We start from the raw sequence: 46330 nt of genomic DNA, 5'->3' as shown, positions 1-46330 counted from the left end.
TTCTCGGAGCTAAACGGTTCTGTCCCGACCTCTTGTTATTTATTCCGACCGAATACTTCAATTTGGGTCAACGCTGGAAATGGAGAAGAGTCCAGCGCTTTTCGTAAGCATTTTAATGTCAAAGTTTGTGTTGTTTTCATTGGGAACTTTATTTCTTGAAAACAGGTGGTATTCGTTGTGGCAACTACTCGTTCCTCACCATCTGAAAAAGCTAAAGTGACTTCCTCCCAATAGCTATCATGTGGGTAGTCCGCCCGAAATAGCAAGCGGATCCAGTCCGTTTCTACAGGTCTGCCAAAGTCAATCGTTAACTGTGCCTCCTTTTTTTGGTTAATTCCCCAAGAAGCAAATGGATACGAGCCATGAGAAAGGTTACCAAACTTAGAATCAATCGCATTTTTCGCAAAGAAAACAGCATCGTCTCTCGTTTCAACGTTTGCATACGCATGAGGATAGGCTCCTGAATATTCTTTTTGGTCATGTGTATTCATAGAAAGATTTTGATAATTGTCTTTTTCAAACGTGTGCGCTTGTCGAACCATTATTTGGTGCCTTGCTGAATGAAAGGCCGTATCAACAAAAGCTTTTCGAGCAGATTCTTCTAATGGAATTTGATATTCCCAAACTTTTTCTTTTAGATAAATCAATGAAGGAGCCAAAGTTTCATCTAATTGAACCATCAAATAAGGGGTAGCCCCTGTATAAGTCACTACAATTTTATCGCCAACTTGATAAAGGTACTGTTTAATTGCTAATACCGCTAACGTGTCTCCCTCCGCCACGAATGGCGCTTCTGGCTTCTCGTGATCGATTCGGCCAGTAATAATCTGATTGTCTTTATTTTTCAATTCGATTTTTATCATTTTTTATTCCTCCCTTGTCACACCACCTACCAAACAAATCAGGCGATGCGTTCCTATTGGTAGCTCTTTTTGCAAATAAGGTAAACTTGTTCTTGGGAAAAACAACGATGTATTGGGTTCAGGTTGAAGAATACCTGCGTGGTCATACCCTTCAATTGCAACTATTTGCGAACACAATTCTCCTGAATCGACTCTAGCCCACTCTTTACCAAGTTCTTTTTCTGAAAATTTTCCAAGTAACGGTAGACTGAATCCTCCTTCGCGCACTTTTAATGGAACCGATGTCACTATTTCATGTACTCTAACATGCCATTCTCCAAAAGGATAAATGGTTGTTTCAATTTCTACTTCTTGAAAAGGTAGCCATTTATAATAAACTTGCTCCTCTGTTAAATAAAAATCATGAACTTTCCCTTTAACACGAAAATATTCACCATCACGAGAAACAGCCAATACGTTATCAAAAGCCCCCTCCTCATAACGCGCACCAGCTTTGGGAACGCTAAAACCAAAGCGGCTAGAATAGACAAATTTACTATATTTAGCCGCAGCATGTGCTTGATTTTCAAGCCATAGTCCTGCAGGATAGCCGAGGACATGCGTTTTCATTTTAGGATGGATTAATAACATGTTTCCCTTTTCTATCAAACGCTTTTCTTCTCGTTTTATCGCCAGCGGTTCAGCACGCCAAAACGGATGGTCTTGATCCACTGCGAGCAACAAAAATGTTTTAAAAGCCCAATACGGAGAGCCTGGTGCGTTATAACCTTCTGCCATTACTAAATTTTCGTAATGATAGCCAATGGACAACCGACCATCATAAGTGAAAATAGCCTGTTGCATCCAACAGTGTAAATGTTTTGCTAACAGCGTTTTTATTTGTCCCCAAGGTAAAGCCTCTACTTCTGCAAATATCAAAGCTGCGAAAAATGCTCCTTGAGCAAATCGATACGTTTGACTACGTCCGTAAGGTAACGCTTCGCCCTCCTCATCAAAATAGTACAGATAGTCCTGCGCGAACATAACGGCTCGTTCTGTAAAACGTTTCGCACGAATAGGATCTCTTTCTCGCATAAATTTGACATAAATCAAACTATAATAATGAAAAGCAAACGAAATATAATAATCTCTTTGCGTAGTTTTACCATCCATATACCAACCATCACCTAAATACATGCATTCAATCAACGCCAATTCTTCCTCTAGTTCCGCTTGGTTAATCACTTGTCCACATCCCTCGAGTGCCAGACGAATGAGCACTTTGAAAAACGTCCAATTATTTTTAGGAATTTTACAACCAAGTGCTTTATTTAACCAAACCATGATATTTTCTTGCTGTTTCTCAGAAAAACAGGACCAAAAATATGTCTTATGAAGCAATAAAGTTAAAGATAATGCTGCTGCTTCCACAATATATTGATCATAATCAACAATAACGCCCCAATAATCTGGGGATGACGGATCAGTTCCTGCGATTAATTTTTCCACATAAGCATCTCTTAAAACATCATCTTTACAAGTAACCCAATACGGTCCAATTCCCCATAATGGTCGAATGAGCGCTTCCATTTCAGCATGTTGCTGATCATAGACAGCACCACTGGACCCAAAATTCACGCCAGGTTTTTCTGATGTTAAAATAGCCGTTTTTAAAGGTGTCATGATTGTTTCAAAAGCTTCCAAATATGCTTCTCTGGTCAAAAAAAGATTACTTTTTAACGATTCCATGCTTTTCGCCCCCATTAGTTTAATTCAAAGAATAACAAGGGCACTTATTTTTTTCAACTATCGTTTAATGAATAAAACGGCGTATTATGAGAGCAGAATTTCACTCACCTTGAACTTAACATATTAATTTTTTCTTTATTTTTGTTGAGCCTTGAGCTATTCACTTTATCCAACAAAACTTCCTTTATCAAAAATGAATAATAAATGAAAAATAAGCAGTCTAACGCAGGAAATTCTCATAATAAATATTTTTAAAAAAAGAGTCTATGACAAAAATCCAAAGAGATTTTTGTCATAGACTTAAAATATGAGAGAAAAGACATCAAAAGTAATGGTTTGATCAACCTTCACAAGTTTTATGATGCTTTTCAAGATATCATTTTGATACAATTTTACGCCTTACGGTTTACAATAAAAGAGTAAATAGCGATACAGATAATCGCTCCTAGCAACGCTGAGATAATTGGAAACCCGCCGATGACTGGTCCTAAAGAAGGCAACAAGAGTGATGCTACCCAACTTCCTAAAAAGCCCACGATAATATTTCCAATAATGCCACCTGGCACGTCTTTTCCTAAAATTGCGCCAGCAATTGCGCCAATAATTCCTCCGACAATTAATGCCCATAGAAAGCTAAACATTTGAAAAACCTACCTTTCATAGTTGATTTTTTTAGTTAATTTTCCTTCTTTAAGGATAAAACAGAAAGCAGACTTTTTCAAAAGATAGGACTTTTCAGAAGTCAATTTATTCTTCTACATAAGCTAAACGATAGGATACTGTGCGACCAAAAGAAAATACTTGCAAGCCTTGTAAGCGATCTGATTTCAAGTAACCAATGGCTCCTTGGAATAAGGGTAAAACACCAGCATCTTTTTCAATTAATGTTTTTTCTAAACTTAGTAATTCATTCCAGCGTTTTTCAGGTTCATTGGCGTAATCTTTTCTAACTTTTTGGAGACCCGCATCATACGCCGAATCGTTATAACCAGAAGTATTTAAGCCACTTTTCGAGTCATAAAATTCTAAAAAATTAATGGGGTCAGCATAATCAGGCGTCCATGTTCCAAAGGCTAAATCGTAATTACCTGCTGTTTGTAAATCCAAACGATTTTGCAAAGGCAATGATTTTAATTTGATTGTTAAACCTGGTAAATTTTGTTGCAATTGCCCTTGAACAAATTCAATGGTTTTCTTGGCAATCGCTGAGTCCGCTGAGATTAGTTCCAATTCAATTTTATCTTTGCCCAACTCTTCTTTCGCTTTGTTCCAGTTAGCTTGGGCTTCTTTAATATTATATGGCAATAAATCACCATTTTCTTTGCGGAAATCTTCACCTGTATCTGGATTTTTTGCAAAATTAGCTGGTACAAAACCATTTAAAGCTGTCGAGCCATCTCCTAAAATTTCTTTTGCAAAAGTTTCTTTGTCAATCGCTTGTAAAAAAGCTTTTCGAACATGTTCGTTGCCGGTAATTTCACGGCGATGATTGGGGCTTAAATAACCCACCATGGCTTTAGGTACAAAATGCGCTTGTTTTGACTCTTTATACTGAAGTGCATAAGTATCTGCTAAAACAGTGTAATCTAAGTCGCCATTATCAAAAAGATTGGCTCCTGTGCCAATTTCTTTCACTACTTGAACATCAATTTCATTCAATTTTACGTGTTCTTTATCCCAATAATGATCATTCTTCTTCAATTTCCAAGTTTCGGAATTGCCATCCCAACCTGAAATTACAAACGGCCCATTGCCAACAAAATTATCTGCAGAAGTCCCATAGGCAGTACCTTTTTCTTTGGCAAAGGCTTCATTTTTAGGCATAAAAGGTGTCCCAACCAAGACTTGGGCTAAATAAGGAATTGGATTTTCCAATGTTAGTTCTAGTGTCTGGTCATCGATTGCTTTGACACCAAATTCTTCCATCGTGGCTTGTCCTTCCCGCACCGCACGCCCATTTTTAAAAATATCCATTTGATTACTGCTACTTGAACCGTATGCTGGATCGACCACGTTTCTAAACGCAACTACAAAATCCCCTGCTTTAACTGGATCCCCGTTTGTCCATTTTGCTTCTCGTAACTTGAATGTATAGACTAACCCGTCTTCACTAACTTGTGGCTCTGCTTTCGCCATAGCTAGCTCAGGATCTCCGTTTTTATCTTGTCGATACAAGCCTTCAACTACTTGACCAATCATATCGGAACTATAGACATCTGTATAATGAGCGCTGTCTAATGTCGAGAGTTCACCACCAGATGCGACGTTAATTTTCTGTGTAGCTGGTTCGTTTGAGGTCGTTTTCGAACCGCCACTTCCACATGCTGCTAAAACCAAGCCCAGTGCAACAAGTCCGATTAACCACTTTTTCTGTTTCATACCAAAACTCCTCCTTCTGTTCAAACAACTTACCTACATTTTACATGATTTTCCATACATTTGTCCTTTTTCAGCACTTACTTTTTGAAAGAAAAATATTTTTTTAAGAATAAGAGTTGACAGATATTTTTTCTGGTGGTACAGTATTGAAAAACAGAGAACAGAAGAGTAACTGTTTCCTTTAGTGAAGAGAGTCTTTGGTTGGTGGAAAAAGACGTAAAGAAACAGCGAACCACATCTGGGAGTTGACTTTTTGAACCCTTAGTAGGAAAGTCCGGGACCACTCGTTAACAGGCGAAGTTATGAACTTCATAAGGTTCGTGTTGCGAAACACGAATAAACTAAGGTGGAACCACGATAATTGATTATTCGTCCTTTGGCTATTCAGCCAAAGGACTTTTTTGTTTTTTTAGATGCGCTTTTCAACCTGAGAGAGTGCCTCAACTGCTCAAGTCTGTTGTCCTCTTTTCTATATGCTTAATGGGATAAGCTAGAAAAGCAACAGGTTTTCTGTTCCGTTCGAACAATTTCATACTTACAATCAAGGCTTAGGACATAGTAATTTAGCTCTTCCTTTACAGAGACTTTTTCATTGGCTGAAAGAAAAAGATGGATTCTTCTTTACTCACACCTAAAAGATGTTTTTCTGAATCCTTTAGTAAGAAAAACCGGTGACTCTATCGTTAACAGAGAGTAGTTGTCAACGCAACTACATAAGGCTTATCTTGTGAAAGATAAGTAAATTGAGGTGGCACCACGAATGCGATTCGTCCTCTTGGCTCACAGCCAAGAGGCTTTTTTGTTTTTTTAATAAAAATTGTTGGAGGAAAAAATGATGGATTATATTTTAGAAATTTTACCTGCTTTAGTTAGCGGAGCTGGCATGACACTGAAAGTCTTTTTCTTTACGCTCCTTGGCTCGATTCCACTGGGGATCATCATTGCCTTTATTTTACAAAGTTCGTTTAAACCTTTACGTTACTTAATTAACCTCTACATTTGGTTAATGCGCGGCACTCCGCTATTGTTACAATTAATTTTTGTTTTTTACGGCTTACCATTAATTGGTATTGTCTTTGAACGTTACGATGCGGCCTTATTCGCATTTATTTTAAATTATGCTGCGTACTTTGCTGAAATTTTCCGCGGGGGGATTCAAGCAATTCCCCAAGGTCAATATGAAGCTGCTAAGGTTTTACGTTTAACACGTTTTCAAACAGTCACGCGGATTATTTTGCCACAAGTTGTTAAAATCGTGCTGCCTTCCGTAGGAAATGAAATTATCAATTTGGTCAAGGATACTTCTCTTATTTATGTTCTTGGCTTAGGCGATCTTTTACGTGCTGGTAAAATTGCGATGAGCCGCGATGTTACATTAGTGCCATTAGCTTTAGTGGGAGTGATTTATTTACTCTTTACGGCAATTTTGACTGTTGCTTCTAAGAAAATTGAAAAATTCTATCAATATTATAAATAGGAGGACTCTACCATGTTAACTATTAAAAATTTAACCAAACATTTTGACAACCGGACCATTATTGATCACTTAAATTTAGAAATTCCAGATGGTAAAATTTTAACGATTGTTGGTCCTTCAGGCGGCGGAAAAACCACTTTACTTCGTTGTTTGGCTGGTTTAGAAACCATTGATTCTGGTGAGCTTTTGTTGGATGGTGTTCCTTTCAATCCTGCTGAAATGGACAATGCCGATCAAGTGGTTGGGGTCGTTTTCCAGGATTTCCAACTTTTCCCTCACTTATCAGTTTTAGAAAACATTACCTTAGCACCTACATTAGTACTAAAAGAAGAAAAAGCAAAAAGTCAGCAAGAAGCTTTAGAATTACTGGAAAAATTGGGCTTGGCTGGTAAAGAAAAACTCTATCCGTACCAACTTTCCGGTGGACAAAAACAACGAGTTGCACTTGCTCGTGCCTTAGCAATGAAGCCAAAAGTTCTTGGGTACGATGAACCAACGAGCGCGCTAGATCCAGCTTTACGCCAACAAGTGGAAGAAGTTATTTTAGATTTACGGAAACAAGGCATGACACAGATTGTCGTGACCCACGATATGGCTTTCGCTGAAAAAATTGCAGACAATCTTTTGACGGTTGCCCCCGTCCAATAGAAAGGAGTTTATGATGAAAAAGAAATATTCTTTAGCCTTGCTGGTTATCTGTTGTAGTTTACTCCTATTTGCAGGTTGTGGTAAAAGAAAAAGCAACGAAGATCAATGGACACGGATTAACGAAGAAAAACGGATTATTATTGGCTTAGATGACTCCTTTGTGCCCATGGGTTTTCAAGATAAATCAGGCAAAATTGTCGGCTTTGATGTCGACTTAGCCAAAGCGGTTTTTAAACTTTATGGCATTTCCGTTGACTTCCAACCGATTGATTGGTCTATGAAAGAAACAGAATTACAAAATCAAACCATTGATCTTATTTGGAACGGCTACACTAAAACGAGCGAGCGGGCCGAAAAAGTTCAATTCACACAACCTTACATGACGAACGACCAAGTACTTGTTTCTTTAAAAGAAAAAAACATTGCAACAGCGAGCGACATGCAAGGCAAAATTTTAGGGGTTCAAAACGGCTCTTCTGGCTATGATGGCTTCGAAAGTCAGCCTGACGTTTTGAAAAAATTTGTTAAAGACCAAACACCTATTTTATATGACGGCTTTAATGAAGCTTTCTTAGATTTAAAATCTGGTCGAATTGACGGACTCCTAATCGATCGCGTTTACGCCAACTACTATCTTTCCCACGAAGATAATTTAAAAAACTATACTATTTCTCATGTAGGCTATGACAATGAAGATTTTGCTGTGGGCGTCCGCAAATCAGACAATCAATTAGTCCAAAAAATCAATACTGCCTTTGAAACGTTACGAAAAGATGGCACCCTTAGTAAAATTTCTCAAAAATGGTTTGGAGAGGACGTTACAAATAACACAAAAATAAACTAAATAACGAATAAAAAGGTGTACTGCTGACTTAGTACACCTTTTTATTTGAATCAAATTCTTAGCAAATTCTAACTTATGAAGAACTTTTATTTTTGCTACACTAGTAAAAGTCGAGAGAATTTGTCCTTTTCTGCCTAGAACAATCATTACTCTCAATAAATGAAAGGAGAAAAAAATGCCTACTAATAAAAAAGAAGGAATGCTTTTTACTACGTTAATGTGCTTTCTGATGGTTTTCGGAATGAGCACCTATAATTTATTATTGCATGGAGAATTTTCATTGTACGCCTTATCAAAAGGTTTGCTTCCTGGATTTATCGTTGCTTTTATTTTAGATGTTTTCATCGTTGGTGTCTTAGCTAAGAAAATCGCTTTTTCTTTACCCTTTAATAAAGAAAAACGGCTATTACTTATTCTGACCATTTCGAGTCTCATGATTATCAGCATGGTGACTTGTATGTCTTTATTTGGCTTATTAATGGAAGGCCAGACGTTGTCACTAAGTGCGTATTTCCAAGCTTGGGGCCTGAACTTTATTGTTGCCCTTCCTTATCAATTGCTGATTGTCGGTCCCTTTTCACGTATGATCTTAACCAATTACCAACAACGACAAACTTAGAAAATAGATTTCTTATCTAAGTTTTAACAGTTGCCTAAAAAAAAGTTAACCTTTTTGATTTATCTTAGTGATAGTTCATTAAAGGAGGAACTGAAGTTGAAAAAATATCGTATTAGCTTATTTCTTGGCTTGATTAGTCTTTTATTATTTATGATCTCTATTTTAGTTGGATCAACATTATCTAGCGATGGACTTTTAAAAGAACCCGCCTTTTTCTGTACGCCGCTTGGTTACTTTTTTCTCTTCATCGCCTTGCTTTCAGTCATAACAATCACATGTAAAGAACATATGAATCAAAAAGGTAAAACAAAACAACCTTAAAAAGAGCCTGACGTTTTGATACGTCCGGCTCTTTTTTTAATAAAAACATGTAAACTTAATTTGCAACAATATTTACTAATTTATCTGGAACAGCAATCACTTTGCGCACTGTTTTTCCTTCAATAAATTCTTTAACAGCTTCATGGTTCATTGCAATTTGTTCTAATTCTTCTTTGCTTAACCCACGAGCGACATTTTGTTTGCCACGTAATTTTCCGTTCACTTGGAAAACTACTTCCACTTCATCTTCTACTAAGGCCGTTTCATCATAGGTTGGCCAAGGGACATAAGTTAAACTTTCCTCGTTACCTAAAATTTGCCATAGTTCTTCACCAATATGTGGCGCGATTGGCGCAAGTAATTGGACAAATCCTTCCACATATTCATAAGGTAAGGCATCCACTTTATTGGCTTCATTCACAAAAACCATTAATTGAGAAATCGCTGTATTAAAGTGCAAGTTTGCCATATCTTCTGTCACTTTTTTAACCGTTTGATGATAAACTTTCGTTAAACGGCCATCATTAATTGTGGTAATTCGGTCACGCATTTTGCCTTCTTCATCAACAATCAGACGCCAAACGCGATCTAAGAATTTACGACTTCCTTCTAATCCATTTTCATTCCAAGCAATGGAAGCATCTAATGGGCCCATGAACATTTCATAAAGACGTAACGTATCCGCACCATATTTAGCCACCACATCATCGGGATTTACAACATTGCCACGTGATTTAGACATTTTTTCGTTGTTTTCTCCTAAAATCATACCTTGGTTGTATAATTTTTGGAAAGGTTCTTTGGTAGGAACCACACCAATATCATATAAGAATTTATGCCAAAAACGAGCATAAAGTAAATGCAGCACCGCATGTTCGGCACCACCAATATAGATATCAACTGGTAACCAACGTTTTAATTTTTCAAAATCAGCAATTTCATTTTTATTATGAGGATCAATGAATCGTAAGTAATACCAAGAGCTTCCAGCCCATTGTGGCATAGTATTCGTTTCACGTTTTCCCTTCATGCCAGTTTCAGGGTCGACGACATTGACCCATTCATCAATGTTTGCTAATGGCGATTCCCCAGTTCCACTTGGGCGAATATCCGATGTTACTGGTAAACGTAGAGGTAACTCAGATTCAGGAACCGTTGTGGTTGTTCCATCTTCCCAATGGATCACAGGAATTGGTTCACCCCAGTAGCGTTGACGAGAGAATAACCAGTCACGTAAACGATAAGATACTTCTTTTTTCCCTACGTGATTTTCTTCTAGCCACTCATTCATTTTAGCGATGGCTTCTGCTTTGTTTAATCCATTTAAGAAATCAGAATTGATATGCGGTCCATCCCCTGTATAGGCTTCTGTTGTAATGTCGCCACCTGCGATTACTGGTAGGATATCAATGCCAAATGTTTTCGCAAATTCGTAATCCCGTTCATCATGCGCTGGGACCGCCATGATTGCGCCTGTACCATAGCTTGCTAAAACATAATCGCCAATCCAAATTGGAATTTCTTGGCCATTGACTGGATTTATCGCATACGCACCTGTGAAAACACCTGTTTTTTCTTTTGCTAAATCCGTTCTATTTAAATCAGATTTTTTTGAGGTTTCTTCAATATATGCTTCTACAGCTGCTGTTTGTTCAGGTGTCGTAATTTTTTTCACTAGTTCTAGTTCAGGAGCTAGAACAGTATAGGTTGCACCAAACAAGGTATCCGGACGGGTCGTAAACACCGTGAAACTTTCTTCTGTGCCAGCGACTTTAAAGGTCACATTGGCTCCTTCAGAACGTCCAATCCAATTTCGTTGCATATCTTTAATACTTTCTGGCCAATCAACAAGCTCTAAATCTTCTAATAAGCGATCTGCATAAGCAGTAATTTTCAACATCCATTGACGCATTGGTCGGCGAACCACATCATAACCGCCACGTTCACTTTTTCCATCAATGACTTCTTCATTTGAAATAACAGTTCCTAGTTCAGGTACCCAGTTAACCGCAACTTCTGCTTCATAAGCTAACCCTTTTTCATATAATTTTGTAAATATCCATTGTGTCCATTTGTAATATTCAGGATCAGTGGTATTAATTTCACGATTCCAATCATAGCTGAATCCTAGTGAATTAATTTGGCGACGGAATGTTTCGATATTTTTCTTAGTAAATTCAGCTGGGTCATTTCCTGTATCTAACGCATATTGCTCTGCTGGCAAACCAAACGCATCCCAGCCCATTGGATGCAACACATTATAGCCTTGCGCACGTTTCATACGTGAAAGAATATCGGTTGCTGTATAGCCTTCCGGGTGACCTACGTGTAAGCCTTGTCCAGATGGATAGGGAAACATATCTAGTGCATAAAATTTTTCTTTATTTGGGTCATCCAATGTATTGAAACAATTGTTCTTAGCCCAATATTTTTGCCATTTCTTCTCAATCTCTTTGTGATTGTAGCTCATGTTATTCCTCCTAATTAATATAAAATTTTTCATTCTTAAAATTTGCCACCTGCAGCCATTTTCACTATTCTGACTTAAACTAGCCACTTAGTGATAAAAAAAAGTCCTATAGGAAAAATTCCTATAGGACGTGAACATACAAATGCAACGTGGTACCACCTAAATTCGTCAAAGAAACGGTCAGTCACCGTCACCTTAACCTCAAACGTCTTAACGATCGTCACCGACTTTTCCTACTTGGTTTGTTCAAAAAAGTAACTTAAAGGCGAGTTCAAAAGCTTCTGTACGTATTTCCACCAGCCATACGCTCTCTATCACATGGTTCTTTCTACTATTCCTTCTCATTGTTTTTTTCTATTATAAGACTCATGTTACCAAAGATAGCTATTTTTTTCAATCTTAAATTAACCAACTTTTAAAGTTTGACCAATATAAATTGTATCCCCGCTTAAGCCATTTAATTGTTTGATTTTTTGGATGCTGATTCCGTATTGCATTGATAAGCCCCAAAGTGAATCACCGCTTTTAACTGTATGGCGTTTGCCTGATGCACTATTTGTTGAAGAAGCATTGCCACCTGCAGAAGCGCCTTTTTTCACGATGATTGTTTGACCAGCAAAAATTAAATCGCCTTTGATCCCGTTCCATGAACGTAGATTAGCAACACTCACGCCAAACTGTGCAGAAATTTTATTCAACGTATCGCCTGATTTAATCGTGTAAGATGTTGTCGCACCGCCACCATTATTCGTAGGCTTGTTCGTATTCGTTGAACCTGAGTTAGCGCCTTTTTTCACGATAATCTTTTGACCAGCAAAAATCAAACTACCGCTGATGTTATTCCAGGCTTGTAAGTTAGCCACACTAACACCGAATTGTGCAGAAATTTTGTTCAAGGTATCCCCTGATTTAATCGTGTAGTACGTATTCGTTCCTGATTGATTATTGTTAGAACCACCATTGCTTGAGCCGCCGGTGTTACCTGAAGTACCTTTTTTCACAATAATTTTTTGACCAGCGAAGATTAAATCGCCAGAGATGCCGTTCCATGAACGTAAATTAGCAACGCTCACACCATATTGCGCGGCAATTTTGTTCAAGGTATCGCCTGATTTAATTGTGTAATACGTATTCGTTCCTGATTGATTATTGTTAGAACCACCGCTGCCTGAGCCACCAGTGTTACCTGAAGCACCTTTTTTCACGATGAGTTTTTGACCAACGAAAATTAAATCGCCAGAGATGCCATTCCATGAGCGTAAATTAGCAACGCTCACGCCATATTGCGCGGCAATTTTATTCAAGGTATCCCCTGATTTTACAGTATAGTACGTGTTCGTTCCTGATTGATTATTGTTAGAACCACCGCTGCCTGAGCCACCAGTGTTACCTGAAGCACCTTTTTTCACGATAAGTTTTTGACCAACAAAAATTAAATCACCCGAGATGCCGTTCCATGAGCGTAAATTAGCAACGCTCACACCATATTGCGCGGCAATTTTATTCAAGGTATCTCCTGATTTTACAGTATAGTACGTGTTCGTTCCTGATTGATTGTTAGAACCGCCTGTTCCTGGATTAACTGTTCCGCCCCCAGTATTCCCACCAGAAGATGGTGTATCATATTGAGTTAAGTTATATGCGGTAATGACATTATTTAATTTAGCATTGTAGCTAGGATCTGTCGCATAACGACCTGTTAACCAAGCAGTTGCATCGCGGTACGAGCTTGTATTGCTTTTCCAAGCCCCAGCATAATAGTAAACGCCCGCCTGGAAAGAAGTTGTTTTTAGCACGTGCGCATTATCTTGGAATGATTCCATGTAAGAAGGATATTTACGGAAAGGTTCTTTTTTCACTAACCATTTGCCGTTTAAATATTCCCATGTATCCATATAGACAGATTGTCCATTGTAGCTGCCTTTAATCCCAAATAAGTTATAGTTTGGTGCCTTAGATAGCGTACTTGCTCCCCAACCACTTTCAACGATTGCTTGAGCCATCATCACTGATGCATATAAATCATTGGCTTGCGCAATAGGTTGTGCACAACGTGCTAACTCGGCAATAAATTCTGAAGGACTTTGCGTCGGTGATAACGCTGAAAAAGTTTGCGCAGAAGCTACTCTAGCTTCTGGTACTTTTACTTCATCATCGGGTGTAACCGCAGGCGCTGCTTCAGACTCGGTTGTTGAAGGAGCTACTGGCGTGATTTCTGCTACTGAAGAATCAGTCGTTCCTGATTCCACAGGTGTAGTTGAATCAACTGTTGGTTGCTCAGTGCTTGGTGTTGTTGGTGTTTCTTTTGATGATTCAGTTGTCGATTCAGTCGTTGTTGCCGAATCCGTTGTCGGTTGTTCCGTAGTTCCTGGCGTAGTTTCTGTTGTTGGTGTCTCTACTAAGCCAGTTTCCGTAGTAGGTGCTTGGGCAACTTCTGCATTTGTTGGCTGCTCTTCTGTTGCCTCAGCAGTCACTGGTAGTAACGCAACGGGCGTTCCTACAGATGAAACAATTAACGCCGAGCTGAATAAAGTAGTGCTTTTCTTCCATTGTACTGGTGTTTTCTTTCTTTGTTGTGCTTTCCTTCTTTCGATACGTGACATTGATTCTTTCTTCATTGATACGTCCCCAACTTTCCTTTTTTAACTTATATGTAAATGTAATTTTTTAGTTTTGTTATTATAACAAGTATACCTTTTTTTCTGACGAATTAAAAACACTTCAACAAAATTTCATATTACTGTAACTAGATTGTAAAGAAGTAATGTTTTTTAACATAGATTTACTCTCTTGTTACTACTCGGAAAAAACTGCGACTTTAGTTGTAGACGCTTCTTTACCTTAGTCTGATTTTTTTAATTCCTCTTGTTATTCGCCCAAAAAGAAATTATAGTTTAAGATGAGAAATGAATCGTGTAGAAAGAGGGAGCGGAATGAATAAAGAACATTTTATTATTGAGCTGAAAATTTATTTAAAAGCATTAAATCCAAAAGATCAAGCTATTATTCTTGCGAAATACAAGGCGTTATTTGATGCTCGTGTTGCGGAAGGCGAAACAGAAGAACAAGTGGCAAAATCATTGGGGAAACCACGAGTTATCGCAGAAGAAATTTTAAAAGAACAAGGCATCGAATTGACGGAACGAAAAATTGAAAATAATGGCTGGCAAGAAATTCCAGCGGCTACACCTGCTTATGATCATCCCTATGAAGAAGAATCTGAATTTTACTATGATAATGATTCTCCTTACTATCAACGACCACAGCATCGGCCGCTAACCCGATTTTTCCAAGTGCTTGGTATTTTCTGTTTAAATTTTTTCTTCATGTTTTGGGTTATTTTAGGGATTGCCTTAATGTACGTCGGTTGTGGCATTGCCGGAGCTGCAACTTTATTTTCACCAATTTATGGTATTTATAGTGTTATTACCCAAGCAAATGCCGCTTCCTTTTTCCAATTATCTATGAGTCTCTTTTTATTTGGTGCATCAATCATTGGTTGGTTACTGTTTCTACCAATTTTAAAATTTTCAGCACATGTCTTTAAGCGTTATTTCCAATGGAACATTGCTGTTTTACGAGGTGATATCTAATGAAAAAAACAACAGGGATTCTCTTATCCATTGCTGTCTTAGCGATGCTAATTGGTGGATCTGGCGCCGTCTATTTTTACAAACAAGCGGAAAAATCAGTCACGCCGCTAAAAGAAAGTTATACACTAAAAAATAAACAAGCAGGCGAAGAACTCCACTTATCCTTAAAAGGCAAAGGCCCTTATACCATTTATAAAACTGATAGTAACAACATGGGATTACGATCACCGAATAATGCCTTTTATTCAAAAGCTGAAGGCACCTTAGATGTCAAAGAAGAAAAAAATAAAATAACAGCAACCATCAATACCACTCGTACACAAAACCAACCCGAGTTGTCATTTTTTAATATTGGCATTTTTAATGACCTCACACCGAACGTGAGTGTCCAGATTCCTAATAATGTGAAAAAGTTAGTGATTGATGGCTCAACCCATTCACAAGTTTCATTGAATGCTTTTAACGTAGACGAATTAACAACTAATCTACCAAATTCTTATGTTAGTCTATCGGGCGTTAAAGCCAAAAAAATGACGCTTAACTCTTCAGATGGTATCTACCTTTCAGCAGATACTTCCGCTAAAACAGCAACAGTTGAAACCACTGACGGCGATATAACGTTGGATTCAGCCTATTTCGATGAAATCAAAAATACGACTACTTCTGGTGATATTCGAGTGCAAAATGCTCGTGGAAACATCCAAGCAACAACGACAGATGGCGATATTAGCGTCTATGATTTCAAAGGAGAAGCTAACTTTTCAAGTGAAAATGGTGATTTTTCTTTAGACATGCCTGCTGTGCCTAAAAAATTAACTGTCGCTCTTGTCCATGGAGATATTTATGTAAATTCTGGAGAAATTTTGCGTAACATTTCAATCAAAGGTGAATCAAAATTAGGCGATGTTCAACTTTTAAACAAAGAGCGAACATCTTATAAGAATGGTCGTTCAGATACAGAGTTTAACCTTTCTAGCGAATTCGGCGATATTACCGTTGATACTCCTGACGACGATAATCAATAAACATGCGCCATTAAAAAAAGTTCTAGCACCACAATGAGAGATTGTGCTGCCAGAACTTTTTTAATATCTGTATCCCCTCTAATCAGGCAATGAAATTATCTTTTAATTTTTTACCCTTTTGATGGTATAATACGGATTGTTGCGATTAAATTTTGAAAGGATTTTTTATGAAAAACAAACTTTATTATCAATTTGCAGGTAGTTGTTTTCTTTTAGTATTTATGTTTTTAGGCTATGTTGTTCGTTTTTATCCAACCTGGCTCAAAGGCTTTGATCAAACGATTACTTCTTTTGTTCGTCGTCCTTTTCCACAGCTAAATAACTTTTTTATTTGGTACACCAAATTTGCCAATTCATTGACGATTATCATCTTAGCGATTGTTGTCATTGCTCTATTTATTTTTTGGAAATATTATGCTGAAGCATTATGGCTCTTTATTAATACTGCCTTAATTGCTGGCGTAGGTAATTCTTTATTAAAATTATTCTTTATGCGCCAACGTCCTACTTTGGAGCATTTAGTAACTGAACATACGTATAGTTTTCCTAGCGGACATGCTGTAGGAAGTACTTTGTTCTACGGCACTATTTTATTGATTCTGCCAATTTTCATTAAAAATAAAACGGTCCGCCTTTGTGTGCAAATTTTACTAGGTATTGGGATTTTCATGATTGGGGTTAGTCGAATCTATTTAGGTGTCCATTTCCCTAGCGATATCTTAGGTGGTTTTTGTCTTGGTTTAGCTTGGTTGTTATTAAGTTACCCTATTTATTTAGAAAAACGCTTTGTTTGGCGATTTCAAAGCAAACAACGCTAGAAAGAAGTCTTGATTATGCAAATTTTTCCTTATTCAGATGATCCAAATAAACGCTATCACACTTGGAACTATGCACTTCGTCAACAGTTTGGTGAAAAGATTTTTAAAGTGCCAATTGATGGTGGCTTTGATTGCCCCAATCGTGATGGGACGGTTGCCAAAGGTGGTTGTACGTTCTGTAGTGTTTCTGGATCAGGCGACATGATTGTTGCACCTAGCGATCCCCTGCCGCTTCAATTTCAAAAAGAAATCCAATTGATGCATCAAAAATGGCCAACTGTCGATCAATACATTGTTTACTTCCAAAATTTCACCAATACACATGCGCCCGTTGACGTTATTCGTCATCGGTTTGAACAAGTAGTCAATGAAAAAGGCGTCGTTGGTTTATCCATTGGTACCCGTCCTGATTGTTTGCCTGATGAGGTAGTGAACTATTTAGCCGAATTAAATGAACGCTTTTATTTATGGGTAGAGTTGGGTTTGCAAACCACATTTGAGGAAACTAGCGCTGCCATTAATCGCGCTCATGATTATCAAACATATCTAGATGGCGTGGCTAAATTACGGAAACACGGGATTCGGGTCTGTACACATTTAATTAACGGGCTACCTGGTGAAACACCTGCCATGATGCGCGAAAATGTGCGGCGAACTATTCAGGATTCAGATATCCAAGGGATTAAACTGCATTTACTTCATTTAATGACAAATACCAAAATGATGCGAGATTATAATGAAGGACGCTTACAATTGATGAGCAAAGAAGCCTATGTTTCAGTGATTTGTGATCAGTTAGAAATGATTCCACCCGAAATTGTTATTCATCGCTTAACAGGCGATGCCCCCTTTGAAACAATTATCGGACCGATGTGGAGCTTGAAAAAATGGGAAGTCCTCAATGCGATTGATGCGGAAATGAAACGCCGCAACAGTTATCAAGGAAAATATACTGTCATTTCAGGAAAGGAAGTTTTCAATTAATGCTACAAACAGCCCTACATTTTAGTCACCAACTTTTAAAAGAAGTGGTGGAACCTGGCGACTTCGTCATTGATGCAACAATGGGAAATGGTCATGATACAGCATTCTTAGCAGAGCTGGTTGGCCCTTCTGGTGAAGTTTTCGCCTTTGATATCCAAAAAGAAGCGTTGATCAATACAGAACAAAAGTTAACAGAACTTAATTTACTCCCACAAACTACGTTATTTCCATTAGGACATGAACATCTTCATGCTGTCCTAGATGAAGAAACAGAAATCACTGCCGCTATTTTTAACTTAGGCTATTTACCTAAAAGTAATAAGGAAATTATTACAAAACCCACTACGACTAAACAGGCGTTAGATGGGTTACTGCCTCATTTGGTAAAAGGAAGTCGCATTATTTTAGTCGTTTATTATGGCCACGAAGGTGGTTCAGAGGAACTTGATTTGGTAACGAATTACACGCAAGCCTTACCACAAGATGTTTACAGTGTCTTACGTTATGAGTTTATCAATCAAAAAAATCAGCCACCTGTTCTTTTCTGTATTGAAAAGAAATAAGAGAACATGATCGGATTGCTCCAGCAATCCGATCATGTTCTCTTTTATTTGTTTTGTTACTCTGTCAATTCACCATCACGAATACGAACCACTCGATCACAGTATTTCAACAAACGCTCATCATGTGTCACCATGATAATCCCTTTATCTTTCTCTTTGGCCTCTTTCGCTAGTAATTGGACAACATCAAACGCCTTTTCTGTATCTAAACTAGCCGTTGGTTCATCTGCCAAAATTACGTCTGGCTCATGATACAATGCACACGCTATGGCTACCCGTTGTCTTTCCCCACCAGAGAGATCACGAGGATAACTATTTCGTAATTCTTTTAAACCCAACGTCTCTAACAATTGCTCTTTTAATTCACTATTTTTACGTGACTTATCAACTTTTTCAATTAAGTGAAATTGATCTTCCACTGTTAAAAATGGCACCAAATTAGAGTTTTGTAAAATAAAGCCGATTTTTTGAAAACGTTGCGCCAAACGTTGTTTTTTCGTTAACTTATTTAGTGATTGCCCGCCAACAATGACTTCACCACTTGTCGGTGCCTGTAAACCAGCTGCAATCGTTAAAAAGGTACTTTTACCAGAACCAGAAGGACCAATTACTGCGACAAATTCACCTGGTTGAACCGCAAAAGATAATTCTTTTAACGCGATCACTTCTGTATGTTTTTCACCATATTTTTTATAAATATTTTTCATTTCTAAAACATTTGCCATGTCTCTAACCTCCAATCGCGATTAACGGATCAATTTTAGCAATCGTTCGAATTGAAAATGCCCCGCCAATTAATGCAGATAAAATCAATAGTACACTAAACAAAATCATGCGTGGTCCATTAGTTGCATAAGGCATCGCTTCTGGTAAAAAAAGCACGGTAATTCCCGTTAAAGCAAGACCAATCGCCACTCCTAGAACAGCCAATAAAGCGGTTTGTAGCATGACTGCCTTTGCTAAGAAACTAGTTGGCACCCCTTGAACTTTTAAGACACCGAACATTGCTGTTTTCTGTAAAGTCATCACAAAGATAAAAATACCGATAATGAACGCTGCAATCACAATCAAGAAATAAATCATGCCATCCAAGGTCAAGTTTTGAGCGCTGTATCCTGGCAGTTTTTCAATAAAATCTGAAATTGAAAGAACTTGGCTGTCTTTATTAGTCGTTTTAACTTCCGCGTTGTCCTTGCTGCGAACAATGAAACCATTAACCATTTTGGCCATTGCTGGATTGTCACCATATTTAATTGACCGCCAAGTATCCAGAGAAGTGTAAATAACTGGCACAATGTTATAGCTACTTTTAGAAATAAAGCCGACAATTTCTAATTGCTCATCATATTTCCCTGCAGTTAATTTGTCGCCAATTTTAAATCCTTGATTTTTCAATGTTTCTGAAGCAATCACTTGATTTTTATCAGTAAATGCGTTTCCTTCAATCACTTTTGGCATTAAAAAACTTTCTTTTTCAATCCCAAATAAGCTAACATTCGTTAATTCAGCCTTTTTGTCATCTGCTGGGCGGATAGCTAACGACTGTTGACCAATCGGTGCAATTTTGCCTCCTGAAATCGTTTCTTTCACGTTTTCATCTAACACTGATACATTTAAATTACTATTGGCCTCTTTTGATAAAACCACTTGATTCGCTTGCCATTGATCTACGGCTAAACGATTTCCTTGAGCTAAACCGTTCGCTAAACCTGACAAAATAAAAATTAACCAAGCAATCAAGACCATTACTAAGACTACAAGGACGTACCGTCCTTTTGAATACTTCATTTCATTAAATCCTAAAAACATGAATGGTTCACCTCTTTCTTCTTTTCGAAATAAACTATATCACTTATCAATCGATAAATCAACAATTATTTATCGATTGATAAGTGAATTTTACAAAAAAATAGAGAAGTCTGTTTTTCAACAAGGCTTCTCTATTTTTTATTTGTGACTTTTCAGAACGCCATGTAGCATAAATTGAATGAATTTTTTGACATCGTCATCCACTGTTTTCCGCTGGTACGTTTTTTCAATACTTAATAATGCACTAACGTTATATAAAATAAACCGAGTTGCATCATCTACACTGATGCCCTCTTGTAAGCAATTAGTTTCAGGTTCACTTTCAAAAATAGCCGCAATATTATTGATATAGGTTTTTTTGAAAATTTGATACAGCGTACGATTGTAATCAGGGCCCATTTCTTGAAACATGTCGTTCAACATTAAGAAAAGATTGGTCGGATGTTCATCTAACAAAACTTTGATTAATTGATAAAGTTTTTCTTCTACTGATGCATTTCCAGAAACAATTGGGACTAATTCTTCCTGAACACGGGACGTTAATTCTTCAATCACAGCTAAATACAGTTCTTTTTTATTTTTAAAATGGTGATAGAGATTCGGTTGGGTAATGTTCGCTTTTAAAGCAATTTCACGAGTGGAGGTATTTTTAAACCCCTTTGTCATGAATAATTCAGAAGCGACAGACAAAATAATTTGCCGTGTACGTTCTAAATCAGCTTTGCGTTTATTTGGCTTTTCCATGGTTTTCTCGCCCCCTGCTGCTTTTTATTTTAGCATATTCTCCGGCAAGAAACGAGAGACCTTTATACAAAAAACGAAAAATATACAATCAATGTGCCTGCTATTTGGAGAAGAACCGCGCAATAATACCACCGCTGCAGATGTGTCAGCCAGCCTTTTTCGCCCCCAAGATAAATCAACCACTGCAGTCCATATAAAAAACTATTAGCCAAAAACCAAAAAAGTAGTGCCGATTTTGTCCATTGATTCTCTCTGAATACACTCAGTACAAATAAAGTATTTAGCACCAAAAACGTGCGCCGTAATTGTCGTACATTCCTCATTTTCCCCATTGATATATCTCCTTTTTCTATTTAGCATAGAAAAAATAGCCTGGGACAAAAATCACTTTGAATTTTTGTTCCAGGCTTAAAAATTGATAAACGGCGGGAACAGAAGCAACTCCTTCGGAAATAAGCCGAAATTCTCCAAAAATTATAGAACAATTTTCGGAAATTCCTTCTTATTTCTCGGAGTTAAACACTTCTGTTCCGACCTCTTTCAACTTATTCAAAAACAAATTGATTTTTATAAAGTTCCGCATAAAATCCATCTTGTTCAACTAGTTCATGGTGGTTACCTTCTTCAATGACTTCACCGTCTCGTAAAACAATAATCCGATCCGCATTTAGAATCGTTTTCAAACGATGGGCAATCACAAAACTGGTGCGCCCTTTAATTGCTTCGTCCATCGCTTTTTGGATTTTGGCTTCTGTTACTGTATCAACATTACTTGTTGCTTCATCCAAAATTAATAATTCTGGATTGGTAATAATCGTTCGTGCAATACTTACTAATTGCTTTTGTCCCGTACTGAAAAGATTATTCTCTTCCGTAATCTCAGTATCGTAGCCTTGCTCAAGATTTACAATAAATTCATGGATATTCGCTTGTTTCGCTGCTTGAACAATTTCTTCATCCGTGGCCTCTGGCTTACCAAAAGCAATATTCTCACGAATTGTTCCTGAAAATAGAACGGACTCTTGCAAAACAATGCCTACATGTGAACGCAAGCTATCTAAATCCATTTCACGAATGTCCACACCATCAAACGTCACGGCGCCTTCATTCACATCATAAAAGCGATTCATTAAATTCATAATCGTTGTTTTTCCTGAGCCTGTCGGTCCGACTAAAGCGACCATTTCACCTTTATCCACATGAATAGAAACATCTTTCAACACAGGTGTTTCTGGATTATAGCCAAAAACAACATGATTTAAAGCTACAGCTTTGTTAATCTCTTCTAATTTTTCGCCATTTTCGGGACGAATTTCATCTGGTTCATCAAACATCTCATTTAAACGACGAGCGCCTGTAACAGCTAATTGAATCATGCTATAACCTGAAGAAATTTGCATTAATGGTTGATAATATTGTTGAGAATATTGGACAAACATAACGACTAAACCTAACGCAGCGGCACGATCAACAGAGCCATTGATTGCTAACCAACCACCAAAGAAAATAACAATTGCCGTATTGACTAATGACATTCCTTGCATCATTGGGAAAAGTAATCCTGAATACACTTGACCTTTATACGTAGCTGCACGAACTTTTTCATTTTGCTCTAAAAAGCCGTCAATGGTTTCTTCTTGTAAGCCATTAGTGATAATCACACGTTGCCCACTAATTTTTTCATCCATATAGCCATTTAATTTCCCCACTTCATCTTGTTGTAAATCGACATATTTGCGCGCCTTGCTAATCACAAAGACCGCAATTAAAATCGCAATCGGCGTAGAAGCAATTGTAGCCCATGCCAGTTCCACATTTTGACGGAACATCATGATTAAGACACCAACCAATAAGGCAATATTGGTTAATACTTGTAGCAACGCTTGGTTTAAGCTGTTTTGGATGTTGTCTAAGTCACTAGTAAAACGACTTAAAATTTCACCATCTTGATGAGAATCAAAGAAACGAATCGTCAATTTTTCTAGTTTGTTAAACAAACCAATCCGCATGCGGTTTGTCGATTTCCCCACGACTTGTGTAAAGAGAATACTATAAATGAAACTAGCGGCACTAGTTAAGACATAAAAAATGAGTAGTTTCCAAATGACAGAAACGAACGCACTTTTATCGTCTTTTCCTTGCATCACATTAACCGCATATTTCGCTAATTCCTGAATAGCTTCCCCAACGAATTGCGGCGCTTTGACTTGTAAATAAGTCGCTGCGAAAATTGCTAAGAAAATAAAGAGGAAAGAAACTTTGTAACGTTTTAAATAATGATAGAAAAATTTACTAGCTTTTATTAAATCAGTCATTAAGCTTCCTCCTTTCCTTTTTGTGTTTCGTAAATTTCTTGATACACGGGGTTCGTAGCTGCTAATTCTTCATGCGTGCCTTCCCCGACTAAACGTCCATTATCCAATACTAAAATACGATCTGCATGGACAACAGAAGAAATTTTTTGGGCAATAACGATCGTGGTAGTCTCTTTTAACTCTTTATCCAACGCTTCTCGGACTAACCGCTCCGAACGAGCATCCAACGCGCTGGTGCTATCATCTAAAATCAAAATTTTAGGCTCACCAATCACACCTCTTGTAATTGATAACCGCTGTTTTTGTCCACCAGAGAAGTTATTACTCCGTTCTTCGACGGGTGCATCATAACCTTCTGCTAATTTTTCAATAAATTCCTTGGCTTGGGCGATGCCTGAAGCCCGTTCCATGTCCGCTTCAGAAGCGTCACGTTTACCATGGCGTAGATTTTGTGCAATCGTTCCAGAGAACAGGATTGCTTTTTGCAACACAAAGGAAACTGTTTTTCGTAAACTGTGTTCGTTCACTTCTCGTAAATCGACACCACCAACTTCAATCTTTCCTTCTGTCGGATCAAACAAACGTGGAATTAATTGTGCCAATGTAGATTTACCAGCACCAGTTGCGCCCACAATCCCAATCATTTCACCTGGCTGAATAGAGAAAGAGATGTCTTTCAAGGTATCTTCTTCATCCCCAGGATAACGGAAAGATACGTGATCAAACTCAACACTACCAATTAACTCTTGTTCTGGGACTTTTTTGTAGGTAACATCTGGTTCTGTTTCCATCACTTCTTTAATCCGCTTAATGGAAACAGCGGCACGAGAAGTCATCATCATCATCATTCCGCCGATAATAATCGCCATCATGATTTGCATTAAATAGTTCATAAAGGAAGCGACACCACCGATTAAAGTTGGATCATCCTTGACTAAGTTACTCACAAAGAAAATCGAGCCTACAACGGCTAAGTTCGCCACCAACATAAACGCTGGAATCATCACAGCAAATAAGCTACCTACGATTAAGTTATGGGTGGTTAATTCTTCACTCACTTTTGTAAAACGTGACAATTGATTTTTTTCTTGAACAAATGATTTGACGACACGAATGCCTAACAAATTTTCTTTTGCGATGCCATTAATCTTATCAATCAAGTTTTGAATAATCATGAAATGCTTGCCCATTTGCGAAAAGGACAGCATAGAAATCAAAATAACTGCGATGACAAGTGCAACAATCACCCACCATAGTTGCGGCAAGGTTAGCATCGCTAAAATAAAACTCCCGATAAATAAAAAAGGAATTCTAAAAAGTGTCTGCAACGCAATCATAATGACATTTTGAATTTGAGTAACGTCATTTGTTAAACGAACAACTAAGTTACCTGCTGAAAATTTTTCGATATTACCAAATGAAAAGGTTTGGATTTTGCGGAAAGTTGCTTCACGAATGTCAGCACTGACACCTTGGGCAACTTTGGCAGAAAAAATTGTATTAATAACCCCTGCAACGAGTCCTAATCCTGCAATGGCAATTAATTGAATCCCTAAGTTTTTCATTTTGTCGCTATCGTCATTCATAATTGCTTCCAACACTTGTTGTAACAATTTTGGTTGCCAAAGTGCTGAGACAACCATTACGATCACCGCCAACAAGGCAATAACTACCGAGCCTTTGTATTTTTTGGCGTGTTGAATAATAAGGTCCATCTTATCCCTACTTTCTTAAAATAGTTCCCTGCTTCTTCAGTGTTGGTCTGCGAATTCTTCCCCATTACAAAAAAATCAATTTGCTCATTGACTTCACCAGTTTAACACTGTAAAATAAGGCCGATTCATAATTTACCATTTTTAGTGGTAAAATACAAGCGAACAAGTTAATTTTTCACAAGTTTTTCCTATCATAAAGTGTACCTTCTTTTTGATAAACTTACGAAGATAACGTTTAATAGGAGCTAAAATCATGGAACCGAAATTATCAAAAGACACGATTATTGCAGCCGCATTTTCTTTGTTAGAAAAAAGTCCCACTTTAGAACAACTTTCTATGCGTAAAGTCGCCAAACAGCTTGGTGTACAGGCGCCCGCAATTTATTGGTATTTTAAAAATAAGCAAGCCTTACTTCAAAGTATGGCTGAAGCGATTGAAGAGCACTTTCAAGAACCTGTATTATGTGGTGAATGGTATTCTGACTTACTGGCCTTCATGGAAAACTATTATGATCTCTATCAACAATTCCCCTGTGCCGTAGCCATCGAAATCCAAACCGTTCCTGCCTATCCCCAACGATTACGCCATTTGAATCAAATGATGGGCATTTTAAGAGAAGCAGGTTTTTCACCAGAAATGACTCATTTAGCAGTAACGTCTTTACAACATCTTTTGTTTGGGATGATTATGGACGCAACGGAGGAAAAACAGCTCGTTTCGCAAGTGTTGAACGGAGATGACTATTTAAAAGAACAAGTGCTGCACATGAAACAATATGTCTCCGACAATGGGTTAACATACATGGAGGAAAGCATTCAATTTCGGCGCTCCATTCACCAAAAATCCGCCTTTATTCAAGCTGTTAAAACCTACTTAGATGGGTTGCAAGCAGACAACACCTCTTCATCTAAATAAAAAAAGCCCTTGGTCCGTCAGTCGAAATGACTGACGGACCAAGGGTTAACTTTTAAAATAAATAGCGAAAACTACTTTCTCTATTTTGGTATTGGTAGCCAAGCCAAGGCTTTTTGAATCCATTCATCCCAAAACACCCAGTCATGTTCTCCTGGTCCAGTTTCAAAAGTGTAACTTGCCTGTGCCTGTTCCAACGCTTGAGCCATCTGTTGATTAGCAGAAAGTAACATATCTTGCTCCCCACAACAAAGATAAAATTGGGGCATTTCTGTTTGGCTTTCTACTAATTGTTGTAATAAATACAGCGGATCGTGAATGGAACCTTCAATTTGATCTAACGGGCCAAAAATACCTTCCCAATAGCTTCGCTTACGGACTTTTAATAATTCCCCAAAACTAGTGGATGATAAACTAACTGCCCCAGACAAAGAAGCAACGGCTGCAAAAGATTCTGGTTTCGCTAGTCCTAATTTCAAGGCGCCATAACCACCCATTGACAAACCAGCAGCAAAGGTTTTTTCTCGTTTTGTACTTAACTGTGGAAAGAGTTGATGACAAATTTTCGGTAATTCTTCTGAGATAAACGTCCAATAGTTCATATCGTATTGTGTGTCCGTATACCAAGCTAAATCCGTGGACGGCATAATGACAGCAATCCCCAAATCAGCGACATACCGCTCAATAGAGGTTCTGCGAGCCCAGACGCTGTGATTCCCTCCCATCCCATGTAATAAATACAACACAGGAACATCTGTTAATGCTGCTTGGGTACTTGTGCCCACTTTTTTTACCGTTTCTTGTGGTAAAATTACGTTCACATTCACTTCCATTTCCAATACATTTGAATAAATATTTGCTTGTAAAAAGGCCATCTACTTTTCCCTCCAATACTCTTTCTATTAGTGTACCACTAAACCTTCGCTCGTTGCGCTTTTGCGAAAATATTTAACAAAAGAGCAACAACAACTAAGCCCGCACCGACTAAGTAAACATTATGCAGACCTGCATAGAGGATACCGCGTAATGGTTTTAACAACGCAGCTGGAATTAAATTTGCAGTATGTGGATTCACTAATTGATTCATGACATCTGCATCGACGTTTAACGCGCTCGCTTCCAATTTTGCAAACATTCCTGCATTTAAAATCACACCAAAAATTGACACCATCACAGTCTGCCCAATTGTACGCACCAACGTATTAAACGATGTTGCAACCCCCATTTTTTCAGGCTCCACTGTACTTTGTGCGGTCACCGTAGTCGTTGTGATAGTAATCCCAAAACCAACTCCTAAGACAGAAGAAACTACAAAGAAAAGCCAAAACGGAACGGCCATTGGCATTACCACTAAAAAGATGGCCCCGACTAATAGAATCGATAACCCAATCGTTAAGACTTTTTTCATAGCATATTTTTCCATAAAGCTACTTGCTATAAATGATCCAGCCATCCAAAGTAACGACATAGGCGCTAAAACTAAGCCACCAATTCCTGCACTTTTTCCTAAGACACCTTGCATCCACATCGGAATGTAGACATCAATCCCCATTAAGAAACCACTAATAAGCGCCGCAATAAGATTCACTAAAACAAACGTTGGTTGATTAAATAAATGCAAATCAATCACTGGGTCTTGCGCGCGTTTTTCTATCATCACAAACGCTACAAAAAAGAGCACACTTAAACTCAAACAACCAAATGTTACTAGTGTAAAACCATTATCGCTAATCATTTGAAAACCTAGCAATAACGTTAGCAACACGGCCATCAAAGTAACGCTGCTCAAAATATCCATTGGCATCTTGGTCCGTTCCCGCTTTGGTTCAACTAAGAAAATACTAATCAAGCCCAATAAAACAAGTCCAATAGGAACATTAATGAAGAAAATCCAATGCCAACCGACTGTATCTACAATAAAACCACCTGCTAACGGACCAAAAATACTAGCAATTCCCCAGGCGGCACTGTTTAAACCTAAAATTTTCGCTCGCTTGTCCAATGAATACATATCGGCAATAATCGTTAACGCAACTGGTAAAATTGCGCCTGCCCCCACACCTTGAATTGCGCGGGCAATAATTAAGGTCAACATATCTTGAGCAAAGCCACACAACGAGGAGCCCAAAATAAAAATGATAATGCCAATCATGAAGACAGGTTTACGACCAATTTTATCCGCAAGTTTCCCATAAATCGGTGTTAACATCGCATTCGTTAATAAATAAATTGAAAATACCCAGTTCATAATTTCCATGCCATGTAACGAGCCGACAATCGTTGGCATCGCAGTAGACACAATGGTCCCTTCAATGGCTGTCATAAATGTTGCCACAAAAACACTCACCGTGACTAACTTAACATTTGTTTCTTTTGCCATTTGTTCACATCCTTTTCTATTCAATTGTCAATTTTCTAAATTGCTCCATAGCTATTCTATACAAAAAAGAACAAAATGTCTTAAAAAAATGCTTTTTCATAAAAAAATTATTGTAAAAAAACAAGAAGTCAGCCAAGTATTGGCTGACTTCTTGTTTTTTTATTTAATTATTCAGCTAAACTAGCTTTTAACGCTTCAACTTTATCTGTTTGTTCCCAAGGTAAATCAATATCTGTTCGACCAAAATGACCATAAGCCGCAGTTTGTTTATAAATTGGGCGACGTAAATCTAGCATTTCAATAATACCTGCTGGACGTAAATCAAAGTTTTTACGAACTGCTTCGATTAATTTACTTTCTGGAAGCTCACTCGTACCAAACGTATTAATAGAAATAGACACTGGTTGCGCCACACCAATTGCATAAGCTAATTGGACTTCTACTTTTTTCGCCAAACCAGCAGCAACAATGTTTTTCGCGATATAACGCGCAGCATAACTAGCAGAGCGGTCAACTTTGGTTGCATCTTTTCCAGAAAAAGCACCGCCGCCATGACGAGCATAACCGCCATAAGTATCAACGATAATTTTACGACCAGTTAAGCCGGCATCTCCTTGAGGGCCACCGATTACAAAGCGACCAGTTGGGTTGATAAAGTATTTTGTTTCATCATCTAAAAGTTCATGAGGGATCACCTCATTGATTACTTGTTCTTTAATGTCTTTTTCGATTTGTTCTAAGGTTGTTTCATCATCATGTTGTGTACTGATGACAATCGTATCCACACGTTGTGGTTGACCTTGATCATCATATTCCACTGTTACTTGAGATTTTGCATCAGGACGTAAGTAAGGTAAGACTTTTTCCTTCCGCAATTCTGCTAAACGGCGAACCAAACGATGGCTTAACGCGATCGGTAATGGCATTAATTCTGGTGTTTCGTCAACGGCAAAACCAAACATTAAGCCTTGGTCACCAGCGCCAATATCGTCTTTTTCATCTTGATCACGCACTTCTAAGGCTGCGTCAACCCCTTGAGCGATATCAGGTGATTGCTCATCGATTGCTACAAGAACTGCGACAGTCTCTCCATCAAATCCATATTTTGCTCGTGTATAACCAATATCTTTCACAGTTTGACGAACAATTTTTTGGATATCTACATAAGCTGTTGTAGAAATTTCTCCAAATACTAGGACTAAACCAGTTGTTACGGATGTTTCACATGCCACGCGGGCCATCGGATCTTTTTCCAAAATCGCATCTAAAATTGCATCACTGACTTGGTCAGCTACCTTATCTGGATGTCCTTCTGAAACGGATTCTGATGTAAATAAATGTCTTTCTGTCATAATGTTATTCCCCCTAAATAGTTTCGGTTACAAGGCATCTTTAGTAAGTAACGACAATTACTTGCTAAATCCTTTCGGGAACTTGTAACAAAAACAGTATACCAGATATCTAAAAAAAAAGCTTAGGTTTTCAAGAAAATCATTAAATTACCTATATTTGCTTTTCCTATAACAAAAACTCCCAGCCCCTTTCATCTGAGCTGGAAGTTTCTTGCTACTGTAAAATTTTCTCCGCGATAAAGTGTGTATATTGCTCGCCACCTGCCACATTTGGATGAACTCGGTCATCATAAAACCAATCATCATGGGCGTTACTATAATTAAACCAGTCAATGACCGTTAAGTTATCGTATTTTTTGTCCATTTGACTAAGTAAACTATTCACTTGATTTTGCCATCTTCTAGTTGGAACGCGAACATTAATCCAATAAACTTTTCGATTACCTAACGCTTTCATAAATTCATCAAATTGTGCCTCTGTAAAAGGACCATTCGTACCTAAACTCACTAAAACAGTATCTTTGAGCATTTTCTTTTTGTCTAGTTCACCAATTAGTGAAATGCTACTATACAATTGACGGCCCACTTCCCCATCGATAATCATTTTAGGAAAAATATCTTGTAACCCGCTAGCACCATCTAGAATAACAGAATCACCAATAGTTGTGATTTCTAAATTCTGCGCTTTTTTTACTTGCTCTGGTGTGAGTTGTGTGGGTAGAACATCTTGGCTTTCACTCGGTTTTGTACTACTTTCTGTGGACGTGCTACTATTTTTCGTGCCACTTTCTTGGACTTCTTTTTTACGTTCTTCAATTTTTTGCTGATTTTTCGCAATATTTTTTTCTAGTTGCTCTTGTTGCGCACTTTTAGCGTTTGCTGGGGCCACAATTAAACCGAATACTGCAATCACGCTAATCACTGTCATAAAGGCCATTGTCCCTTTTTCACGAAGGTCCCACGGTTTCCGTAAGAACTCAGTGAATTGAGTCCAGACATCCTTATAAGACAATCGTGTCAGTGGATGTTCGATAAAACGATAAGACAATTCGCTCACGACTAAAATTAATGCTATTTCAACCAATGAATGTAGAAAAACATGGTCCGATAAGGTCTTAATTTTGGCCTCATAAAAAATCATGATGGGGAATTGATACAAGTAAATGCCATAACTCCGTTTACCTATCCACGTAAAGACTGGATTCGTTAACCAACGATTCATATCTGCCCCTGGATGTGCAGTGACGGCCACTAAGACAGTGGCTGCCAAACTAATTAAAAACATGCCGCCATAATAAACAAAATTTGTATGATCTGATAATGTTAAAAAGGCTAATACTAAAAGAACTAAGGCACTTAACCCAGCGCCATTTAAGATTTTTTTAGAGGCTTCTGGAATTTCTTCTTTCAAACGTGTGCTTGGCCAAACATACGCCAATGCACTACCTAGTAAAATAGAAAAAACACGTGTGTCTGTTCCATAATAGACACGTGTAGGATCTGCGCCAGGAACATATAAAACGGCCATCAGCGTCACCGAAATTAAGGCGCCGATTAAAACTAAACTGAAAATTCGACCGCGCTTACGAACAAAGCGTTCCAGAAGAATAAAAAGTAATGGCCAAATTAAATAATTTTGCGCTTCAACTGCCAATGACCAAATATGTACAAATGGCGATTGTGTCGCAAATCCATCAAAATAAGAAAACCCTTTAAAAATTTGCCACCAGTTGTTGTAATAAAAAACACTACTAGCGACAACGCTGCGAATATTGTTTAATAAATCCTGCTGAAAGAGTGTAATATAACTAACTGCACTTAAAAGCATCACAATTAATGCTGGATACAGCCGTTTCATCCTTCGCACATAAAATCCTTTTAAATCAATGGTCTGATTTTCTGCCCATTCTTGCCGCAACAAGTCGTTAATAAGATAACCTGAAACAACAAAGAAAATCGGAACACCTAAGTAGCCACCTCGCATGACTTGGGGAAAAAGGTGATACAAAATCACGCCAATTACAGCGATCGTCCGAATACCATCAAAACCTGTAATATAGCGTTTTTTCTTGCTATTTGCTGTCTGATTCATTTGTGCTTTCCAACTTTTCTATAAAATTATTCTTTTCCTTTATTTAAAGAAGCAAGTAACTTTAATATACGTTTTTTCCTAGGAAATGGCAAGCAAACTTTGTCTCCTTTAGGCTTTTTTTACAATTCAAAAAACCAACATTTTTTAAATTGTAAAAAAACAACCAAAGCTTATGAAAATCACTCATAAGCTTTGGTTGTTTACTCATATCGCTTTCGTTTAGATGAAGATGGAATCCCTAAGGCTTCACGATACTTTGCCACCGTTCGCCGGGATATTTCCATGCCTGAATCTTTTAATCGCTCGACTAATTTTTGATCAGATAACGGTTTACTTTTTACTTCTTCATCAATTAATTTTTGTAGTTGCTTTTTAACCATTGTTGTTGAGACATCCTCGCCATCTTCTTCTGATGAAAGAATACTTGTGGAGAAGAATGAGCGCAATTCAAAGACGCCAAACGTGGTTTCTAGATATTTTCCATTGACCGCACGACTAACTGTCGATTCATGAATAGACAAAGCATCCGCAATTTCTTTTAAAGTCATTGGTTTTAATGGCCGATCTGCTTCTAAAAAGAAGGCTTCTTGGCGGCGCACAATTTCTTGCCCTACACGTAAAATTGTATCCCCCCGCTGATTCACTGCGCGCTCTAACCATTCAAATTCGTTTTTCTTATCCTTAATATATTCTTGGACTTCTTTGTCGTCAGTCTCTTGCATTCGTTTGAAATAATTTTCTTGAAAATTTAATGTCGGTCGACCAGCTTTGTTGGAAATCACCACTATTCGATCTTCCTTGATTCGGACAGTTAAATCTGGTCGAATATACAATTCCTCGGTCGCATCAAAAATATTCCCTGGCGTTGGCGATAACGTTTGTATATAATCAAAAATCAATTGAATTTCTGCTAATTCAATCCCGAATTTTTTAGCTAACGGGCCCCATTTGCGACTCACTAAGGCATCAAACTCTTCCTCCAATAAAATATACGCTAAATTAGGCGCGGTATCGTCTCGTTCTGTTTGTAGCATCAAACATTCTTGTAAATTGCGTGCCCCCACACCTGCTGGATCTAGCTGTTGTAACAAAGTTAATGCATCTAGCATTTGAATGGCGCTTGCTTCGGTTTTCTCTGCCGCTTCTTCTAACGAAATCGTTAAATAACCATTCACGTCTATATATTCTACTAAAAACAATACCAATGTTCGCAAGTATGTATCGCGGTAATTCAAATGAATTTGATCAATTAAAGACTCAAATAATGATAAATGATAGTCTGGAATTTGATTCATATAATTATTTTCTTCGTCTTGATTGGTGTAAGAACGACTAGTTATCGGAAAATCTGTGGTGTACTGCGTGTCTACTTGTAAATCAATCAATGGATTCTCTAGTGCTTTCGCTTCAACAAAGGCAGCGAGTTCTTCCGTATTAAATTGTAAAATTTGAATGGATTGTTGAAGCTGTTGAGTCATGGCCAACTTCTGGACTTGTTTTTGTTGTTGGGACATTCGTTGCTCAAATTTCATTATTTTCGTCCTCCCTCTTGTAATTTTTGTCAATATCAGCTAAACTAGTATTCGTGCCGCGCCCTTAGTGTAGTGGATATCACGTAAGATTCCGGTTCTTGAGACGGGGGTTCGATTCCCTCAGGGCGCGTTATTTAAATATGTTGATTTATCAACGTTTCTGGACACTCTTTATTCATCTAAAGAGTGTTTTTTCTTGTTTAGGAATGATTTTTCTATCCGTAGTTTTTTCAAATGTTGCTTGTGGCAAGCTCAATCGCACTTAACGCGACAACATTTGTTCTGCTTCAGCTACAAATCCAATAAGGTTAAAATTCCTCCGTTCCTATTGTAACGCATAACGTTTCCTTTTTCTATCTGCTAAACAAAGTATTACGACAAGCAAACACCTGCTTCTCTCTTAAAGATCCCTTTCTGATTATATAGTAAATTGCTTTTAATTTGTTAATTATTTTACCTAAAACTTAATACCCTAATTAAATAAAGAACCTAGGGCAAAAATCACTTTGGATTTTTGTCCCAGGCTTAAAACCTGATAATTGGCGGGAACAGAACCGTTCAACTCCGACCTCTAAAATACTTAATTAGAAATATGCTACCCGCAATCACACCAATTATGATTACTAGCCAAAATAATCCACTTACAAGTAACAGCTCAGTTAAGGTCGTCTTCAGATTCTCCTCCTTTAAATGGCCTCTGCTTTGTTTTGCTATGTAATTAATGGCGATATCAGACAACAGCTATCAAAAAAACGGACCAACACGTGGTCCGTTTTCATTCATTATTAAGCTTTTACGATGTTCGTTGCTTGTAAGCCGCGTGGACCTTCTTCAGTATCAAAAGTTACTGCTTGGCCTTCGTCTAAAGTTTTAAATCCATCTGATTGAATAGCTGAAAAATGTGCAAATACATCATTGCCATCTTCACCTGTAATAAATCCAAAACCTTTGTCTGCGTTAAACCATTTTACTGTACCGTTGTTCATATATATTTCCTCCTAGTGCATAAAAATATGCAAGTTATTGCAAAAAATGTTGAGTGGCAAAAGGAGAAGTATAGTTTTTAAATATATAACTCAAATTACTTATCAAAATTGATTACTTAATTACTATAACATATTTATTAGGAATAAACAATGCCCACGACTTTTCCTTGGACTTTCTAAACAAGAAAAATTACTTATTTTCAACTTATGTTGGGGCTGAGATTAGATTCCACTGAATTTTCCCTCGATACGTTCCGATTCCCATTGAATTATTGGGGTTAAAATAAAAACCATTCGCTTGTTCTTGATTGACTGTGATTCTAGTTGCTGTATCAGTAGGATTACTCCGTAAAATAGTCACTGGTTCCGTACTAATGGATGTAATTTGTCCATCTAACTGATAATAGAAAAAATTATTAGATGCAGTTAACGCTTTTGACGTTCCGCTTGCTGTATTGACGAAATTTGAATCTACTAAATGGGCTTCCAATAGCCAATTGTCACGTTTTACACGACTATCAGTTATCGCTATTTCCCCTATATTAGTAACTTTTTCAGGATTTCCACCAATTTTCAATGCATCGCTACTAAATGCTTGTGGCACTTTTTCAAATGCTAAAAATCCTTCTAGATATATATCATCTAAAGAGAGAATTTCAGATTTGTTTTTTTCTGAATCCATGCAATATATCTTCAACGTATAGATTCCTGGTGTTAAAAGTGAGGTATCATAGTTCAATTCTACTTCTTGTGTCTCACCAGGAATATGTTCAATTGTTTGTCGATATGGTTCACTTTGCCCTTCTACCTCCATTATAATATCTAAGTAAGAACTATCTTTATCTTCTACTAAAACAGGTATTTTTATTGGACTGCCCTTGTAAAAAGTATTACTTTGCTCAGTTTCTTTTAACGAAACTGATGGAGCATTCTGTTTAAACAATGTGATTTTAGAAGAAGTGGATAAATTATTTTCATTTTTCAATAAATACTCAACCGAAAATTCACCATATGACAATTTTTTGAATGCTTCGATCATATCATAAGAAAAATTACCTTCTTCATTCGTGATCGTTTCTTGGTTTAATGTAACAAGCTGAAGTTCTCCGCCTTGCGCATAACCAATCGCTTGCGTAATAGAAGCGGTACCTTTCGCTATCCAACTGGTTTCAATCGATAATTCAGTTAAATTATTATCTACAATAACCGCTTGATCTTTAGGTGATGTAATTGTAGCACTTAGCGTTACAGGCTTGATAGTAAACGTATAAGGTTCTAAATTATAAATCGCATTTCTTCCAGAAAAACGATTTGTAATATTCTGATTGGTAAAATTATCATTTTTAGTTTTCACTTTAAAACTTATGGTAGAAGAAGTTTGTGTGTTCTCTTGTTTATTACCTAATGGCGGAATTTGATTGTCGCTCGTCTTTAACGTATTCGCTGACCAAATTAAAGTATCTGATATGTTATTTCCATCAATGGTCGTCGTATCAGGAACTACTTCTATTCCTTCAGGTAAAGTTGTTTCTAGTAAAATATTTTGCCAGTTCTGCTTGCCGTCCAACCAGTCTGCTGTAACATTTACTGTATAGGTTGTATTGCCTTCTAGCACTGCACCGTTTGGTAATTCTTGACCGTCTTTGTTTACTACGTTCATCTTTACTTTTGCGTCCACCAAACCTGGTACTCTTTGAAAAACAACATTTTGAACAGCTTTATATGTAGGTCCTGTTGATCCAGTAAATCCCCAATAAGCCGTTGATACACTGCCATTTAAAAAAACTTGCGCGTTCAATATTTCAGAGTTTATGATGATTGGCGTACCTCCATTAATTTGATACGCCAAAACGCCCTTCGTAAAATCCGGCTCGTTTGTTTGCCAATGTAAATCTAACCTATTCCAATTTCCGTTAGCTAAGTCAACATCTGTAATCAAATTATCATGCTTTACATATCTTGTTGACGTGCCTAAAAGTACATAATTATCTTGATAACCTGCTTCCATTCCTGGATAAATGACTGCAATATGACTATTTTTATATACGCCAGAAATGCCATTATCAAAAAAACCGTCCTGTGAACTTCGATTGCCATATAAATCAAACTCTATCCCAATAGAATTAGGAATACCTAAGGTGCCTTTATACTTATTTTCCCCAAGCGCTCCCATTGAAGCCCCCGAATAGGTATACCATTTTAATTCTGGCGTGGCCCCTTGTAAGAGAAAAACCATACCATCACCGGCAGCACCAGCAACCCCAGTCTGTTTAACATAAGCAACCATATTAAAATCTTTTTTAAAATCCAATAAATTATCTTCTGTACTCCAGAGTGCTCCTACTTGATTTGGCAGACCATTCGTAATAACGCCGACATCATCAACCACTTCGGAGGAATTATTAGATACTCCCAAATTTGTTGTAAAAATTCCATCTAGTGAGACTCTGTTTGGTATTGTCTCATCTGCTTGAACACTACTTGAAAATATTAAAAAATAAGCGAGTAAACACAACAAACTAAATCCTTTTATTAAATTACACTTCAATTAATAATCCCTCCTAATGGTTTCTTCACTTTCCTATTGTGGAATGAGTGACAACGTCCAAGTAAATCTACTATAGTAAGTTGGATGCGTCTGTTTGCTATTCACCAATTGGAACTTGCGCGATTGTCCAAGTAAAAGTGCTTTTGTAACTACCAGCTGAATTCCCGTCTGCAATATTCAAAGATGCACCAGAAAATTTAGAAATCCAAGTCCCGTATCCTTCACCGACATTGGCTGACATAACCGTTCCCACATCAAATCCTGAAACCGGATCTACGATACCAGAAATTGATTTAACAATTGACGGGGCTACAGAGGTATTATCTGTTCCCGCTTCAAGACTAACGGGAATTGTGATGTTAACTCCCTTGAGTGCGACATCCGCGCTTTTAAAGCTTGAGATATTTAAACTTAAATTCCAACCTGCTCCAGTTCCTCTTCGATCTGTAATTTGAGCATTTTTTTCATACCCATTTTCAATTTGGGTTGGTGTTAATGTGTCCATAAATTGACCGGATAATCCTTCCCCCTTAAAATCAAAACTAGGAACAGCGTCCAATGTTAGAAGGCCAGTTTGACCCGTTCCGTTGGGGTTTTCTGGATCTGTAATTTGCGGCGTAACTGGGCCAGCCTCCTCTTCCGTAAGTGCTTGTAATGTCGCAGTTCCTTCTGAAATTGCAGGTGTAACTGCCAAAGCCTCCTTACCTAAAAATAATGTTGATCCTACTAACATTGAAAATAAAATCGTTTTCTTCATCTTTCTTCCTCCTAAATAATATATATATAAATAAGAACAACTCGTTCTTATCTATCCCTATTTCTTCTCTTTCTTAAAAGTAATATCATAAGTAATAAAATAACTAGCCCAAACCAGATACAGGTGACTAAATAAATAATTTTTCGATTACTGATTTTGGTACTCGGTATTGCTTCATTTTGGACACCTTTTTTCTCTTTAGATGTAATTTCAAAATCCTCAGATAAACGCCACTTGTTTTTTTTATCTCTCGATTCTATCGTCAGTAGCATCTTATATTTACCTGGTTTAAGCTTGTTTTCCTCAATTTTGTCTGGCGCTTCATAAATACTATTAGGTGCGATGGAAATCCCTTCTTTTTTAAACTTTGCTATTTCTTTTCTATTCATATCTTGAATCGTTTTTTCAACAGAATAGAATGAAACTAACGACGGAGAAACATTAGAAATAGAAGAAATAATTGAAAAATAGCCACCATACGTACCTAGTTTAACTTTGTTTAATTGAAAATCTTTGGGCACTTTTTCCTCATTCATTCTTAATTGACAGCCAATAACCATAGAAAACTCGTTAGTAATTTGAACAGTCTTATTTAAAGACTGTACCAGTTGTTCATCTTTTTCTTCTCGAATATAAAATCCACCTAAAATAATCCCTGGAAACTCCTCCCTTGGTATAGATAATACAAAATCAACGTTTTTCTTTGTATGAGGTTCAATCGAGACCACTTGCTCTTTTGATACGAGTTTATCAAACTGATACTTTAGATTATCCGTATTCTTTAAATCCATACCAGAATAGTCAATCGTTCCATTCCTAGTTGTTTTAGCTGTATTGGGTGTGATTTTTATTTTTATTTTTTTGTCGCTACTGTTGTTTATTTGAATAGTTACTATTTGTTTTTCTCCTTTTGAAACAAGTAAATCAAAATAACTGACATTTTTATTTAGTTGGTTCTCAGGAATGATTGCTGTGGCACTATATGGAATTGCTTGATCTTCTTCAGCACAGACCGAAAGACCATAACCAGCAATTGTCATAAAAATCATCATGAATAAACTAATTTTTTTTACCATAAGAACTCCTCCTTAACAACTTTCTTTAAATTTATAACCAATCGAGCGCACCGTATAAATATAGTCTGAATTCCCAGCAATTTCTCGTAGTTTTTCTCTGACGTGCTTAGCAATAATTGACAAACGAACTGTATCTTTTTTCTCAAACGTTTCTTTTTCCCATATATTTTTTGCGATTTCTTCATAATTCACAACATGGCCTTTTTTATGGTACAAAGAATTAAAAAATTTAAATTCTAACCTTGTTAATTGAACTTGTTTTGAATCACCTATGCGCAGACTTCTTTCTTGTGAATTTATTTGAAAATTTAAGGGAGCCTCTATCGCCTCAGTTTGTTGATTCAATTCTTGGAAAAAAGAATAATTATTCGCTAAAATTGTTTTGATATTTGCTGGTGTAAATTTTGTTGTCAGAAAACCCATGACCCCTAAATTCAAATAGATGATTTGCTCGGAACAGGACAGACAATCCGACAAAACAAAGATAGGTACTTTAAAATTCTTACACAATGCTATAATCACTTCATATTTCAAATCATTCTCTACTTCATTCGAGTGATAGATAAGATAAATCTCCTCTTTATTTGGCTTGATATTTTTTAATTCCTTCTCTGAATAATGGTTACTTTCCGCAAAATATTCTTCTATTTCATCTTTATAAATACTATTCAAATTATTACCGATACAAATTATATTCACTTTCATTGGTTATATCCTTTCTCTAAAAAATACAATTCTTCTACAAACTTTGAGATATTGTTTAATTCAGTGTTCATAAAGTAATTTCTAATATAAAAAATCGGAATCTTCTGATTACTTTTCAGATAACGATTAGAGATAATCAATTGTGGGTTTTCTTCTAAACGATTAACAAAACGTATAGGAATTGTAATAAACTTTTGTAGTTTCTTCTCAATCCGAACTTTGTCCCTATCTCCAAGCGCACTGTAAACTAACACGCTAATTTTTTATCTTTTTCTAAAAATATTTCTAAGAGAATTAATTGAAGATAGTCAACTGGTAAAGGCAGCTTTTCTCCAGTATTTCGTTCAAAGTATTTTGAAAAATCGGAAAATAACTTATTGATGTATTTCTCAATAGGTTTATCTAAATACTTTTTTTCAAAGTGATAGTAATAAAAAATTTCACTCTTTTTTATTTTTAAATAAAAATTTGCACCGAGATAGAAATATTCTTCTGGACTAAACTTTATGTCAAAAAATTGAGAAAGCTGATAAAGAATTGTATTCCCAATCAAAAAAGCTTCTTCCGATAAGATAGCTGGAGAAAGATAAGCGGAAACACTTAAAATTGTTTCAATTGTTAACAATTCATCAGTACTGATAAAAAAGTATAAACATTCTAATTCAACTTGATTATTCATCGCATCATTAAAAAAAATATATTTCCCTAACTGGGTTTCAAAATCTTTCAGCGTAAATAATCGATTAATTACTTCAAAGTGATTTTCTTTTGCTTGCAAACGAAAGTCATGCGCCATTCGGATTTTAGTAACATGTAAAAAATATAAAAAGTTTTCTAACGTATTCTGGGTAATATTAGGATAGATTTTTTGAAAATCTGTTTGTATTCGTTTTATTGATTCTTCAGAATATAGATCATCCGGTGCATTGCTACTAATTTTAAATAAAATGAAATAAAAATAGCGAATTTTTTCTTCATCACCTACTAAGAGATACTTTTTATTTTTTTTAATGATTTTCAGATAAAATCCATCCAAAATTCCTCTTAACTGCTTCATCGTTCGCTTGACTGAAGACTCACTAATAAATAATTTTTCAGTGTACTGTTCAATCGTCCGTTGCTTCCCATACAATAAATCTATAAGGATACGATAATATTGACTTCTTCTGAGAAAAACGGCAAAATAATAATCCAAAGTAAAACTTGGTTTTTTATGAAATGAATAACAATTATAACTTTCTATGTGAACACTTAAAGATTGATTCTTATCTATCACCGGAAGTATTTCTATAAATTTACGAAGTAATTCATACAGTGTCTGAACCGATAAATTTGTTATTTCATATAATTCTTCATATGTAAGCGATACTTTTTCACTGCTCGCAATGAATTTTAAAATATCATAAACATTTTTATCCTGTTTTTCTAAAAATTGTTCAAATTTTTCATATGTAATAAAATTTTTACTCATCTTAAAACTCCAATTCATATAAAAAAATTTTTTAATTAAATTACTATCTTTTCCACAAATAGTTTTACTTTATACAGTATATTCTATTCGCATAAAACTTTTGGCTCAAAAAATAGAAGAAAAATTATAAATTTTGAGCGGAAAACATGGAGGATAATATTTATGAGAGCTTTATTATCTGATTCTTTCCAAAGAAAATTAACAGTAATTGATTTTTTGTACGACAATCCTTATCAAAAATTAACAACCATCCAAGAGTACTTCCAATATAATCATACAACCTTGCTTAATGATTTAGCTGATTTGAACAGCATTATTTCTCCCTGTGAAATTATTAAAACTGCAAACCTAGAATATTTTTTACATTTTCCTAACAATACAAACATAGAATATGTATATAGTTGTTTTCTACAAGTGGCCCCTGAATTTAGGCTCCTACAGCAACTAATTTTCAACACCTATCCTTCGACTGAGGCGTTAGCAGAAGCACTATACGTCAGCAATTCAACAGTTAAGCGAATGATTACTCGTATCAATCAGATACTTTTAGAAAAGTTTAGCTTTAAAATTCAAACGTCACCACTTACTTTCAGTGGCGATGAAACGAAAATAATAAATTTTTTTATAGCATTCTTGAAAGAATCCTATGTGACATCTACTCAACTTCTTTCAAAAGAACAGAATATTTTTTTTAATCAACTATTTGAGGAGTCTTTACCTATTCTCAAATTTGCTGGAAACATTGATATCGATAAATTTAGTTTTTATGTCTATTCAATCGTGCTTAGATTTAAACAAGCAGGTAGTTTAGCATTCTTTCCTGAAAATAGACAACTTTATTCCAATCTTGCTGATTATTCTCATTTATTCGACCGCTACTTTTCTATCAAAACGGATACCTCTTTCTTTCATAGCTTAGAATCTATTTTCTTTAATGGTCATTATCTGAAATCTTATAAAGAGTTAGTTTTCTTATCTAAAGAAAATCAACAAGTACTTACAAGAAAGAGACAGATCGAGCAACTACTGGATTATCTAGCCACAGCATTAGCAATCAGTAATCCTAATTACCATGCAATAGTTCTTTATTTGTATAATCTTTCTGTTTCCGATTATGGAGAGGCTTTTATTCTTTTCCCAAAATATAAATTTTTCTTAGAAAATTTAACTCATCATTATCCTTATTTTTACGACAAATGTGTTCCTTTTCTAAAAAAAATACTTAATGATAAATCTATTGATAGATTTTATGAATTTATCTATCACTTAATTATTCGTTGGGATGAATTACAAGCCTCTTTAAATAAACTGCCTCCGAAAATGAAAACGGGTATCTATTTTTTTACAGATATTGAACATAATTTATTTATGAAAAAATTTTTTACTGAGCGTTTTAGGGATATCTTAGCAATTGACAACTTATTCACTTTAGATTCTTCTGTTGATTTAAAAGAAGTTGTAGCGTCCTATGATTTACTATTAACGAATATTCCAATTCCAGATGTGGTAGAACGAAACATCATCTGTTGCTCTTTATTTCCCACAAATGCTCAATTAGAAGAAATTGCCAGTTACTACTCTAAATGGTTAACCACCACTACTTAATTCAAACAAATTATTAATAAAAAGTTGCCATCATTCCAACGTTTATGGAACAATGGCAACTTTTTTAGATTCTGTACTTTCTGATGCTAATATATCTGAAAAATTTTATTTGTAAAAAGATAAAACAAATAACTATGTCTTCTTCAAATTTTCTGACAAAGCCCTAGCAAAAAACACTCCTATGCTCTCTATTTCCAGTTAGTTTTATTTAACTTTAAATAATCACTACGCGCTAAATAATCAAATAGCGGAGCTAATCCTGGTGAAAAATTTACTTCCTCAAACCGCTTAATAAATTGTACGCCTTTAATTTTATTTGGTTCGTTCAGCGTAACTTTTCCTTGGGCTTGTTTAGCAAAATAAAAATGTCCTTGCCAAACGATTGAATCAAAAACGAGTGGTCCAGTAAAAATTTCTTCAAGTTCAGTAATTTCCACTGCTAATTCTTCTTTCATTTCACGAATCGCACATTCCAGCGCTGATTCGCCAAGTTCTTGTTTTCCGCCAGGGAAATTCCAAGTGTCTGGCCGATCTTTTAAAATAAGAATTTCATCTGATTGATTTTTAAGAAGTACTCGCGAAAATTCTTTTTTCATTTCGTTTAACCCTCTTCTTCATTTTTTATTGAGAAGCCACACTTGGCAGCATAAAAATATAATGCAAAATACGATCCGCATACGATGGATTTTTTTCAAAGTCATTGACTTCTTCATTAACTAACTCCAAATCATCGGTAATCACTCCAGCAACGTCCATAAAGAGCATTTTACTTAGTACCTCTGAGTCATTAACTGTCCAAGCATAAACTGCTTTTTTCTGTTGGTCAGCTTTTAAAATGAAGGTATCATTCAACGTAGTAGCTTCCATTGTATACAAATCAGCTTGTGTTTCTGGAAAAGTGAAATTATAGGGCAAAATAAAACTAACTTTTACTTTTGATTTGGCTTTTTTAAACGCTTTGATCACATTGTAGTCGAGAGATTGAACCTGATGGTTATTCTTTATCAAAGGACGTTCATATTTTTCAATAAAGTTAGAAAGCGCACCTTGACTATCTTGTTTAGACGTTTTAATTTCTACTAGTAATTTTTGTTTGGCTTGGTTTGCTTTCGCTAAATAATCATCAAAACTGGCAATTGGTGCTTCTTGGCCATTTTCTTTAACAATCATTTTTGTTAATTCAGCCAACGTAAATTCTTGTGGCGTGCCATCAACGCCGGCGAGTTCTTTAAGGTTTGCATCATGCATCACAACAAATTGATGGTCTTTGGTTTCTTGAACATCAATTTCAATATAATCTGGTTTAAATTTAATGGTTCTTTCCATAGCAGGAATGGTATTTTGTACGCCATTACTATTGGTGACCCCTCGATGCGAAATAATCAAAGGTTTTGATTCTAATAGCCCTGTTAAGTAAACAGCGTTGAAAATTATATAGCCGCCAAAAATGGTGAATAGTCCTAGGCCCATTCCGATAGTCACTAATTTATTACGTTTCGTTTCTTTGTCAAAGGCAACTTTTGTCGTCGTTTCTGCTTGAACATTTAATTGTGTATATAAGAAATTAATCAGTAATACTGAAAGCCAAGCATTAGAGACAAACTGTAAAAATTGGACAACCGTTAAATTTAAAATACCACCTAGCAAGCTAATGGTGTCGCTCAAGGTATCTAACTTCAACTGTAGAAGATAAAGTAACACATAAATAACATACGTTGAAACAAATACCGCGATCGTCACAAATGCAATATTACGAATAATGAACCATAATCGTTTGTTTGTCATTGACCAACTAGCCTTAACTGCCTCGCCTGCTTTTTTTCTCTCCAAAATCATTAATGGAAGCGTGTAAATGAAACGAATAGCTAAATACCAGACTAATAACCCAAAAGCCAGTAGCCCCACCAAGTAAGGAATTCGTTGGGACAAAAATTCAACAATAAAATCTGGAATCACGAATTTCGTCAATAGATTACTTTGGAAAATTAGGTTACCAAAAGGGACAATGACAACAAAATAACCGAAAAAGAATAACCACGAACGGGCACCTTGCTTTTTAAGAACTTTAAAAGATGCCTTGGTAACTCCTTTAAAATGAAAGCGATGGTCTTGCCGTATTTGAAAAATCCCTAATAATAAAAAGGTAAACTGATAAAAAACTGCACCTAAAAAAAGTAACAACAAGAGAATTAATAACACCAGAGCAAGCGGCTTTTCTAACAGTAAATTCAGGTTATTAAACGAAAGATAAGGAATACCTTGAGTTTTTAGTGCGTTGGAAGTAGCCCAACTAAAAGCCCCACCCACCAATAATAATAAAACATTTAAAGTAAAAAATAACCATAAGTACTGCAAGATGTCTTTAAAAAATTGCCTTGTTCCATTTTTAAATGTTTGCCAAGCAGACATACAAACTCCTCCATTCTAAAAGTATCTGATTAAAGTTCTTCCATACGAATCCTAAATAAAACAACGGCAATCCAAATTGAAATAAATGATGGCAAAATAACAATAATGATTGCGACTGGCTCATTAATAGTTCCTTTTAACGTATTTTTTACTTCTGAAGAAACAATAAACTGATCAAAAATCACTTGATAAATAGTAACATAAATCAATACCCATTGAATATAATATTCAATTATTTTCATTAAAGCGATGGGTAAAACAATTTTTTTCGTCGTTAAATTCAATAAAAAATATAATAAAAGACTCGTACTGATGATAACGACTATCCCTAAAAGAAATAACGACTCTAACTTCTCCCCTATTACGCTTGCAACGCCTATTGTTAATAATAAATACATAGCTACCGAAATTAAGATGCTCACACTTAGCATAACAGAAAACAAAAGCAATGCTTTAAGAAAAAGCCACTTATCCACTCTTTTATTTCCAATCAATAAACCTAAAAGAATCACCGACAAAAGTAAAATCAATTCAATCATTCGTTCCTCCTTCCAAAACAAATGAAAATAAATTCATATGTTCAAATTTATTTTATCAAACCAAAATGAATTTGTAAAACATTTCACATGTTATTTAATAAACGACTATTACTAGAAAAAAGACAAGTTTCCTATAAAGGAAACTTGCCTTGTCTTTTTATTCTTTTTACTTCGTTATTTTTTGATAGTTTGCGAATAATTGATTCGCATCTCCTTCTCCATCAATTTTCTTGAGATGGCCGTTATCTATTTTAAACATAGATGGCACATGTAAAACTTTATTTTCTCGGATAAATGTTGACCATTCTTTCATGGTCTCTTTGTTGGTTAATTCTACATAGTAAACCTGTTTAGGTGCTTGCAGTAGTTTCTCGAAATCCTGACAATCTGAACAGTTTTTCTTTTTTAAAACAACATAAAATGTTTCGCCAGAGTGTTTTTTTTCTTGATACTCATTAAAACTTAATTCCTTTTTATGCGGAATAAATGTAAAACCTACCAACAAACTAAGTAACAAAATTAACAGACTGAACGAAATTTTTTTATTCATGTTTTTTCTTCCTTTTTAGTTTGTCTAATTTTTTCTTTTTTTATTTTTTGTTATGCCAAAGCTAATAGCCACTATAAGGACAATTAAACCTGCGATCATGTAAAGTGGATTTACTGTTGTATTAGTCATTGGTAAATGAATTCCTTTACTTGCTGATTTCCCAAAATTGACTGGGTTCGTTGGTGCTTGATGATTTGTAGGCGTCAACGGTTTTTTCGGTTTTAGCGGTTGTTTAGGTTCAGGTTTTTTTGGATCTTCTGGTGTTGGTGCAGGTGGTGTTACAGTTGGTTTGTTGGAATGTAACACGTCACCTTCGTTGCCAAAGTTTAAGTCCGCTTGGTTAGGAATCCCGCCTTGTTCAATATAAGGCGCTAATTCTTCGTCCGTTGCATCAGCTTTAATTTTAGTGGTGATAGTCATTGTGTACGTATGTCCAGCTAAGTATGAGTAGCTGTCATCTTTTTTATTCATTTCAAAAGTTACTTTGTTATTTTCTTGTG

The 46330-nt window shown here is 36.3% G+C and carries 39 protein-coding genes, 1 tRNA gene, 1 riboswitch and 3 other annotated features; of the genes, 13 read left to right on the top strand and 27 right to left on the bottom strand.

Annotation, left to right across the window (positions count from 1 at the left end; translation table 11 throughout):
* Positions 1–35 precede the first annotated feature (35 nt).
* The 4 genes from HMPREF2810_RS09505 to HMPREF2810_RS09490 form a co-directional block, all read right to left on the bottom strand.
* Positions 36–863, bottom strand: coding sequence for a hypothetical protein (locus HMPREF2810_RS09505; RefSeq protein WP_002386984.1), 828 nt, complete (start codon positions 861–863; stop codon positions 36–38).
* 3 nt (positions 864–866) lie between these two features.
* Entirely contained in the window at positions 867–2606 is a 1740-nt protein-coding gene (locus tag HMPREF2810_RS09500) for a DUF2264 domain-containing protein (protein ID WP_002386982.1), read from the bottom strand.
* Between the two features lie 377 nt (positions 2607–2983).
* Entirely contained in the window at positions 2984–3232 is a 249-nt protein-coding gene (locus HMPREF2810_RS09495) for a GlsB/YeaQ/YmgE family stress response membrane protein (RefSeq protein WP_002355684.1), read from the bottom strand.
* A gap of 106 nt (positions 3233–3338) precedes the next feature.
* Positions 3339–4970 (bottom strand): peptide ABC transporter substrate-binding protein, encoded by a 1632-nt coding sequence (locus tag HMPREF2810_RS09490; protein ID WP_010709260.1) that lies wholly within the window; start codon positions 4968–4970, stop codon positions 3339–3341.
* 147 nt (positions 4971–5117) lie between these two features.
* Positions 5118–5350 (top strand) — a binding site (T-box leader).
* A gap of 155 nt (positions 5351–5505) precedes the next feature.
* Positions 5506–5748, top strand: a binding site (T-box leader).
* Between the two features lie 54 nt (positions 5749–5802).
* Between HMPREF2810_RS09490 and HMPREF2810_RS09485 the strand changes: the two genes are divergently transcribed.
* The 5 genes from HMPREF2810_RS09485 to HMPREF2810_RS09465 all read left to right on the top strand — a co-directional run bounded on the left by HMPREF2810_RS09485 (position 5803) and on the right by HMPREF2810_RS09465 (position 8879).
* Entirely contained in the window at positions 5803–6447 is a 645-nt protein-coding gene (locus HMPREF2810_RS09485) for an amino acid ABC transporter permease (RefSeq protein ID WP_002383057.1), read from the top strand.
* A gap of 12 nt (positions 6448–6459) precedes the next feature.
* Positions 6460–7095, top strand: a complete 636-nt coding sequence (locus tag HMPREF2810_RS09480; protein WP_002358764.1) for an amino acid ABC transporter ATP-binding protein — start codon at positions 6460–6462, stop codon at positions 7093–7095.
* A 10-nt stretch (positions 7096–7105) separates the two neighbouring features.
* Positions 7106–7939, top strand: coding sequence for an amino acid ABC transporter substrate-binding protein (locus HMPREF2810_RS09475; RefSeq protein ID WP_002355679.1), 834 nt, complete (start codon positions 7106–7108; stop codon positions 7937–7939).
* Positions 7940–8114: 175 nt separating this feature from the next.
* Positions 8115–8558 carry a DUF2798 domain-containing protein gene (locus HMPREF2810_RS09470; RefSeq protein WP_002386980.1) on the top strand — a complete coding sequence of 148 codons (444 nt, stop codon included), beginning with the start codon at positions 8115–8117 and terminating at the stop codon, positions 8556–8558.
* A gap of 96 nt (positions 8559–8654) precedes the next feature.
* Positions 8655–8879 (top strand): DUF3955 domain-containing protein, encoded by a 225-nt coding sequence (locus HMPREF2810_RS09465; RefSeq protein WP_002383054.1) that lies wholly within the window; start codon positions 8655–8657, stop codon positions 8877–8879.
* A 55-nt stretch (positions 8880–8934) separates the two neighbouring features.
* Here HMPREF2810_RS09465 and leuS read toward each other — a convergent pair whose 3' ends face one another.
* Together leuS and HMPREF2810_RS09455 are read right to left on the bottom strand one after the other, a co-directional pair.
* Positions 8935–11349: a leucine--tRNA ligase gene (gene leuS, locus HMPREF2810_RS09460; RefSeq protein ID WP_010706700.1), complete on the bottom strand. Its 2415-nt coding sequence runs from the start codon at positions 11347–11349 to the stop codon at positions 8935–8937.
* Positions 11350–11470: 121 nt separating this feature from the next.
* Positions 11471–11703, bottom strand: a binding site (T-box leader).
* A gap of 50 nt (positions 11704–11753) precedes the next feature.
* Positions 11754–13967 (bottom strand): autolysin, encoded by a 2214-nt coding sequence (locus HMPREF2810_RS09455; protein WP_002416814.1) that lies wholly within the window; start codon positions 13965–13967, stop codon positions 11754–11756.
* Between the two features lie 288 nt (positions 13968–14255).
* Here HMPREF2810_RS09455 and HMPREF2810_RS09450 point away from each other — a divergent pair, with 288 nt between their 5' ends.
* The 5 genes from HMPREF2810_RS09450 to HMPREF2810_RS09430 all read left to right on the top strand — a co-directional run bounded on the left by HMPREF2810_RS09450 (position 14256) and on the right by HMPREF2810_RS09430 (position 18332).
* Positions 14256–14942: a DUF1700 domain-containing protein gene (locus HMPREF2810_RS09450; protein WP_002361297.1), complete on the top strand. Its 687-nt coding sequence runs from the start codon at positions 14256–14258 to the stop codon at positions 14940–14942.
* The gene (locus tag HMPREF2810_RS09445; protein ID WP_010715050.1) at positions 14942–15967 is read left to right on the top strand and encodes a DUF4097 family beta strand repeat-containing protein; all 1026 of its coding nucleotides are present in this window, start codon (positions 14942–14944) and stop codon (positions 15965–15967) included. The genes HMPREF2810_RS09450 and HMPREF2810_RS09445 overlap by 1 nt, the downstream gene beginning before the upstream one ends.
* A gap of 167 nt (positions 15968–16134) precedes the next feature.
* Positions 16135–16785 (top strand): phosphatase PAP2 family protein, encoded by a 651-nt coding sequence (locus tag HMPREF2810_RS09440; protein WP_002383048.1) that lies wholly within the window; start codon positions 16135–16137, stop codon positions 16783–16785.
* Positions 16786–16800: 15 nt separating this feature from the next.
* Entirely contained in the window at positions 16801–17769 is a 969-nt protein-coding gene (locus HMPREF2810_RS09435) for a tRNA modification radical SAM protein MnmL/YtqA (RefSeq protein WP_002355668.1), read from the top strand.
* A complete protein-coding gene (locus HMPREF2810_RS09430) occupies positions 17769–18332 on the top strand; it encodes a tRNA 5-(aminomethyl)-2-thiouridylate-methyltransferase MnmM (RefSeq protein WP_002368069.1) in 564 nt (187 codons plus the stop codon). Before HMPREF2810_RS09435 ends, HMPREF2810_RS09430 begins: the two co-directional genes overlap by 1 nt.
* 56 nt (positions 18333–18388) lie before the next feature.
* On the opposite strand, the gene HMPREF2810_RS09425 is transcribed toward HMPREF2810_RS09430, so the two are convergent.
* The 5 genes from HMPREF2810_RS09425 to erfC all read right to left on the bottom strand — a co-directional run bounded on the left by HMPREF2810_RS09425 (position 18389) and on the right by erfC (position 24915).
* Positions 18389–19057 carry an ABC transporter ATP-binding protein gene (locus HMPREF2810_RS09425; protein WP_002383047.1) on the bottom strand — a complete coding sequence of 223 codons (669 nt, stop codon included), beginning with the start codon at positions 19055–19057 and terminating at the stop codon, positions 18389–18391.
* A 4-nt stretch (positions 19058–19061) separates the two neighbouring features.
* Complete coding sequence (locus HMPREF2810_RS09420) at positions 19062–20141, bottom strand: ABC transporter permease (protein ID WP_002355665.1); 1080 nt, start codon at positions 20139–20141, stop codon at positions 19062–19064.
* Positions 20142–20279: 138 nt separating this feature from the next.
* Positions 20280–20885, bottom strand: coding sequence for a TetR/AcrR family transcriptional regulator (locus HMPREF2810_RS09415; protein ID WP_002355664.1), 606 nt, complete (start codon positions 20883–20885; stop codon positions 20280–20282).
* Positions 20886–21430: 545 nt separating this feature from the next.
* The gene (erfD, locus tag HMPREF2810_RS09405) at positions 21431–23200 is read right to left on the bottom strand and encodes a multidrug ABC transporter ATP-binding protein/permease ErfD (RefSeq protein ID WP_002358756.1); all 1770 of its coding nucleotides are present in this window, start codon (positions 23198–23200) and stop codon (positions 21431–21433) included.
* Positions 23200–24915, bottom strand: coding sequence for a multidrug ABC transporter ATP-binding protein/permease ErfC (gene erfC / locus HMPREF2810_RS09400; protein WP_002355662.1), 1716 nt, complete (start codon positions 24913–24915; stop codon positions 23200–23202). The genes erfD and erfC overlap by 1 nt, the downstream gene beginning before the upstream one ends.
* Before the next feature lie 253 nt (positions 24916–25168).
* Here erfC and HMPREF2810_RS09395 point away from each other — a divergent pair, with 253 nt between their 5' ends.
* Positions 25169–25831: a TetR/AcrR family transcriptional regulator gene (locus tag HMPREF2810_RS09395; protein ID WP_002383043.1), complete on the top strand. Its 663-nt coding sequence runs from the start codon at positions 25169–25171 to the stop codon at positions 25829–25831.
* 80 nt (positions 25832–25911) lie between these two features.
* Here HMPREF2810_RS09395 and HMPREF2810_RS09390 read toward each other — a convergent pair whose 3' ends face one another.
* The 5 genes from HMPREF2810_RS09390 to rpoN all read right to left on the bottom strand — a co-directional run bounded on the left by HMPREF2810_RS09390 (position 25912) and on the right by rpoN (position 33184).
* Positions 25912–26703: an alpha/beta hydrolase gene (locus tag HMPREF2810_RS09390; protein ID WP_002383042.1), complete on the bottom strand. Its 792-nt coding sequence runs from the start codon at positions 26701–26703 to the stop codon at positions 25912–25914.
* 38 nt (positions 26704–26741) lie between these two features.
* Complete coding sequence (locus HMPREF2810_RS09385) at positions 26742–28208, bottom strand: MDR family MFS transporter (RefSeq protein ID WP_048942129.1); 1467 nt, start codon at positions 28206–28208, stop codon at positions 26742–26744.
* A 167-nt stretch (positions 28209–28375) separates the two neighbouring features.
* On the bottom strand, positions 28376–29560 hold the full coding sequence (gene metK / locus HMPREF2810_RS09380; RefSeq protein WP_002383041.1) for a methionine adenosyltransferase: 1185 nt from the start codon (positions 29558–29560) through the stop codon (positions 28376–28378).
* A riboswitch (SMK box riboswitch) is annotated at positions 29558–29653 on the bottom strand. Its footprint overlaps the gene before it by 3 nt.
* A 121-nt stretch (positions 29654–29774) precedes the next feature.
* A complete protein-coding gene (locus tag HMPREF2810_RS09375; protein ID WP_002373449.1) occupies positions 29775–31652 on the bottom strand; it encodes an acyltransferase family protein in 1878 nt (625 codons plus the stop codon).
* Positions 31653–31852: 200 nt separating this feature from the next.
* A complete protein-coding gene (rpoN, locus tag HMPREF2810_RS09370; protein WP_002383039.1) occupies positions 31853–33184 on the bottom strand; it encodes an RNA polymerase factor sigma-54 in 1332 nt (443 codons plus the stop codon).
* A gap of 58 nt (positions 33185–33242) precedes the next feature.
* On the opposite strand from rpoN, the gene HMPREF2810_RS09365 reads away from it, so the two are divergent.
* Positions 33243–33314, top strand: a tRNA-Arg gene (locus HMPREF2810_RS09365).
* Positions 33315–33969: 655 nt separating this feature from the next.
* On the opposite strand, the gene HMPREF2810_RS09360 is transcribed toward HMPREF2810_RS09365, so the two are convergent.
* The 6 genes from HMPREF2810_RS09360 to HMPREF2810_RS09335 all read right to left on the bottom strand — a co-directional run bounded on the left by HMPREF2810_RS09360 (position 33970) and on the right by HMPREF2810_RS09335 (position 40727).
* Positions 33970–34170: a cold-shock protein gene (locus tag HMPREF2810_RS09360; protein ID WP_002355647.1), complete on the bottom strand. Its 201-nt coding sequence runs from the start codon at positions 34168–34170 to the stop codon at positions 33970–33972.
* A gap of 205 nt (positions 34171–34375) precedes the next feature.
* A complete protein-coding gene (locus HMPREF2810_RS09355; RefSeq protein WP_010715049.1) occupies positions 34376–36718 on the bottom strand; it encodes an L-type lectin family protein in 2343 nt (780 codons plus the stop codon).
* Positions 36719–36815: 97 nt separating this feature from the next.
* Positions 36816–37475, bottom strand: coding sequence for a WxL domain-containing protein (locus tag HMPREF2810_RS09350; RefSeq protein ID WP_002383036.1), 660 nt, complete (start codon positions 37473–37475; stop codon positions 36816–36818).
* A 47-nt stretch (positions 37476–37522) separates the two neighbouring features.
* Positions 37523–38551 carry a DUF916 domain-containing protein gene (locus HMPREF2810_RS09345; RefSeq protein WP_002383034.1) on the bottom strand — a complete coding sequence of 343 codons (1029 nt, stop codon included), beginning with the start codon at positions 38549–38551 and terminating at the stop codon, positions 37523–37525.
* Between the two features lie 12 nt (positions 38552–38563).
* Positions 38564–39256 (bottom strand): winged helix-turn-helix domain-containing protein, encoded by a 693-nt coding sequence (locus HMPREF2810_RS09340; protein ID WP_002383033.1) that lies wholly within the window; start codon positions 39254–39256, stop codon positions 38564–38566.
* A 247-nt stretch (positions 39257–39503) separates the two neighbouring features.
* Positions 39504–40727, bottom strand: coding sequence for a helix-turn-helix domain-containing protein (locus HMPREF2810_RS09335; RefSeq protein WP_239660575.1), 1224 nt, complete (start codon positions 40725–40727; stop codon positions 39504–39506).
* Between the two features lie 162 nt (positions 40728–40889).
* On the opposite strand from HMPREF2810_RS09335, the gene HMPREF2810_RS09330 reads away from it, so the two are divergent.
* A complete protein-coding gene (locus tag HMPREF2810_RS09330) occupies positions 40890–42332 on the top strand; it encodes an AcpB/EbpR/MafR family transcriptional regulator (protein WP_002383031.1) in 1443 nt (480 codons plus the stop codon).
* 188 nt (positions 42333–42520) lie between these two features.
* Here the strand turns inward: HMPREF2810_RS09330 and HMPREF2810_RS09325 are convergent, their stop codons facing one another.
* From HMPREF2810_RS09325 to HMPREF2810_RS09305, 5 genes are all read right to left on the bottom strand, one after another.
* Positions 42521–42928 carry an NUDIX hydrolase gene (locus HMPREF2810_RS09325; RefSeq protein WP_002361287.1) on the bottom strand — a complete coding sequence of 136 codons (408 nt, stop codon included), beginning with the start codon at positions 42926–42928 and terminating at the stop codon, positions 42521–42523.
* Positions 42929–42953: 25 nt separating this feature from the next.
* Positions 42954–44741, bottom strand: a complete 1788-nt coding sequence (locus HMPREF2810_RS09320) for a glycerophosphoryl diester phosphodiesterase membrane domain-containing protein (RefSeq protein WP_002420071.1) — start codon at positions 44739–44741, stop codon at positions 42954–42956.
* A gap of 29 nt (positions 44742–44770) precedes the next feature.
* Complete coding sequence (locus HMPREF2810_RS09315; RefSeq protein ID WP_002383029.1) at positions 44771–45280, bottom strand: SA1002 family membrane protein; 510 nt, start codon at positions 45278–45280, stop codon at positions 44771–44773.
* A 166-nt stretch (positions 45281–45446) separates the two neighbouring features.
* Complete coding sequence (locus HMPREF2810_RS09310) at positions 45447–45830, bottom strand: DUF6568 family protein (protein WP_002358745.1); 384 nt, start codon at positions 45828–45830, stop codon at positions 45447–45449.
* 24 nt (positions 45831–45854) lie between these two features.
* On the bottom strand, positions 45855–46330 hold a 476-nt coding region (locus tag HMPREF2810_RS09305; protein ID WP_048958557.1), incomplete at its 5' end, for an LPXTG cell wall anchor domain-containing protein.

The sequence above is a fragment of the Enterococcus sp. HMSC078F03 genome, from assembly GCF_001811595.1.
In the GTDB taxonomy this organism is placed as follows: Bacteria; Bacillota; Bacilli; order Lactobacillales; family Enterococcaceae; genus Enterococcus; species Enterococcus faecalis.
The sequence above is the reverse complement of the archived record's forward strand: the minus strand, read 5'-3'. Positions and strand labels throughout refer to the sequence as shown.

Bases quoted from the DNA above. Each gene is read 5' to 3' on its own strand.
- HMPREF2810_RS09505 (WP_002386984.1), bottom strand. From the start codon at position 863: ATGATAAAAATCGAATTGAAAAATAAAGACAATCAGATTATTACTGGC.
- HMPREF2810_RS09500 (WP_002386982.1), bottom strand. From the start codon at position 2,606: ATGGGGGCGAAAAGCATGGAATCGTTAAAAAGTAATCTTTTTTTGACC.
- HMPREF2810_RS09495 (WP_002355684.1), bottom strand. From the start codon at position 3,232: ATGTTTAGCTTTCTATGGGCATTAATTGTCGGAGGAATTATTGGCGCA.
- HMPREF2810_RS09490 (WP_010709260.1), bottom strand. From the start codon at position 4,970: ATGAAACAGAAAAAGTGGTTAATCGGACTTGTTGCACTGGGCTTGGTT.
- HMPREF2810_RS09485 (WP_002383057.1), top strand. From the start codon at position 5,803: ATGATGGATTATATTTTAGAAATTTTACCTGCTTTAGTTAGCGGAGCT.
- HMPREF2810_RS09480 (WP_002358764.1), top strand. From the start codon at position 6,460: ATGTTAACTATTAAAAATTTAACCAAACATTTTGACAACCGGACCATT.
- HMPREF2810_RS09475 (WP_002355679.1), top strand. From the start codon at position 7,106: ATGATGAAAAAGAAATATTCTTTAGCCTTGCTGGTTATCTGTTGTAGT.
- HMPREF2810_RS09470 (WP_002386980.1), top strand. From the start codon at position 8,115: ATGCCTACTAATAAAAAAGAAGGAATGCTTTTTACTACGTTAATGTGC.
- leuS (WP_010706700.1), bottom strand. From the start codon at position 11,349: ATGAGCTACAATCACAAAGAGATTGAGAAGAAATGGCAAAAATATTGG.
- HMPREF2810_RS09455 (WP_002416814.1), bottom strand. From the start codon at position 13,967: ATGAAGAAAGAATCAATGTCACGTATCGAAAGAAGGAAAGCACAACAA.
- HMPREF2810_RS09450 (WP_002361297.1), top strand. From the start codon at position 14,256: ATGAATCGTGTAGAAAGAGGGAGCGGAATGAATAAAGAACATTTTATT.
- HMPREF2810_RS09445 (WP_010715050.1), top strand. From the start codon at position 14,942: ATGAAAAAAACAACAGGGATTCTCTTATCCATTGCTGTCTTAGCGATG.
- HMPREF2810_RS09440 (WP_002383048.1), top strand. From the start codon at position 16,135: ATGAAAAACAAACTTTATTATCAATTTGCAGGTAGTTGTTTTCTTTTA.
- HMPREF2810_RS09435 (WP_002355668.1), top strand. From the start codon at position 16,801: ATGCAAATTTTTCCTTATTCAGATGATCCAAATAAACGCTATCACACT.
- HMPREF2810_RS09430 (WP_002368069.1), top strand. From the start codon at position 17,769: ATGCTACAAACAGCCCTACATTTTAGTCACCAACTTTTAAAAGAAGTG.
- HMPREF2810_RS09425 (WP_002383047.1), bottom strand. From the start codon at position 19,057: ATGGCAAATGTTTTAGAAATGAAAAATATTTATAAAAAATATGGTGAA.
- HMPREF2810_RS09420 (WP_002355665.1), bottom strand. From the start codon at position 20,141: ATGTTTTTAGGATTTAATGAAATGAAGTATTCAAAAGGACGGTACGTC.
- HMPREF2810_RS09415 (WP_002355664.1), bottom strand. From the start codon at position 20,885: ATGGAAAAGCCAAATAAACGCAAAGCTGATTTAGAACGTACACGGCAA.
- erfD (WP_002358756.1), bottom strand. From the start codon at position 23,200: ATGACTGATTTAATAAAAGCTAGTAAATTTTTCTATCATTATTTAAAA.
- erfC (WP_002355662.1), bottom strand. From the start codon at position 24,915: ATGGACCTTATTATTCAACACGCCAAAAAATACAAAGGCTCGGTAGTT.
- HMPREF2810_RS09395 (WP_002383043.1), top strand. From the start codon at position 25,169: ATGGAACCGAAATTATCAAAAGACACGATTATTGCAGCCGCATTTTCT.
- HMPREF2810_RS09390 (WP_002383042.1), bottom strand. From the start codon at position 26,703: ATGGCCTTTTTACAAGCAAATATTTATTCAAATGTATTGGAAATGGAA.
- HMPREF2810_RS09385 (WP_048942129.1), bottom strand. From the start codon at position 28,208: ATGGCAAAAGAAACAAATGTTAAGTTAGTCACGGTGAGTGTTTTTGTG.
- metK (WP_002383041.1), bottom strand. From the start codon at position 29,560: ATGACAGAAAGACATTTATTTACATCAGAATCCGTTTCAGAAGGACAT.
- HMPREF2810_RS09375 (WP_002373449.1), bottom strand. From the start codon at position 31,652: ATGAATCAGACAGCAAATAGCAAGAAAAAACGCTATATTACAGGTTTT.
- rpoN (WP_002383039.1), bottom strand. From the start codon at position 33,184: ATGAAATTTGAGCAACGAATGTCCCAACAACAAAAACAAGTCCAGAAG.
- HMPREF2810_RS09360 (WP_002355647.1), bottom strand. From the start codon at position 34,170: ATGAACAACGGTACAGTAAAATGGTTTAACGCAGACAAAGGTTTTGGA.
- HMPREF2810_RS09350 (WP_002383036.1), bottom strand. From the start codon at position 37,475: ATGAAGAAAACGATTTTATTTTCAATGTTAGTAGGATCAACATTATTT.
- HMPREF2810_RS09345 (WP_002383034.1), bottom strand. From the start codon at position 38,551: ATGGTAAAAAAAATTAGTTTATTCATGATGATTTTTATGACAATTGCT.
- HMPREF2810_RS09340 (WP_002383033.1), bottom strand. From the start codon at position 39,256: ATGAAAGTGAATATAATTTGTATCGGTAATAATTTGAATAGTATTTAT.
- HMPREF2810_RS09335 (WP_239660575.1), bottom strand. From the start codon at position 40,727: ATGAGTAAAAATTTTATTACATATGAAAAATTTGAACAATTTTTAGAA.
- HMPREF2810_RS09330 (WP_002383031.1), top strand. From the start codon at position 40,890: ATGAGAGCTTTATTATCTGATTCTTTCCAAAGAAAATTAACAGTAATT.
- HMPREF2810_RS09325 (WP_002361287.1), bottom strand. From the start codon at position 42,928: ATGAAAAAAGAATTTTCGCGAGTACTTCTTAAAAATCAATCAGATGAA.
- HMPREF2810_RS09320 (WP_002420071.1), bottom strand. From the start codon at position 44,741: ATGTCTGCTTGGCAAACATTTAAAAATGGAACAAGGCAATTTTTTAAA.
- HMPREF2810_RS09315 (WP_002383029.1), bottom strand. From the start codon at position 45,280: ATGATTGAATTGATTTTACTTTTGTCGGTGATTCTTTTAGGTTTATTG.
- HMPREF2810_RS09310 (WP_002358745.1), bottom strand. From the start codon at position 45,830: ATGAATAAAAAAATTTCGTTCAGTCTGTTAATTTTGTTACTTAGTTTG.